Genomic DNA, 44756 nt, shown 5'->3' on the forward strand with positions numbered 1-44756 from the left:
CGACCGATTCCCAGAACGTGAACGATTCCGGCGACACGAAGCCCTGGAACGCACCGAACATCGCGCCCGACAGGCCGCCGAACGATGCGCCCATCGCGAACGCGAGCAGCTTCACGTTGCGGGTGTTGATGCCCATTGCCTTGGCGGCGATTTCGTCTTCGCGGATCGCGGCCCATGCACGGCCGATACGCGAATGCTGCAAACGCGTACAGACCCAGATCACGAACAGCGCGCACAGCACGAACAGGTAGTAGTACAGATACACGGACGGGAACTGCACGCCGAACAGCGAATGCGACTGCGAGAGACTGAAGCCGCCGACCTGCACCGGATCGATGCCGGTGATCCCCTTCGGGCCGTTGGTGATGTTCACCGGACGGTCGAGGTTGTTCATGAAGATCCGCACGATTTCCCCGAAGCCGAGGGTCACGATCGCGAGGTAGTCGCCACGCAGACGCAGCGTCGGTGCGCCGAGCAGAATCCCGAACACGGCAGCGAGCGCCATCGCGATCGGCACGATGATCCAGATCGGCATGTGAATGCCGTTCGGCGCCAGATGTGCGATCCAGTCGAATTGCGTGGAGAGGTGCGGCGAGCTCAGCAGCGCGGCCGTGTAGGCGCCGATCGCGTAGAACGCGATGTAGCCGAGGTCCAGCAGGCCGGCGAAGCCGACCACCACGTTGAGGCCGAGCGCGAGCATCACGTACAGCATCGCGAAGTCGAGCACGCGGACCCAGTAGTTGCCGCCCGCCGCGCCGATAATCATCGGTGCCGCGATCACGAGGATGGCCGTGACGACGCCGATCGCCAGCGTCTTCGTCAGGTTCTTTTCGGGGATCAGCGTCGTCGACGGCTCGATCGGTTGAATTGAGGTCATGTTCGTTTACTCCTTATGGCCCGGGATCAGGCGCGATCCGCAACGCGTTCGCCGAGCAGGCCCGACGGACGGAACACCAGCACGACGATCAGCACGATGAACGCGAACACGTCCTGGTAGTTGCTGCCGAACACGCCGCCCGTGAGATTGCCGATATAGCCGGCGCCCAGTTGCTCGATCAGACCGAGCAGCACGCCGCCGACCATCGCGCCGCCGAGATTGCCGATCCCGCCGAGCACCGCCGCGGTAAAGGCCTTCAGGCCGGGGATAAAGCCCATGTAGAAGTGTGCATTGCCGTATTCGGACGCGATCATCACGCCGGCGAGAGCCGCCAACGCCGAGCCGATCATGAAGGTGGCCGAAATCACGAAGTTCGGGTTCACGCCCATCAGGCTCGCGACGCCCGGGTTCTCGGCGATCGCGCGCATCGCGCGGCCGAGCTTGGTCTTGTGCACGAGCAGCAGCAGGCCGCCCATCACGAGGAACGCCACCACGATGATGACGATTTCGGTCATCGAGATCACGGCGCCGGGCGTCGTGTCGGTGGCCTTGATCACGTTGATCGGATCGGTGGGCAGCAGCTGCGGGAACGGCAGCGGGTTGCGCGACCAGATCATCATCGCGAGCGTCTGCAGGAGGATCGACACGCCGATCGCGGTGATCAGCGGCGCGAGACGCGGCGCGCGCCGCAACGGCCGGTAGGCCACGCGCTCGATCGTGTAGCCGACCACGGCGCAGACCGCCGCCGCGATGATCAACGCGATGATGAGCGTCGGCACGTTGCCGAGGCCGGGGAAGTGGTTCTGCAGCACGCCTATGGCGGAGAGCGCGACCATTGCGCCTACCATCAACACGTCGCCGTGCGCGAAGTTGATGATGCCCAGAATGCCGTAAACCATCGTATAGCCCAGTGCGATGATGGCATAGACACTGCCAAGCACCAGTCCATTGAGGATCTGCTGGATGAAGATATCCATTTAATGCTCCTTAGCCCGTGCGGCTGGATTCGCGTTTTTCATCTGCCGGTGGGCGATGATGCGTCACGGAATCTCAACCGCACTGCGGGTACTGATATAAAAGACCGGTAAGGGTTATCCGCTGCCGGTTTGCCGTGCGGCCGGGATGCGGTCGCGGGCTCGCCTTGGGCGGATGCAAAAACGGCACCGTTGGATGGGTTCGGTGCCGTCAGGCCATACTTCCCGTCATCACATCTTGACGACGTCGAGAACCGCTTTCTTGCCGTCCTTGAAGTCGTAAAGCGTAATGGCGCCTTCTTTCAAATCACCCTTGTCGTCGAACGCGATGTGGCCGATTACCCCGTTGTAATCGGTCGAAGGCATCGCGGCCAGCACCTTGGGCGCCTCGATCGAATTAGCGCGCTTCATTGCATCGACGATCACGTACACAGCGTCATACGTGAACGGCGCGTAAATCTGCACCGGTGTGCGGAAGCGCTCCTCGTACTTCTTTTCGAAGTCCGCTCCCTTGTCCATCTTCGAAAGCGCGAGTCCCGCCTCCGAGCAGACCAGGTTTTGCACGGCGGTTCCCGCCAGCTCACCTACCTTGTCGGTACACACACCGTCGCCGCCAAGGATTTTTGCCCTGATACCGAGCGCGGCCGCCTGCTTCACAAACGGCCCGCCCGTCGCGTCCATGCCGCCGAACATGATGGCGTCCGGCCGAACACTCTTGATCTTCGTGAGGATGGCCCGGAAATCCGTGGCCTTGTCGTTCGTCGCCTCCCGCGCGACGATCTTCGCTCCACCCGCTTCGGCCGTCTTCGCGAATTCGTCCGCGAGACCCTTGCCGTAGGCGGTCGCATCGTCCACTACCGCGATGCGTTTGGCGCCCAGCGCCTTCGTGGCGTAATTGGCAAGCGCCGGCCCCTGCTGCGCGTCGGTGGCGACCACGCGATAGGTGGTCTTGAACCCCTGCTGCGTGTACGCCGGATTGGTCGACGACGGCGAGATCTGCACGATGCTCGCGTCGCTATAGATCTTCGACGCTGGAATCGATACCCCCGAGTTCAGATGCCCAACCACCGCGACCACGTGATCGTCCACCAGCTTCTGCGCGACGGCGGTACCGGTTTTCGGGTCCGCCGCGTCGTCCTGCGCGTCGAGTTGCAGCTGGATCTTCTGACCGTCGATCGTCAGACCCTGCGCATTGATTTCCTCGACCGCGAGGCGCGCCCCATTTTCATTGTCCTTGCCCAGATGCGCGATGCCGCCCGTCAAGGGCGCGGCATGACCGATCTTCACGATAGTCGCTTCGCTCGCGGCAGCCACCGCCGCAGCCGAAGCCGCCGATGCGCCCGCCCCCGCTTCGCCATCCTGTTTCTTGCCGCACGCGGTCAGCATCGCAACCGCGGCCGCGATAGACACGGCGTAAGCAAATTTGACTCGCATCAAGTAGGTCTCCTGCGCCTTGCAAAATCCACTGTTCAGGACCTCAAGGCCTTGAGAACGCGCGCATTGTAACTCCAATTTTATGGCTGGCAATATTGTTGAACCGGTGGGGTTTTCCTGCATTGCAACCGTATTTTGAGAACAAAATGCACTTAAGGGAGCAACCTGGTTGCGATCTTTTTTCGCGCATCAGTTGCACCGCCGTCGAGCCCTTTGGCATCAAGTGTTGTAGCCGGTTCGGCCTGAATGCCAGATGCGGCGGGATTCGCGGCACGGATAAGCTTTTGGCGCTCATTAGGTAGAACGCACTAATCGGGTGCGCGGTGAAACGGGGGGCATGATTTGCGCCAGTCTAAACGGGGGCGCATGCTCCGGAAATCAATAAAACACCGGATCACGAATCAAAATAATTTGTGCGCAAACCCACGAAAATGGACCCATTCTTTCGATTTGGCACCTTTTCTGAAAGACTCGCCGGCGATGCGGCCATAAAAAAAGCGCACCCTTGGGTGCGCTTTTTTCGACGCGGATAACCAACCGGTGTCGAGCCGGGTATCGAGCCGGCTGTCAGGTCGGCAGACCGAGCCCGCGCGGCAGCGGGAACGCGATGTTCTCTTCGATGCCCTCGAGCGCGCGCACGTTGCGCACGCCCAGTTCGCGCAAGCGCGCAATGACGGCTTGCGCCAGCACCTCGGGGGCCGATGCGCCGGCCGTCACGCCGATGCGGCGCTTGCCCTCGACCCAGACCGGATCGATCTGATCGGGCGAATCGACCATATAAGCCGGCACGCCGAGCTTTTCGGCCAGCTCGCGCAGGCGGTTCGAGTTCGAACTGTTCGGGCTGCCGACCACGATCACGACGTCGCACTGCGGCGCCATGAACTTCACGGCGTCCTGGCGATTCTGCGTGGCGTAGCAGATGTCCTGCTTCTTCGGCTCACGGATGGACGGATACTTGGCCTTCAGCGCACCGATGATCTCCGCCGCGTCGTCGACCGACAGCGTGGTTTGCGTGACGAACGCGATCCGCTCGGGATCGGCGAGCTGCAACGCCTGCACGTCTTCGATATCTTCGACGAGATGCATGCCCTCGGCCGCCTGGCCCATCGTGCCCTCGACTTCCGGGTGGCCCTTGTGGCCGATCATTACGATGTCGAAGCCGTCCTGGCGCATCTTCGCGACTTCGATATGCACCTTGGTCACGAGCGGACAGGTGGCGTCGTACACCCGCAGTCCGCGCGACTCCGCCTCCGAGCGCACGGCCTTCGACACGCCGTGCGCGCTGAAGATCACCGTGTTGCCGGCCGGCACTTCGTCCAGGTTCTCGATGAAGATCGCTCCCTTCTTGCGCAGATCTTCGACCACATAGGCGTTATGGACGATTTCGTGACGCACGTAGATCGGCGAGCCATACAGCTTGATGGCCCGCTCGACGATCTCGATCGCCCGGTCGACGCCGGCACAGAATCCGCGTGGCTGGGCCAGCAGGATCTCGGCTTCGGCAAGAGTCGTATCCGTGATGCTCATGTTTACAGAATCCCGATGATTTTCACTTCGAACGCCAGCGCCTGGCCGGCAAGCGGGTGATTGAAATCGAACAGGGCCGACGTCTCGCCGACTTCCTTGAGCACGCCAGCATAGCGCCCGCCGCCCGGCGCATTGAATTCGATCAGATCACCCGGCGAAAAATCCTCGCCGATCATGCTGTTCTCCCGCAGTGTAGCGAGAGACACGCGCTGGATCAGTTCCGGATTGCGCGGACCGAACGCCTGGCCCGGCGTTAGCTGAAAGGTCGAATGGTGGCCCACCTTCAAACCTAGCAAAATATCTTCCAGCGGCGGCGCCAGTTGACCGGCGCCGAGCAGCAGCGTGGCCGGCTTGTCGTTAAACGTGTTGATGACTTCGGCGCCATCGGCAAGGGAAAGCCGGTAATGCAGCGTGACGTGTGAACCGGGTTTCACTTCGGAAATGTCGATGATGCTCATGCAATGCTCGCTCAGTCGAAGCGCGCTGCACGCGTGCGCCGCGGGCGCAGTCGACGCGTGTGGCAAACCGTCGGGTGCCGTGCGCAAAGCGCCTATTGTAAGCCACCTAGCGAGCGCCGGCTTGAGTCCGTCGCGCGCGAAGCGGCTCGGCCCCAGCGGCGCCGTCGCACCGTGGGCGCCGTCAATCCGAAGCGGAGGACACTGTATATATGACCGATTTCGCGAGCACAATCGACGAAACACCTGAGGCAACGGCCCTGCCCGCGCCGCGAACCCGCGCAGCCGCGGCCCCCGGGGGCGCAACGCCGCGCAAGCGCGCCCGGTCGCGGCTTTTGCGCGGCAAATGGCATAAGCACGACATGCCGCGCGAGCGGCTCATCAAGCAGGGCGCCACCGTACTGTCCGATACCGAGATGATCGCGCTCGTGCTCGGCTCGGGACTGCCCGGCCACGACGTGTTCAGCGTCGCGAGCCAGCTGCTCGGGCGCTTCGGCTCGCTGCGCGCGATGCTCGACGCGACCTACACGGATTTCGACGGCATCCGCGGCATCGGACCGGCAAAAAAGGCGCAATTGCTCGCGATCATGGAAATGGCGCGCCGCTCGCTGGTCGACAAGATGCGCAAGCGCGAGCTGATGAATTCGCCCGAAACGGTCGAGAACTACCTGCGCCTGCTGATCGGCGGGAGGCCGCAGGAAGTATTCGTGTCGCTTTTTCTCGACGCCCGGCATCGGCTGATCGACTGCGAGGAAAGCGCGCACGGTTCGCTCACGCGCATGGCCGTGTATCCGCGCGAGATCGTGCGGCGGGCGCTGAACGCCAATGCGGCGAGCCTCATCGTCGCGCATAATCACCCGTCCGGCGCCGTGCAGCCGAGTGCGAGCGACTGCCGCCTGACGCACACGCTGCGCGATGCGCTCGCGCTGATCGACGTGCAACTGGTCGATCATCTGGTCATCGGCGCGGACAGCGTCTACTCGTTCGCCCGCGCCGGCTGGCCCGATGCGCCGACGCATGGCGTCGTGTCGGGCATCGCAAATAAGGTTTGATTTTGCGGCTTTTTTTCTGCTAGAATTCCGGTTTGCCTATTTCCAACCCCCTGTTCCGAAGCCATCAAGGCGTTCCGCAAAGGTCAGGCGGCTGCAGTAGCGAGTCCTTCGGCTCAACTTCAGCGCGGCTCTTTTCGGGAAACTTTCACGGCGTTCGAACTCAGAATTAGCGTATTAGGAGTGCTCTCATGGCACGCGTATGCCAAGTAACTGGGAAAGCGCCGATGAGCGGCAACAACGTTTCCCACGCGAACAACAAGACCAAGCGCCGGTTCCTGCCGAACCTGCAAAGCCGCCGTATCTGGGTGGAAAGCGAAAACCGTTGGGTGCGTCTGCGCATTTCGAATGCCGGCCTGCGCCTGATCGACAAGAACGGTATCGACGCTGTGCTCGCAGACCTGCGTGCACGCGGTGAAGCCTAAGGAGTAAATCATGGCAAAGGGCGCACGCGACAAGATCAAGCTGGAATCGACCGCAGGCACGGGTCACTTCTACACGACCACGAAGAACAAACGCAACATGCCGGAAAAGATGCTGATCAAGAAATTTGATCCGGTCATCCGCAAGCATGTTGACTACAAGGAAACCAAGATCAAATAAGATCGAGGCTCCTCTGCCTGACGAAGGCAAATGTGCAAGAAAGCCCCGCATTCGTGCGGGGCTTTTGCTTTTGTACGGGCAAAATCCGCATTGACCGCGTAACGCTCCCCGTCCGTAGCTGAGGCAGCATCGCTCGCCACGGCCAGCCGCTTTCACTGCGTCCTCGCAAACCGTCCTATCCCGTTCGGCCGACTTTCGTTCGGTCGTTACGACGCGTATCCTTTGTCGTTTCCGCGGCGCACGATTTGTGCGCCATCATCGCAAAACGAAAGAGGGAGATGGTCGGTAATGGAATTCGATGTGGCGATTGTCGGTAGTGGTCTGGCGGGCTTGAGCGTCGCGCTCAATCTCGCGCAAACGCGGCGGGTCGCGGTGATCGCCAAGCGATCGCTGACCGAAGGTGCGAGCGACTGGGCACAAGGCGGCATTGCCGCGGTACTCGATTCCGCGGACAGCATCGACAATCACGTGCGCGACACGCTGGTCGCCGGCGGCGGCCTGTGCGACGAAGCCGCTACGCGCTTCATCGTCGAACATGGGCGCACCGCGATCGAATGGCTGATCGAACAGGGCGTGCCGTTCACGAAAGACGACGCCGCCGAACTCGGTTTTCACCTGACGCGCGAAGGCGGCCACAGCCATCGCCGAATCATTCATGCAGCGGATGCGACCGGCCACGCGGTAGTCGCCACGCTCAGCGAACAGGTGCGCCGCCACCCGAACATCACGCTGTTCGAAGATCACCACGCGATCGACCTGATCACCTCGGATCGCCTCGGCCTGCCCGGCCGCCGTTGCCACGGCCTCTACGCGCTCGACCTGCAAAGCGGCCGCACCGTGACGATCGAGGCGCCGCATACAGTGCTCGCCACCGGCGGCGCCGGCAAGGTCTATCTGTACACGACGAACCCCGACACCGCGACCGGCGACGGCATCGCAATGGCATGGCGAGCCGGTTGCCGCGTGTCGAACATGGAATTCATCCAGTTTCACCCGACCTGTCTGTTCCACCCGTACGCGAAGTCGTTTCTGATTTCCGAAGCGGTGCGCGGCGAAGGCGGCATCCTGAAGCTGCCCGACGGCACGCGCTTCATGCCGAATCACGACGAGCGCGCGGAGCTGGCGCCGCGCGATATCGTCGCGCGTGCAATCGACTTCGAGATCAAGAAGCGCGGCATCGATTGCGTGTACCTCGACATCAGCCACCAACCGCCCGAGTTCCTGCACGAGCATTTCCCGACCATCCTCGCCCGCTGCCTCGAATTCGGCATCGACATCACCAAAGAGCCGATTCCCGTCGTGCCGGCCGCGCACTACACGTGCGGCGGCGTCGTCACCGACCTTGCCGGGCGCACAGATCTCGCGGGCCTTTACGCGGTCGGCGAGACGTCCTGCACCGGCTTGCACGGCGCGAATCGGCTCGCCAGCAACTCGCTGCTCGAATGCCTCGTGATCGGCCGCTCGGCCGCGCAGGCGATCGAAGCGGAAGGCTTCGGCGCCACCGTCCATGCGCCGCTGCCGGCGTGGGACGAAAGCCGCGTCTCCGATCCCGATGAAGAAGTCGTGGTCGCGCACAACTGGGACGAACTGCGTCGGCTGATGTGGAATTACGTCGGCATCGTGCGCACCGACAAGCGGCTCGAGCGCGCCAGGCACCGGCTTACGCTGCTGCGCGACGAGATCCACGAGTACTACGCGAATTTCAAGGTGAGCCGCGATCTGCTGGAACTGCGCAATCTGGTCGACGTCGCGTCGCTGATCGTCGAAGGCGCGCGCTTGCGGCGCGAAAGCCGCGGGCTGCATTTCAGCCGCGACTGGCCGACTACGCTGCCGAAGGCATTGCCGACGGTGTTGTCGCCGGAGTATGCGCGCAAGCGCGACGCGTGAGAAACGGCGGCAAAAGCCGGCACTGAAACGAACGCGGCAAACCAAACAAGGCCATGCCCGGAGACTCCCGGCCATGGCCTTGTTCAGCGAGCGCTCACACGTCGACGCGTCGGAGTGTCGGCGTCAGACGATCCGCATCGAGTAATCCGTTGCGCGCACGTCCTTGGTCAGCGAACCAATCGAAACACGATCGACCCCCGTCTCCGCGATCGTACTCACAGTGTCGAAGTTCACGCCACCGGATACCTCGAGCACCGCCCGCCCCGCCGTGATACGCACCGCGTCGCGCATCATGTCGAACGAGAAGTTGTCGAGCAGAATCGACTGCGCACCGTGCGCGAGCCCGGTTTCCAGTTGCTCGATCGTTTCGACTTCGATCTGGATCGGCACGCCCGCATTCAACGCAAGCGCCGCGTCCATCGCCGCGCCCACGCCGCCGGCGGCGGCAATGTGGTTTTCCTTGATCAGAATGCCGTCGTACAACGCGAGCCGCTGATTCGCGCCGCCGCCCACCCGCACCGCGTACTTCTGCGCGAGCCGCAAGCCCGGCAGCGTCTTGCGCGTGTCGAGGACGCGCGTATGCGTATGAGCAATCGCGTCGACATAGCGGCGCGTCGCGCTCGCCACGCCCGACAGCAGTTGCAGAAAGTTCATCGCGTTGCGCTCGGCGGTCAGCAGCGCGCGTACCGGCCCGCGCAGTTCGCAGACGGGAGTGTTCGCGTTCATGCGCTCACCCTCGCGGTAACGCCATTGAACCTCGATGCGCGGATCGACCGACCGCATCACGGCGTTGAACCACAGCACACCGCACAGCACCGCATCCTCGCGCACGACGATGCGCGCGTTGCGAATCTCGTCCGCCGGCACGAGTCGGCCGGTCTGGTCGCCGGCTCCGACGTCTTCGGCGAGCGCATCGGCAACATTGCGTGCGAGCGCTGCATCGAACGCGGCGCCATATTGCGCGTGAATTTCCGCGTAGAGCGGCGACACCGCTTCGTCCCGCTCGCCCCCGACGGCCTGCCCGGGCGCCTTCTCAAGTACCGCCATTACGCTGCCCCCACATTCGAATACAGTTGCGCGTCGCGCGCGAGATCGCCGCTCGCCTGCACGCGCTTCTTGTGACGCGCCGCGAAGTCCAGCATGCGGTCGATCGGCAGACGCGCCCGTTCGCCGATCGCGCGCTCGACGAAAATCTCGTTATGGCCGCGTTCGAGCACATCGGCCAGATTCGCGAGGCCGTTCATCGCCATCCACGGACAATGCGCGCAACTCTTGCAGGTCGCGCTGTTGCCGGCCGTGGGCGCGGCAATCAGCGTCTTGCCGGGCGCGGCGAGCTGCATCTTGTGAAGAATGCCGAGATCGGTCGCGACGATGAAATGCGTCGCATCGAGCTTCTGCGCGGCGTCGATCAACTGGGTCGTCGAGCCGACCACGTCCGCCTGCGCGACCACGTTGGGCGGCGACTCCGGATGCACGAGCACCTTTGCTAGCGGATACTCGGCGCGCAGCAGATCGAGTTCGATGCCCTTGAATTCGTCGTGCACGAGGCACGAGCCCTGCCACATCAGCATGTCCGCGCCGGTCTTGCCCTGGATGTAGCTGCCGAGATGGCGGTCCGGCGCCCAGATGATCTTCTCGCCGCGCGCATGCAGATCGGCGACGATCTCGAGCCCGATCGACGACGTCACCATCCAGTCCGCGCGCGCCTTCACTGCCGCGCTCGTGTTCGCGTACACGACTACCGTGCGGTCCGGATGCGCATCGCAGAACGCCGAGAATTCGTCGACCGGACAGCCGAGATCGAGCGAACAGGTCGCATCCAGATCCGGCATCAGAATGCGCTTGTCGGGGCTGAGGATTTTCGCGGTCTCGCCCATGAAGCGCACCCCCGCCACCACGAGCGTTTGCGCGTCGTGATCGCGCCCGAAGCGGGCCATTTCCAGCGAGTCGGCCACGATGCCGCCGGTTTCGTCGGCGAGCTCCTGCAATTCCGCGTCGACATAATAGTGCGCGACGAGTACGGCTTTCTCGCGCTCGAGTAATGCACGAATCCGTGCCTTCAGTGCCGCCTTTTCTGCCGCCGACGGCATCTCGGGCACCTTCGCCCATGCCTGACCGATCCCGCAAGTCGTGCCTTGCGCCTGCGGCCGGTCATATTCGACGGTCCTGATCGCCTGCTGCTCCATGATCTCCTCTGTCCTCGCCGCGCCGCCGCTTGCCCATCGAGTCACTACAGTCGCGACGGCTTTCCACGACGCCAAAAAGAAAAACCCCGCCAACGCGGGGTTTTGTGACGTTCTGAAATTTTAATGGATTTTTTCGCGCTCAAGCATAGCGACGCAGTCGCGTCGCGAAATCGTGCAGCGCCTTGATGCCGCTCTGCTCGGCGCGATGGCACCAGTCCTGCAATTGCGCGAGCAGTTGTTCGCGCGATGCGTTGGAGCGTTCCCACATCGACGCGAGTTCGTTGCGCATATCGATGTAGGTCTTGAGCTTCTGGCTGTTGGCGAAGATTTGCGGCAGCTGGCGCTTCTGCGGCTCGTTCAGGCCGGCCTCTTCCTTGTGGAACCAGCTACGCGCGCCGCGCATCAGCTGATACTTCTCGCGCGAGCCGACATCCTTCAGATGCGCAAGCTCCTGGCGGTACGCGCGCTTGAGCGCCTTGCCGTAACGCGCCATCACTTCGTAGCGGTTTGCGAGCACGGCCTGCAGCGTGTCCTGGTCGAGCACGAGCTTGCCGGTGGTCAGACGCGGCGTGGGCGCGACCTTCTTCACCTTGGCAAGACGGAACGCCGACATGATGCGGATGTACATCCAGCCGATGTCGAACTCGTACCATTTGTTCGACAGCTTGGCCGACGTCGCATACGTATGATGATTGTTGTGCAGCTCTTCGCCGCCGATGATGATGCCCCACGGGAAGATGTTGGTGCTCGCATCCGACGAATTGAAGTTGCGATAGCCCCAGAAGTGCGCGAGGCCGTTGACCACGCCGGCAGCCCAGAACGGAATCCAGATCATCTGCACGGCCCAGATCGTCAGGCCGACGACGCCGAACAGCGCGACGTTGATCACCATCATCAGGCTCACGCCGAGAATCGGGTACTTCGTGTAGACGTTGCGCTCCATCCAGTCGTTCGGCGTGCCGTGGCTGAACTTGCGCATCGTTTCTTCGTTTTTCGCTTCGGTGCGATACAGCTCGGCGCCTTCGAGCAGCACCTTCCAGATACCGCGCGTTTGCGGGCTGTGCGGATCTTCCTCGGTCTCGCACTTCGCGTGGTGTTTGCGGTGAATCGCGGCCCACTGGCCGGTCAGCATGCCGGTGGTCATCCACAGCCAGAAGCGGAAAAAATGACTCGCGATGGGATGCAGCTCCAGCGCGCGATGCGCCTGGCAGCGATGCAGATAGACGGTCACGCCGATAATCGTGATGTGCGTCACGATGAGCGTGTACACGACGAGTTGCCACCACGAGAAATGCAACAGGCCGTGAGCAAGAAAATCGAGCAAAGAATTCAACAAGGTAAGTTACCTGCAGAACGAGAGATACGGAGCACACGCATTGCGTGTGTCAAGAAAGTGAAAGCATACAGCGGGATAGCACGATATTCTACTTGAAGCATCCCAAGTGTTTGTAACAAATAGGGATTTTTTGTGTGATATCAATATCATAACGGCCGCTGCGGACCGTTTCGGGCGGCGCGGCGGGGCGTCGATCCCGTCAGCGAACGTCGCTCGGGGCGCCGTCCATCGGCCCGAGCGCAGCCTCGGGCAAGGAAGCGGACGCGGCAGCAGGCGCCGCGCCGGGGCCGGTCATAGTTACCGGATGCGGCATAGCGCCGCCCGCCGGTCCGACGATCCGCACTTCGCGTTCCGCGAGCGGAATCGAGATGCCGTGTTCGGAGAACAGGCGCCAGATGTTGCGGTTGATCGTCGAGCGCACGCCCCCCGTGCCGGTCGCCGCGTCGGCGATCCAGAAACCCAGTTCGAGATTGATGCCGTCGGGGCCGAAGCCCACCAGATACGGCGTCGGCGCCGGCTCGCGCAAGACGCGCGGCACGTCGTCGGCGGCCTGGACGAGCAGCGCCATGGCCTGCTCGACGTCGGACGTATAGGCAATCTGCACGGCCGCCTTGGCATAGCCGCGCGTCAGGTACGACGACTGGTTCTGCACCACGTCGGTAATGAGCTTTTCGTTCGGAATCAGCGTTTCGATGCCGTCGAGCCCGCGCACGACGGTGTAGCGCGTGCGGATCTGCGTGACCATGCCTTGCAGGCCGCCCGTGCTGATCGTGTCGCCGATCCGCAACGACCGGTCGAGCAGGATGATGAAACCCGACACGTAGTTACTCGCGATCTTCTGCATGCCGAAGCCGAGCCCGACCCCGAGCGCGCCACCGAACACGCCGAGCACGGTGATGTCGATGCCGACGATCGACAGGCTGATCAGGATCGCCGCCAGCACGAAAGCCGCCCGGCCGACGCGCGCGACCACGACCTTCAGGTTCGCGTCGAGCGTTTTCGAGCGCATCAGGCGGTCTTCGAACGTCGAGCCGAGCCACATCGCGACAATCATCGTGATGCCGACCCACAGCAGGCCGGTTACGAGCGAGAGCAGCGTCATGTGCGCGTTGGCGACACGGAACCGCACGCTGCCCATCCACGCGATCACCTCGTCCTGGATGCCCATCAGCGTGAGCACCATGCCGATCCAGACCACCACCGAGACGGTCTTCTCGACGAGGAAAAGCCACGGATGCACGCCGCCGTCGCGGCTGAAGACGCGGCGCGCGAAGAAGAACACGATGTAGATGAGGCCGATGCCGGCAAGCGGCACCAGCGCCAGATCGAGCAGCGCGGTGTGCATGAACTGGCCGGCGATCACCCGCGCGAGCCACACGAGCGCCGCGCCGAGCAGCGGAAAGGCCGCGCGGTTCAGGCTTTCCATGCCGAAGCGCAGGGTCTGGTAGCGCGGATGCCGCGGGCCGCCGAGGCGGCGGCGCAGCGTGCGCGCAAGCAGCCACGCGACGAGCAGCGTCGCGAGCAGGATGCCGACCTGCCACAACATCACGGGCTGACCGAAGTCGTGCGCGATGTCGCTGAAGCGATGGAAAAAAAGACTCGTCTGCATGATCTCGCCGAAAGCGCCGGCGCGCCGCGACTGCAAGGCAGCCCGCGCACGCCGGCAAAAAGCCGGACGCGCCTAGCTCTGGCGCTCCAGCACGGCGGCGAAGAAGCCGTCGGTGGCGTGACGGTGCGGCCACAGCTTCAGGTAATCGTCCATGTCGAGCTCGATGCGCTGCTCGGCGAGCACGTCGCGCACGGGCACCAGCGCGAAATCGGGATGATCGGCGAGGAACTGCTGCACGATCGCCTCGTTTTCCGCTTCGAGAATCGAGCAGGTCGCATAGACGAGCCGGCCGCCCTTCTTCACGAGACGCGCCGCGCTCGCGAGAATCGACGCCTGCTTCGGCGCCAGCTCGGCAATCGACTCCGGCGACTGGCGCCACTTCAGGTCCGGGTTGCGGCGCAGCGTGCCGAGGCCGCTGCACGGCGCGTCGACGAGCACGCGGTCGATCTTGCCGGCGAGGCGCTTGATCTTCGCGTCGTGTTCGCTGTCGATCAGCACCGGGTTCACGTTCGACAGGCCGCTGCGCGCAAGGCGCGGCTTCAGCTTGGCGAGACGCCGCTCGGAGATGTCGAACGCGTAGAGCCGGCCGGTCGAGCGCATCGCCGCGCCGAGCGCGAGCGTCTTGCCGCCGGCGCCCGCGCAGAAATCGACGATCATCTCGCCGCGCCGCGGCGCGACCAGCGAGCACAGCAACTGGCTACCCTCGTCCTGCACTTCGAGCCAGCCCTGCTGGAACGCGTCGAGCTTCGTCAGCGCCGGCTTGCCGACCACGCGCACGCCGAGCGGCGCGAACGGCGTGGCGCCCGCCTCGATGCCGGCCTTCGACAGCGCGCCCAGCACGTCGTCGCGGCTCGCCTTGACCGGGTTCGCACGCAAGTCGAGCGGCGCCGGGTAGTTCAGCGCGGCGGCCAGTTGCGCCAGCTCGGCGCCTTCGAAGCGCGTGCCGAGCGCCTGGCAGATCCAGTCGGGCAGATTCAGGCGAATCCGCAGCGGCAGGCTCTCCGGGTCGATCCTCGACACGTGTTCGAGCCACGTCGCCTCGGCTTCGCTGACGAACGGCTTGAGCGCGTTGCGCCCGACCGTCTGCATCAGGCCGAGCAGCGCCATGCGGCGCGCGGGGTTGCCGGTGCCGCTTTCGGCCAGATGCGCGAACTCCATCCGGCGGCGCAGCACCGCGAACACCGCCTCGGCGATCACGCCGCGCTCGGCGTGCCCGAGCTTCGGATGCGCGCGGAAAAACCGGCTCGTGGTGGCGTCGGCGGGACCGTTGAGCCGCAGCACTTCGGCCAGCAGCGTTTCAGTTTGACCAATCAGGAAACCATGCAATCTCATGCGCCCTCTCCGGCGGGGTGACCGGCAAAGAGCCATTGAGGCTCCGGCGGCGTAAGCGTGACGCGCAGGCCGTCGAGAGCAAGACGCCCTTCGACGAACCAGCGCGCCGCGCGCGGATAAATGATGTGTTCGGTGGTCAGCACGCGTGCGGCGAGCGTCTCGGCGGTGTCGCCCGCCACGACCGGCACCGCCGACTGCGCGACGATCGGCCCGTGGTCGAGCTGCGACGTGACGAAGTGCACCGACGCGCCGTGGAACCGCACGCCGGCGTCGAGCGCCTGCTGATGGGTCTTGAGGCCCGCAAAGCTTGGCAGCAGCGACGGATGCACGTTGAGCATGCGCCCGGCGTAATGGTCGACGAAGCGCGCGGTCAGCACGCGCATGAAGCCCGCGAGCAGCACGAGGTCCGGTGCGAATGCGTCGATCTGTTCGGCGAGCGCCGCGTCGAAGCTGTCGCGGTCGGGAAACTGGCGGTGATCGACCACCGCCGTGGCGATGCCATGCGACGCCGCGAACGCGAGCCCCGCGGCATCGGGACGGTTGGCAATCACGGCGGCGACCCTGGCCGGCCAGCCCTCGCTCGCGCAGGCGCGCACGATGGCTTCCATGTTGCTGCCCCGTCCGGAAATCAGGATGACGAGTTTTTTCATGCGCGGATTTTATCATTCGGCAATCGCCTGACAGCGGCCTCGCAGCCGTGCGCTGCGCCAAGCGTTTATAATCGTTTGTTTTGCGGCACCCTGGCCGCGCCCCTATTGCCACCGCAGCAAGCGCTGCAACCCGTTATCGTGAGAGTCTTCCGCGGTCTTCCCAATGCCGAGAGCCGCGCGCCGTGCGCGCTGACCATCGGCAACTTCGACGGTGTCCACCGCGGCCACCAGGCTCTGCTCGCGCACGTGCGCGCGGCCGCCGACGCCCGCGGCCTGCCCGTCTGCGTGATGACCTTCGAGCCGCACCCGCGCGAATTCTTCAACCCGGCCGGCGCGCCGCCGCGCATCGCGATGCTGCGCGACAAGCTCGAGGCGCTGCGCACCAACGGGGTCGACCGGGTCGTCGTCGAGCACTTCAATCACACGTTCGCGAGCCAGTCGCCGGACTCGTTCGTCGAGCGGATCATCGTCAACGGGCTGCACGCGCGCTGGATCATGATCGGCGACGACTTCCGCTACGGCGCGAAGCGCGCCGGCGATTTCGCCTCGCTGCAGGCGGCCGGCAAGCAGTACGGCTTCGAAGTCGAGCAGATGGCGACCGTCGCCGATCCGTCGGGCGCGCGCATTTCGAGTTCGGGCGTGCGCGCGGCGCTGGTCGCGGGCGACCTCGACGCAGCGCGCGCCGCGCTTGGCCGCGACTACCTGATCAGCGGCCACGTCACGCACGGCATGAAGCTCGGCCGCGATCTCGGCTTTCCCACGCTCAATCTGCCGATCGCGCACAAGCGCCCGGCGCTGGCCGGCATCTTCGTCGTGCAGGTGCACGGCATCGCCGAGCAACCGCTGCCCGGCGTCGCGAGCCTCGGCGTGCGTCCCACCGTCGACGATTCCGGCCGCGTCCTGCTCGAAGTGCATCTGCTCGACTGGCACGGCGACGCGTATGGCAAACTCGTGCGCGTCGAATTTCTGAAGAAGCTGCGCGACGAGGAGAAATTCGTCGATCTCGAAACGCTGACCGCCGCGATCGCGCGCGACGTCGCCAATGCGCGCGCGTGGCTCGCCGCGGCCGGCGCCGGCACGCCGGGCAGCCGTTCCACCGGGTTCGCCACGTCGGCCACCGACCGAATTAGATAACCGCCGCGGTTCGGGCCGGCGCACCGCCCCGCCCGAACCGTCGCCGCGCGCATCGAAGGGCATCGGCATCATGCGAGCCGCCTGCCGGGCGCGTCCCACGCTCCTCGCGCATCGTGCGCAATCCGCGCCTTCGCTGCGCATAGAACGAATTCAACGCCATCCACATCATGAGCAACAAGAAAGCCGATTCGAAACCGCAGTCCCGCTACCCGGTCAACCTGCTCGACACGCCGTTCCCGATGCGCGGCGACCTGCCCAAACGCGAGCCGCAATGGGTCAAGGACTGGCAGGAACGCAAGGTGTACGAGAAGATTCGCGCCGCCTCCAAAGGCCGCAAGAAGTTCATTCTGCACGACGGCCCGCCGTATGCGAACGGCGACATCCACCTCGGCCACGCGGTGAACAAGATCCTCAAGGACATGATCGTCAAGGCGCGCAATCTCGCGGGCTTCGACGCGGTCTACGTGCCGGGCTGGGACTGCCACGGCATGCCGATCGAAATCCAGATCGAAAAGCAGTTCGGCAAGTCGCTGCCAGCGGCCGAAGTGATGCAGAAGGCGCGCGCCTATGCGACCGAGCAGATCGAAAAGCAGAAGGTCGGCTTCCGGCGTCTGGGCGTGCTCGGCGACTGGAATAATCCGTACAAGACGATGAACTTCGTGAACGAAGCCGGTGAAATCCGCGCGCTCGCGAAGATCATGGAAAAGGGCTACGTGTTCCGCGGCCTGAAGCCGGTCAACTGGTGTTTCGACTGCGGCTCGGCGCTCGCCGAAGCGGAAGTCGAGTACAAGGACAAGACCGATCCGACCATCGACGTGCTGTTCAGCTTCGCCGAGCCGGAAAAGACCGCGCAGGCCTTCGGCCTCGCCGCGCTACCGCGCAGCGAAGGCGGCATCGTGATCTGGACCACCACGCCGTGGACCATTCCTGCCAACCAGGCGCTGAACCTGCACCCGGAAATCGTTTACGCGCTCGTCGACACGCCGCGCGGCCTCCTGATCCTCGCCGAGGAACGCGTCGAGGCGTGCCTCAAGCTCTACGGCCTCGAAGGCACCGTCATCGCGACCACGCCGGGCGCGAAGCTCGTGAATCTGCGCTTCAACCATCCGCTCGCGTCCGCGCATCCGGCTTACAAGCGCACCGCGCCGGTCTATCTCGGCGACTACGTGACGACCGAAACCGGCACCGGCGTCGTGCACTCGTCGCCCGCCTACGGCGTGGAAGACTTCGTGTCGTGCAAGGCGCACGGCATGTCGGACTCGGACATCATCAACCCGGTGATGGGCGACGGCCGCTACATCGAATCGCTCGCGCTGTTCGGCGGCCTGTCGATCTGGGCGGCCAATCCGCAGATCGTCGAGGCGCTGCAAGGCGCCGGTTCGCTGTTGCGCACCGAGAAGTACACGCACAGCTACATGCACTGCTGGCGCCACAAGACGCCGATCATCTATCGCGCCACCTCGCAGTGGTTCGCCGGCATGGACGTGAAGCCGAACGACAGCGACAAGACGCTGCGCGAAACCGCGCTCGAAGGCATCGAGAACACGGCGTTCTATCCGTCGTGGGGCAAGCAGCGCCTCTTCAGCATGATCGCCAACCGCCCGGACTGGACGCTGTCGCGTCAGCGCCAATGGGGCGTGCCGATGGCGTTCTTCGTGCACAAGGAAACCGGCGAGCTGCATCCGCGCACGCTCGAACTGCTCGAACAGGTCGCGCAGCGCGTCGAGCAGGCGGGCATCGAGGCGTGGCAGACGCTCGATCCGCGCGAGCTGCTCGGCGACGACGCGAATCTGTACGAAAAGAACCGCGACACGCTCGACGTCTGGTTCGACTCGGGCACGACGCACTGGCACGTACTGCGCGGCTCGCACAAGGACGAGCTGCAGTTCCCGGCCGACCTGTACCTCGAAGGCTCGGACCAGCATCGCGGCTGGTTCCACTCGTCGCTCCTGACCGCTTCGATGCTCGACGGCCGTCCGCCCTACAACGCGCTGCTCACGCACGGCTTCACCGTCGACGGCGAAGGCCGCAAGATGAGCAAGTCGCTCGGCAACGGTATCGATCCGCATGAAGTGGCGAACCGCCTCGGCGCGGAAATCATCCGCCTGTGGATCGCCTCGACCGACTACTCAGGCGAACTCGCGATCTCCGAGGAAATCCTCAAGCGCGTGACGGAAAGCTATCGCCGCATCCGCAACACGCTGCGCTTCCTGCTCGCGAATCTGTCGGACTTCGACTTCGCGCAGCACGCGCGTCCGGTCGAAGACTGGCTCGAAATCGATCGTTACGCGGTGGCGCTCTCGGCAAACCTGCAGAACGACATCCTCGCGCACTACGAAAAGTACGAGTTCCACCCGGTCGTCGCGAAGCTGCAGACGTTCTGCTCGGAAGACCTCGGCGGCTTCTACCTCGACGTGCTGAAGGACCGCCTTTACACCACGGCGGCCGATTCGGTCGCGCGCCGCTCGGCGCAAACCGCGCTCTACCACATCGCGCACGGTCTGCTGCGTCTGATGGCGCCGTTCCTGTCGTTCACCGCCGAAGAAGCGTGGAAGGTGTTCCAGCCGGATAGCGAAACCATCTTCACCGAGACCTACCACGCGTTCCCGGCCATGCCGGACGCGGGTGCGCTGCTCGACAAGTGGACGCTGCTGCGCGCCGCGCGCGGCGACGTGACGAAGGCGCTCGAAGAGGCCCGCGTGGCGAACCTGATCGGCTCGTCGCTGCAGGCCGAAGTCGAAATCCGCGCGAGCGGCGCGCGTTACGACGCGCTCGCGAGCCTCGGCGAAGACCTCAAGTTCGTGCTGATCACGTCGGCGGCGGAGGTCGTGAAGGTGGACAGCGAAGCGGACGAAAGCGTCGAGGTGATCGCCTCGAAGTATCTGAAGTGCGAGCGCTGCTGGCACTATCGCCCGGACGTCGGCACGATCGCCGAGCATCCGTCGCTGTGCGGCCGCTGCTTCAGTAATCTGTTCGGCAATGGCGAAACGAGGAGCGCGGCATAATGGCGGGAAGCATCTCGAAAACATCGGCCCGAAGCGGTTCGCTGGCCCCCTGGCTCGGCATCGCGCTGATCGTCATCCTGTTCGACCAGTTGACGAAAATCGCGGTCCGCAAGGTGTTCGCCTACGGTGTGCCGCACGAGATCACGCCGTTTTTCAACCTGATCCTCGTGTACAACCGCGGCGCCGCGTTCAGCTTCCTCGCGATGGCGGGCGGCTGGCAGCGCTGGGCGTTCACCGCGCTCGGCGTGGTCGCCGCGCTCGTGATCTGCTATCTGCTCAAGCGGCATAGCGGGCAGAAAATGTTCTGCACGGCGCTCGCGCTGATTCTCGGCGGCGCGCTCGGCAACGTGATCGACCGGCTCGCCTACGGCCACGTGATCGACTTTCTCGATTTCCACGTGGGCGGCTGGCACTGGCCGGCGTTCAATCTCGCCGACAGCGCGATCACGATCGGCGCGATCCTGCTCGTGATCGACGAGCTACGGCGCGTGCGCGGTTCATCACGCTGACGCCACCGACGCGAGGCACGGCCGCGCGGCGCGTCGGGTTTGAAACGCACGGCAGCGGCAACGGGTGACGGGTAACACCACCGCGCCCTTGCGCCGCCGGGCGCCATCATGCTTTGTCGGAGGCTTTCGTTGGCAACCGCAGAACTCGCAGGCAAACACCTCGTCCTCGGCATGACGGGCGGCATCGCCTGCTACAAGATCGCCGAACTCACGCGTCTGCTGACCAAGGCGGGCGCGACCGTGCAGGTCGTCATGACCGAAGCGGCCACCCAGTTCATCACTCCCGTCACGATGCAGGCGCTCTCGGGCCGGCCCGTCTACACGAGCCAGTGGGACGGTCGCGTGCCGAACAACATGGCGCACATCGATCTGTCGCGCGAAGCCGACGCGATCGTGATCGCGCCCGCCTCGACCGACTTCCTCGCCAAACTCGCGCACGGCATGGCCGACGATCTGCTCTCGACGCTATGTGTCGCGCGCGACTGCCCGCTGCTCGTCGTGCCGGCGATGAACCGGCAGATGTGGCAGAACCCGGCCACGCAACGCAACGTCGCGCAACTGCGCGCGGACGGCATCGAGGTGCTCGGCCCCGATTCGGGTCCGCAGGCCTGCGGCGAAGTGGGCGACGGGCGCATGCTCGAAGCAGCCGCGACCTATGAAGCGATCGCGTCGTTCTTCGCGCCGAAAATCCTCGCCGGCCGCCGTGTGCTGCTGACCGCCGGGCCGACCTTTGAGCCTCTCGATCCGGTGCGCGGCATCACGAACCGTTCGAGCGGCAAGATGGGCTTCGCGCTCGCGCGCGCCGCGCAGCAGGCCGGCGCCGAGGTACACCTGGTGGCCGGTCCGGTCGCGCTCGACACGCCGTGGGGCGTGTTGCGCGAAGACGTGCAAACCGCGCAGCAGATGCACGACGCGGTGATGCGGGCTGTCGCCGACGCGGACGTGTTCATCGGCGTCGCCGCCGTGGCCGACTGGCGCGTCGATCACGTCAGCGAACAGAAGATCAAGAAGACCTCCGAGCGCACGCTGCCGAGCTTCTCGTTCGTCGAGAATCCGGACATCCTCGCCGCGGTCGCCAAGTTGCCGAAGCCGCCGTTCACGGTCGGTTTCGCCGCAGAAAGCGGCAACCTCGAAGTCCACGGCGAGGAAAAACGCGCGCGCAAGAACGTGCCGCTGCTGATCGGCAACCTGGGCCCGCTGACGTTCGGGCTCGACGACAACGAAGTGATCCTGTTCGAAGCAGGCAGCGCCACCAGACTGCCGCGCGCCGACAAGCAGACGCTCGCGCGCGCGCTGATCGCCAAGATCGCCGGGCGCCTGCCCGACACCGGCCCGGGGCGCTGAAGGCAAACGGCGGCGAGCCCGCATGGCTGCTGTCGGCGCTGACTACGCTGACTCGTGGCCGGAATCATCTGGAGCACTACTGACATGACGCTACTTTCCGTGCTCGATCAAACGCCGGTGATCTCCGGGCACTCGGTGGCGGACGCCATCGCCGCCACGGTCGAACTCGCGCAGCTCGCCGACGACCTCGGCTACACGCGCTACTGGTGCGCCGAGCACCACGGCCTGCGCGGCGTGTCGAACCCCTGCCCCGAAGTGATGCTGGCGCGCCTCGGCAGCGTGACGAAACGCATTCGCCTCGGCTCCGGCGGCGTGATGCTGCCGTACTACAGTCCGTTCAAGGTCGCCGAGCAGTTCATGATGCTCGAAGCGCTGTTCCCGAACCGTATCGACCTCGGCGTCGGACGCGCGCCGGGCGGCGATATGCGCACCGCGCAGGCGGTGGCCGCCGGCGCCTACAATCGCGGCGAAATTTTCCCGCAGCAGGTTGCCGATCTGCTCGGGCTCATGCACGGCACGCTCCCCGCCGATCACCTCGCGCAAGGCGTGCTGCTGCAACCGCAAATCGATACGCGCCCGCAACTGTGGATGCTCGGTTCGAGCGAATTCGGCGGCCTGCTCGCGGCGCAGCTCGGCATTCGTTTCTCGTTCGCGCATTTCATCAATGCGCATTTCGGCAGACAGGTCGCGCTCGCGTATCGCGAGCGTTTCCAGCCGAGCGTGGAAGCGTCGCAGCCGTATCTCGCCGCGGCGGTTTTCGTGATCTGCGCCGACACCGACCAGGAAGCCGCCGACCTCGAAAAAGCCGTCGATCTGCGCCGCGTGCAAATGGCGTACGGCCTGAACGAGCCGATTCCGACGATCGAACAAGGCGTCGCGCAGGAGTACGGCGAGCGCGAACGGCTCGTGATCGACCGCGAAAAACCACGCAGCATCATCGGCACGCCGGAGCGCGTCACCGAGCGGCTCGCGGATTTGCAGGAGCAGTTCCAGGCCGACGAACTGATGGTGCTCACGGTCACCGGCAGTTATCGCGCGCGGCTGCGCTCCTATGAACTTCTCGCCGAGGCGTTCCAGCTCGGCTCGCATCCGGCGGCTTGATGGGCGGCACCTCCGTGCCCCTGCCCGCCGTCCATCCCAACGACCACGACAACCCCAACATTCCCGATCGAACCCGAATGAAACTCGACCTGAAGATTCTCGATGAGCGCATGCGCGAACAGCTTCCCGCCTACGCGACGACCGGCAGCGCCGGCCTCGATCTGCGCGCCTGCCTCGACGAACCGCTGACGCTGAAACCGGGCGAAACCGCGCTGGTGCCGACCGGCCTCGCGATTCACGTCGGCGATCCCGGTTATGCGGCGCTGATTCTGCCGCGCTCGGGTCTCGGGCATAAGCACGGCATCGTGCTCGGCAATCTGGTCGGCCTGATCGATTCCGATTACCAGGGGCAACTGATGATTTCGACGTGGAATCGCGGAGCAACGACGTTCGTGCTGAATCCGATGGAACGCCTCGCGCAACTGGTGATCGTGCCGGTCGTGCAGGCCGAGTTCAATATCGTCGATGACTTCGAGGAAAGCGCGCGCGGCGCGGGCGGATTCGGCAGCACCGGCAAGCACTGATTGCCTGACTGCCGCGGCGCGACGCGGCTGCCGCGTTTTTCAGCGCACCCGGCCAGCGGAAAACCGGAGCGTAAACGGAGCATAAAAAAACGGCGCGGGATAAAACCCGCGCCGTTCTGCTTCTGGTCTTTGGTCGTTTAGCCGGCTTGACGCCACACCGGCCACGCCGACCTCACCAACATCACTCCACTTCCACCGCTTCCGGATTCGGATTGCGCGGCGCCGGATGCTCGTCGAAGGTCAACTGCACCTTGTCTTCGGCATCGACGTCGACCGTCACCCGGCCGCCGTTCATCAGCTTGCCGAACAGCAGTTCGTCGGCGAGCGCGCGCCGGATCATGTCCTGGATCAGACGCTGCATCGGCCGCGCGCCCATCAGCGGATCGAAACCGTGTTTCGCGAGATGCTTGCGCAGCGCGTCGGTGAAGAGCGCGTCGACCTTCTTCTCGTGCAACTGGTCTTCGAGCTGCATCAGGAACTTGTCGACCACGCGCATGATGATTTCCTCATCGAGCGAGCGGAAGCTGATCGTCGCATCCAGACGGTTACGGAACTCTGGCGTGAACATGCGCTTGATGTCGACCATCTCGTCGCCCGCCTCGCGGCGGTTCGTGAAGCCGATCACCGACTTGCCCATCGCCTCGGCGCCCGCGTTCGTCGTCATGATGATGATGACGTTGCGGAAGTCCGCCTTGCGGCCGTTGTTGTCGGTCAGCGTGCCGTGGTCCATCACCTGCAGCAGCACGTTGAAGATGTCCGGATGTGCCTTCTCGATTTCGTCGAGCAGCAGCACGCAATGCGGCTTCTTCGTGATCGCTTCGGTCAGCAGGCCGCCCTGGTCGAAACCGACGTAGCCCGGCGGCGCGCCGATCAGCCGGCTCACCGCATGACGCTCCATGTATTCCGACATGTCGAAGCGGATCAGCTCGATGCCGAGCGTGAACGCGAGCTGCTTCGCCACTTCCGTCTTGCCGACCCCGGTCGGACCCGAGAACAGGAACGCGCCGATCGGCTTGTCGAGCTTGCCGAGGCCCGCGCGCGCCATCTTGATCGCGGCCGACAGCGCGTCGATGGCCGGGTCCTGCCCGAACACCACGCTCTTGAGGTCGCGGTCGAGCGTCTGCAGCTTGCTGCGATCGTCCTGCGAGACGCTTTGCGCCGGCACGCGCGCGATCTTCGAGATAATTTCCTCGATCTCGTTCTTGCCGATCGTCTTCTTCTGCTTCGATTTCGGCAGAATGCGCTGCGCCGCGCCCGCTTCGTCGATCACGTCGATCGCCTTGTCCGGCAGGTGGCGGTCGGTGATGAAGCGCGCCGACAGCTCAGCCGCCGCCGACAGCGCACCCGACGAATACTTGACACCGTGGTGCTCTTCGAAGCGCGACTTGAGCCCGCGCAGGATCGCCACCGTCTGCTCGACGGTCGGCTCGGTCACGTCGACCTTCTGGAAACGACGCGACAGCGCCGCGTCCTTCTCGAAGATGCCGCGATATTCGGTGAACGTGGTCGCGCCGATGCACTTCAGCGTGCCCGACGAGAGCGCCGGCTTCAGCAGGTTCGAGGCATCGAGCGTACCGCCCGACGCGGCGCCCGCGCCGATCAGCGTATGAATTTCGTCGATGAACAGAATCGCGTGCGGACGCTCCTTCAATTCCTTCAGCACCGTCTTCAGGCGCTGCTCGAAGTCGCCGCGATACTTGGTGCCCGCAAGCAGCGCGCCCATGTCGAGCGAATACACCTGCGCATCCGCCAGAATGTCCGGCACTTCGCCGCGCGTGATGCGCCAGGCGAGCCCTTCGGCGATCGCGGTTTTACCGACGCCCGCCTCGCCGACCAGCAACGGATTGTTCTTGCGCCGGCGGCACAGCACCTGCACCACGCGCTCGACTTCCGACTCGCGCCCGATCAGCGGATCGATGCGGCCGTCCTTCGCCATCTGGTTCAGGTTCTGGGTGAACTGGGCGAGCGGCGTTTCTTTCTGCGCGGCGGCCTCGTCGGCCTCGGCGTTCGCGTCGCTCGCTTTCGCGGCGTCCGAACTGCTCGTCTTGGCGATGCCGTGCGAGATGAAATTGACCACGTCCAGGCGCGTGACGCCCTGCTGCTGCAGGTAGTACACCGCATGCGAGTCCTTCTCGCCGAAGATCGCGACCAGCACGTTCGCGCCGGTCACTTCCTTCTTGCCGTTCGAGGTGGACTGCACATGCATGATCGCGCGCTGGATCACACGCTGGAAACCCAGCGTGGGCTGCGTATCGACGTCGTCCGTGCCCGGCACGGTCGGCGTGTTGTCATGAATGAAGTTGCGCAGGTTCTGGCGCAGATCCTCGATATTGGCCGCGCATGCACGCAACACCTCCGCCGCCGTCGGGTTATCCAACAGGGCGAGCAAAAGATGTTCGACCGTTATGAACTCGTGCCTTGCCTGGCGTGCTTCCATGAACGCCATGTGCAGGCTGACTTCCAGTTCCTGGGCAATCATGCTTCCTCCATCACACACTGCAGCGGATGCCCGGCCTGCCGTGCGTGGGTAACGACTTGCTCGACTTTGGTCGACGCGATGTCCCGCGTATAGACCCCACAAACTCCCCTGCCTTCGCGATGAACCTTCAACATGACCTGCGTTGCGGTTTCACGATCTTTATTGAAATATTCCTGCACGATCATCACGACAAATTCCATCGGCGTGAAGTCGTCATTCAGCAGCACTACCTTGTACATGGACGGCGGCTTGAGTTTCTGCTCCTGCCGCTCCAGTACGGTGCCGTCCTGCTTGTCCGGGATAATCGCCATACACCCATTCTAAACAACTAGGACAGGCCCGCAATCCTGTCAAAACCCGGCCAGCGGCCGATGCCCCCGTTCGCTGCGGACAGCCGGTCATGACTTCGTCATGACCGCCCGCGCCCGCGCGTTGTCGACGGGCCGATTGCGGAGCCGGCCCCTATCCTGTGATGCCGCGCGATGTTGCTGCGCCGCGGTCGGATCGAGTATCGCATAACCTGCCGGAGCCGGTGGGGGGCACGCGCCGCGGGCACTCCCGGCGGCCCGGCCCCAGTCCAGCATGTGAGTCGATTATGCGACTTTTCAAGACGCGACGCTTGCGCAACCGCACATAACGGAAGCGGGAAAAACCCCTGGAAAGCAGCCTGTTTGCAATGCGACAACGGCGTCTCAAAATTTTCTTGACACTCGAATAAAGAGCCTCAACAATCAAGCTGGCACTTTTTTCACCAAGCCATAATTTCGAAAAAATGCCGATGGTGAGCTTGTGAGGAGGGAGCGGCTGCCTCGTGTGGTCGTGGCTTTTCGAGGGGCTCGTGGTGGTCACATGAGTAACAGGGGAAGTTGGAATGGCAACTGGTACGGTCAAATGGTTTAACGACGCAAAGGGTTTCGGATTCATCACGCCTGACGAGGGTGGCGAGGATCTGTTTGCACACTTCTCGGCCATCCAGATGAATGGCTTCAAGACGCTGAAGGAAGGCCAGAAGGTCACCTTCGAAGTCGTGCAAGGCCCGAAAGGAAAACAGGCTTCGAACATTCAGGCACCTGCCTGAGGCGGTTCGTCCCCGTCCTTTTTGAAACCCGGCTGCACGCCGGGTTTCTTTTTATGCGGTGCGATTCGGTGTTGAGAAGCGATGCAAAAAAACGATGCTGAAAATCCAGCGTCATTCGATACCGGCCGCCGCCGATATTCCGGCCGTAAAAAACCGGATACGATTTCCAGAAAAATACCCCGGCCGCGTAATCGCGCCGGGGTATTCCAGTCAAGCCATTAATGCGCGCTGGATAATTCCAGCGCATGAATTACATATTCTCGATCATCACCTGCCCAAATCCTGAGCACGATACCTGGGTCGCGCCTTCCATCAGGCGCGCAAAATCGTAAGTGACACGTTTTTGCAGGATCGATTTTTCCATCGAGCCGATAATCAGGTCCGCCGCCTCGAACCAGCCGAGATGGCGCAGCATCATTTCCGCCGAGAGAATTTCCGAACCCGGATTCACGTAATCCTTACCGGCGTATTTCGGCGCGGTGCCATGCGTCGCCTCGAACATCGCCACCGAATCCGACAGGTTCGCGCCCGGCGCGATGCCGATGCCGCCGACCTGCGCGGCGAGCGCGTCCGAAACGTAGTCGCCGTTCAGGTTCAGCGTCGCGATCACGTCGTATTCGGCCGGGCGCAGCAGGATCTGCTGCAGGAACGCGTCGGCGATCACGTCCTTCACGACGATGTCGCCGCCCGTCTTCGGATTCCTGACCTTCATCCACGGGCCGCCGTCGATCAGCTCCGCGTTGAATTCCTTCTGCGCGAGCGCATAGCCGTAGTCGCGGAACGCGCCTTCGGTGAACTTCATGATGTTGCCCTTGTGCACCAGCGTGACCGACCGGCGCTCATTGTCGATCGCATACTGGATCGCCTTGCGCACGAGACGCTCGGTGCCTTCGCGCGACACCGGCTTGATGCCGATGCCCGACGAATCCGGGAAGCGGATCTTCTTCACGCCCATTTCTTCGCGCAGGAACTTGATGACCTTCTTCGCCTGCTCCGATTCGGCCGCCCATTCGATGCCGGCGTAGATGTCTTCCGAGTTCTCGCGGAAGATCACCATATTGGTCTTCTCGGGCTCGCGCACCGGCGACGGCACGCCCTTGAAGTACTGCACCGGCCGCAGGCACACATAGAGGTCCAGCTCCTGGCGCAGCGCGACGTTCAGCGAGCGGATACCGCCGCCGACCGGCGTAGTGAGCGGCCCCTTGATCGAGACGATGTATTCCTTCACCGCCTGCAGCGTTTCTTCGGGCAGCCACACGTCCGGGCCGTACACCTTGGTCGCCTTCTCGCCCGCGTAGATTTCCATCCAGTGGATTTTCTTCTTGCCCGCGTACGCCTTCCCGACCGCCGCGTCCACGACCTTGATCATGACCGGCGTGATGTCCAGACCGGTGCCGTCGCCCTCGATAAACGGGATGATCGGCTGGTCGGAGACATTGAGCGAGAAATCGGCGTTGACAGTGATCTTGTCGCCACCGGTCGGAACCTTGATGTGCTGATACGGCATGATCGGACTCCAGTGAAAGCTGTGAAAAGCTGATGGGAGACTGCGAAAGGGGGCGCCCCTCGCCGCGCAATGCCGGACGCTCGCGAGCGGCCTGGCCGCTATTCTAGCCCACGCCTCGCGCGCGTCGAAACGGCCATGGCTCGGGGTTTTCCAACATGGACGAACGCGGCTGCGAGCCTCACTCTTCTATAAGACATAAGAATGGCGATGCCGGTTTATGCATTATCATTGCGCCATCCCTAACCGGACCCTGAGCGCAACGGCCGGCGCCCGCGATGCGGCCGGCTGCCGTCGCCGAAACTTCACGCGGCACGATCGGCACATCGTGTGACGTTGCCGCGACGTGCATTGACGTGCATGAGCGTGCATTGGCGCGCTTCGATACGTTTCGATACGCCGCCGCGCCCTGGTCCGCCGACTCTTCTTTCCCGTATGCGCCTTCTCGCCCTGAACAAGCCGTTCGGCACCATCTGTCAATTCTCGCCGCATGAAACGCGTGCCTCGCTCGCCGACTGGGTCAAGGTGCCCGGCGTCTATCCGGCGGGCCGGCTCGATTCCGATAGCGAAGGCCTGCTGCTTCTCACCGACGACGGCGCATTGCAGGCGCGTATCGCCGAGCCGCGTCATAAGCTCGTTAAACGCTATTGGGCGCAGGTCGAAGGCGCGATCGACGAGGTCGCGCTAAAGAAGCTTGCACGCGGCGTCGATCTCGGCGACTACGTGACACGCCCCTGTCGCGCGAATCATATAGAGCCGGCGAGCACGCTATGGACTCGCACGCCGCCGATCCGCCACCGCGCCGCGATCCCGACCACGTGGATCGAACTCGCGATCACCGAAGGCAAGAACCGCCAGGTGCGCCGCATGACCGCCGCGGTCGGCTTTCCGACGCTGCGCCTCGTGCGCGTCGGCGTCGGTGCGCTGGACATTTTTTCGCTGGGTCTCGCGCCGGGAGAGAGCATCGAGTTGCCGGCGAACGCGCCATGGGACGGTATCGTGTAAATGCGCGAATACGGGGGGACGTCATGCGTATCGTGAGTGTTTCACGCTTGCCTCGATTGGCCTAAGCCGTTGTATCGGCAAATAAAAACAGGCGTGAAACCACACCGTGAAGCAGCCCCGGAAACGTGAAACATGCACGCTCGCGAATGCCGTCGCAAGGGGTCGTCATGACAGTCCATCGCGATGAAAATTTTCCGGCGAATTCTCGTCAACCGCTGCGCAACGCGACGCGTTATTCGACGCAGATGCCGCCGAAGCTATCCGGCATTCAGCCTTAAAGACCTTTGCATAAGCCGTTTGCGCGGCGAATACGAAAGTCCGAACGCTAGCAGACGCGTCGAGAAATTTGTTCGATGCGGCTGTCAACCGAAAGGTGGATGGCACGTTTACCGACTTGACTCTACATAAGCCGGGTCATTTGGTTAATTAACTCAAGCTGAGGATCTACACAATGAACAAACTGATCGCCGCTCTGGTCGCTGGCCTCTTCGCAACGGCAGCATTCGCACAAGCTTCGGCTCCGGCAGCAGCTTCGGCAGCTCCCGCAGCTCCGGCAGCAGCTTCGGCAGCCAAGAAGGCCACCAAGCACGCTCACCACAAGAAGGCGCACAAGAAGGCAGCAGCAGCCGCTGCAGCTTCGGCAGCTTCGGAGTAAGTTGCTTGTAAAAACGCAGTCAAGAACTCGCTTCATTGCCGTTCTTACGGCGTTGTAAGGCAGATCACCGCAAGGCGATCTGCCTTTTTGTTTTGCACGCGCTCGCGTAACATGCGCGAGTTAATTTGAGCAAGGAGTCCTGCCGTGCGATTTTCCATGCGCTCGCTGATGGCGCGTTTCGCTGTTGCCGTTGCACTGCCGCTCGCGGCCATCTCGTTGGCGGCCACCACCGCCCCCGCCCATGCGCAGCAGATGCCGCCGGGCGCCAAGCAGCCTGGCGAATTTCCGCGCGTCAAGCTGACCGCCGGCATGTTCGTGATCGACGCGGCCGTCGCCGCCAACGATGCGGATCGCGAACAGGGCTTGATGTATCGCACGAATCTCGCGCCGAACGAAGGCATGCTATTCGTGTTCAACGAGAACGCCGGCCACTGCTTCTGGATGAAGAACACGCTGATTCCGCTGTCGATCGCGTTCATGCGTGCGGACGGCACGATCACCGACCTCGACGAGATGCAGGCCGAGACCACCAACAATCATTGCCCGACGCACAACGGCGTGTTCGCGCTCGAGATGAGCAAGGGCTGGTTCGCGTCGAAGGGCATCAAGCCGGGCATGCAGATCCAGGGCTTGCCGCCGGTGCCGGGCATCACGCAGTAAGCTGCAATTCTGGCGGCCCCTGCGGCAGCTTGCCGGGCCGCCGGCCGCTCGGGTGGCGCATCTCGGGGGGCGCCCAGGCAGCAACTGAGCACCAACTGGGCGGCACCTCATAGGCACGCCATGGGCATCTCACCCAGCCCTCCCGGCCGCCCCATCGCCGCGACGTTTTCCGGAAAAAGCCGGCGCCCTTCCCAGGCGCCGGCTTTTTTTCGTCCGCGCCGCCTTGCGCGAGCATGCTTGCCGCCCGCCAGCGCGATTCATGCAAAAGACCAACCGACGCGCTATCCTTGTAATCTCGATAAAGCACCACCACATCAAGCAGCACCCAGACTCCCCGGGCGGCCCAACGGTCGCCCGGCATGCGTTTCAGGCGCGCCATTCCAAGGAGGTTCACGTGCCCCGCAAGACTCCCATCGAGCGCTACCGGAATATCGGCATCAGCGCTCACATCGATGCCGGCAAAACCACCACCACCGAACGGATCCTGTTCTACACCGGCGTGACCCACAAGATCGGCGAGGTTCACGACGGTGCGGCGACGATGGACTGGATGGAACAGGAGCAGGAGCGCGGCATCACGATCACCTCGGCGGCCACCACGGCGTTCTGGAAAGGCATGGCCGGCAACTACCCCGAGCATCGCATCAACATCATCGACACCCCGGGGCACGTCGACTTCACGATCGAAGTCGAGCGCTCGATGCGCGTGCTCGACGGTGCCTGCATGGTGTACGACTCGGTCGGCGGCGTGCAGCCGCAATCGGAAACCGTGTGGCGCCAGGCGAACAAGTACAAGGTGCCGCGCATCGCGTTCGTCAACAAGATGGACCGCATCGGCGCGGACTTCTTCCGCGTGCAGCGGCAGATCGGCGATCGTCTGAAGGGCGTCGCGGTGCCGATCCAGATTCCGATCGGCGCGGAAGATCATTTCCAGGGCGTGGTCGATCTCGTCAAGATGAAGGCGATCTTCTGGGACGACGACAGCCAGGGCATCAAGTTCGAGTACCGCGACATTCCGGCTGAACTCGCGGCCACCGCGAAGGAATGGCACGACAAAATGGTCGAATCCGCGGCCGAGGCCAATGAAACGCTGCTCGAAAAATATCTCGGCGGCGAGCCGTTGACCGAAGAGGAAATCAAGCACGGCATTCGCGCCCGCACGATCGCCAACGAGATCGTGCCGATGCTGTGCGGCAGCGCGTTCAAGAACAAGGGCGTGCAGGCGATGCTCGACGCTGTGATCGACTATCTGCCCTCGCCGGTCGACGTGCCCGCGATCACCGGCCACGATGAGCACGACAAGGAGATCGAGCGCCATCCGAACGACGACGATCCGTTCTCGGCGCTCGCCTTCAAGATCATGACCGACCCGTTCGTCGGCCAGCTGATCTTCTTCCGCGTGTACTCGGGCGTCGTCAATTCGGGCGACACGGTCTACAACGCGATCAAGGAAAAGAAGGAGCGCCTCGGCCGCATCCTGCAGATGCACGCGAACGAGCGCAAGGAAATCAAGGAAGTCTACGCGGGCGACATCGCGGCGGCCGTCGGCCTGAAGGAAGCGACCACGGGCGACACGCTCTGCGATCCTAACCACGTCATCATCCTCGAAAAGATGATCTTCCCCGACCCGGTGATCTCGCAGGCCGTCGAGCCGAAGACCAAGGCCGACCAGGAGAAGATGGGCATCGCGCTGAACCGGCTCGCGCAGGAAGACCCGTCGTTCCGCGTGCAGACCGATGAGGAATCCGGACAGACGATCATCTCGGGCATGGGCGAGTTGCACCTCGAAATTCTGGTCGACCGCATGAAGCGCGAGTTCGGCGTGGAAGCGACCGTCGGCAAGCCGCAGGTGGCGTATCGCGAAACGGTGCGCAACAAGGTCGAGGACGTCGAAGGCAAGTTCGTCAAGCAGTCGGGCGGGCGCGGCCAGTACGGTCACGCGGTGATCACGCTCGAACCGTCGGAGCAAGGCAAGGGCTACGAGTTCGTCGATGCGATCAAGGGCGGCGTGATTCCGCGCGAATTCATTCCCGCGGTCGACAAAGGCATCGTGGAAACGCTGAAGGCCGGTGTGCTGGCGGGCTACCCGGTGGTCGACGTGAAGGTCACGCTGACCTTCGGTTCGTACCATGACGTCGACTCGAACGAAAACGCGTTCCGCATGGCCGGCTCGATGGCATTCAAGGAAGCGATGCGCAAGGCGAAGCCCGTGCTGCTCGAACCGATGATGGCCGTCGAGGTGGAAACACCCGAGGACTTCATGGGCAACGTGATGGGCGATCTGTCGAGCCGGCGCGGCATGGTGCAGGGCATGGAAGACATCGCGGGCGGCGGCGGCAAGCTCGTGCGCGCGGAAGTGCCGCTCGCCGAGATGTTCGGCTATTCGACCTCGCTGCGCTCGGCCACCCAGGGCCGAGCGACCTACACGATGGAATTCAAGCACTACGCCGAAACGCCGAGCAACGTCGCCGAAGCGGTGATCAACGCGAAGAAGCAATGATGCTGGCCCGGTGGCATTGAGGAGTGCGGCAAGGCAGCCCTTGCCGCGCTTCACCGCAGCCGCAATGCCACCGCCGATACCAACGGCTCGAAGCCCGCTCCCCGTGAGCGGGCTTTTTTTCGGTTCTTCGTCGATGTGCGCGGTCGGGCCCCTGCTGCCCGCCTCGTCACACTACGCGTGCGTGTTCCGAACGTGCCAGAATGTCGAACGGCCATGCAACACCGGCATCGATCAGGCCACGACCGCAGCGCAGGACTCGAACGCGGCACCCACGCCCGCAAGGAGACACCATGAGCCACGAGCACGAACATCCGCATTACCGGGCCGAGCACGAGGCCGCCGCGCAGGTCGACTGGCGCGAGCACGGCGTGAAGGTCATCCGCGGCGATCAGCTCGATGCCAACACCGCGCAGACGCCCGGCATGAATCGCGCCGCCGCGATCAACGCGGCGCGCGTCGGCGCGCAGAAGATCTGGGCCGGCACCGTGACGATCCATCCGAACGCGAAGACCGGCGCGCATCATCACGGCGCGCTCGAAAGCGTGATCTACGTGGTACGCGGCCAGGCACGCATGCGTTGGGGCGAGCACCTCGAATTCACCGCCGAAGCGGGCCCCGGCGACTTCATCTTCGTGCCGCCCTACGTGCCGCATCAGGAGATCAACGCGAGCACCGACGCACCGCTCGAATGCGTGCTCGTGCGCAGCGACAATGAAGCGGTCGTGGTCAATCTGAACATCGACGCGGTCGAACAGCCCGAGACGGTGTACTGGGTCGATCCGATTCACAAGCATCCGCACGATCGCTAAAGCGCGCGGGGGGCAGCCTACAGCACTTGCGATGCGCGGTGCTTGCTGTCAATCCCGCTGCACGCATGATGCAATCGGTCAGGATTCCAGCGCGTTAGGGGTGATCCATTCGGGCGATCCATTCGCGCTCGCGCCGAACGCCTGCCGCCATGCCGCGCGGCGCTAGCGATCACCGTGGCCCACGCCGTGCTACCGTTGCAGCGACGACACACCACCACGCCGTTATCGGCCGATCGGCAAGCCCACGGCGGCGCAAGCGCGCCGCAGCCGCAAGCAATCGCTTACACTGAAACCGCTTTGCGCAGCATTGCGCTTTCGTCGGGCGCCGCAGCCGCAAGCAATCGCTTACACTGAAACCGCTTTGCGCAGCATTGCGCTTTCGTCGGGCGCCGAGGCTCGACGCCACGGGCGCTGAAAGCGCGCTGCACCTCGCGCTGTCGCGCGGCTCGCGCGACGTCTTCCGAACCGGCAGCAGAATGGACTGGACACGCCATCGATGAAAACGCCCGCGGACCGACTTCCCGCCTCCCATGCGGAACCTCATGCGCCACTGCAAGCAGCCCGCCGCACCGCCGACGCCTACGGCAACCATGCCATCGATGAATTCCTGGCCGGCCGCCTCACGCGGCGCGAATTGCTGCGTTACGCGAGCGTGATCGGCCTGTCGCTCGTGGGCGGCGGCCTGCTCGACACGCCGCGTGCCGATGCACAGAGCGCGCAGAACGCACAGGGCACGGCGGCCCCATCGAACCAGACGATCCGCGTCGCGCATCTGACGCCCGCTGGCGCGGTCGACCCGCTCACCGTGACCGACGCGGCGAGCCTCGCGCTGCTGAACCAGACCGGCGAATTCCTGATCGACGACGACGGCGAAAAGCTCATGCTGAAGCCCGCGCTCGCGCTGTCGTGGAAGCCGAACGACAAGGGCGACGTGTGGACCTTCAAGCTGCGCCCGAACGTCAAATTCCACGACGGCCAGCACTTCGGCGCGAAGGACGTGGCCGCCACCTTCGACCGTCTCGCCGATCCGGCCAGCGGCTCGGCCGCGCTCTCGGTATTGAAGGGCGTGCTGTCGAAAGGCGGCGCAAAGGTTATCGACGAACACACGGTCGAGTTCCATCTCGATGCGCCGAACGGCAATTTCCCGTACTACGTTTCCTCGGACAACTACAACGCCGTGATCCTGCCCGCCAACTACGCGGGCAATTACGAAAAGAGCTTTATCGGCACGGGTCCGTTCAGGCTGGAAAAGTATCAGCCGAAGGTCGGCGCATCGTTCGTACGCAATCCCGACTATTGGGGCGAAAAAGCGTTACCGCAACACGTGCAGTTCACCTTCTACGCCGACGAGCAGGCGCAGCTGCTCGCGTTGCAAGGCCATCAGGCCGACGTGATGGGCACCTTCACCGTGCAGGGCGGCGCAGGCATTCTGAACAATCCCGACTACAAGGCGGTCGGCGTGAAGTCGAGCGCCCATCGGCAGATTCATATGCGCAACGATAGCCCGCTCTTCAAGGACAAACGCGTACGCGAGGCGCTTGCGCTGTCGATCGATCGCGACGTGCTGGTGCGCGGTCTCTTCAAGGGCCGCGCTCAAGCCGGCAACGACAGCCCGTTCGCGCCGGTGTTTCCGTCGTCGGATGCAGGTGTGCCGCAACGCAAAATCGACGTCGCGAGGGCGAAGCAACTGCTCGCGCAGGCCGGCGTGCCAAACGGCTTCGACGTCACGCTGACCACCGAAAAATACATGGAGATTCCCGACCTCGCCGTGGTCGTGCAGAACGCGGCGAAAGCGATCGGCGTGCGCATCAACCTGAAGGTCGAAAGCCAGTCGCTCTATTACGGCGCGGGCACGCCCGGCAAATCCGACTGGCTCGACTCGCCGCTCGGCATCACCGACTACGGCCATCGCGGCGTGCCGAACGTGTTCCTCAACGCGCCGCTCACGAGCAACGGCACATGGAACGCGGCGCATTTCAGGAATCCGCAATACGACCGGCTGGTCGCGCAATTCGTCGCGGCGCTCGACCTTGCCACGCAAAGGAAAATCTCCGGGCAGATCCAGACGCTGCTGCTCGACGAAACGCCGGTCATCATTCCGTTCTTCTACGATCAGTTGATCGCGATGCGCAAGGGCGTGAACGGCGTGCGCTTCACCGCGCTCGCGCAACTGTATTTCGACCGCGCGACGCTGAGCGCTTGAGCACATGGCTCGAGTACCCGGCCTGAACACTTAGGCACCGCGCGCTTAGGCACCGCACGTTTTCGCAGGAGTTCACGATGTCGGCCACGGCGTCCCCTTCATCATCGCGAGCGGCGGCACACGGCCATGCGAGCCGTGTCGCGCGTTTTCTCGCGACGCGCGCGAGCCTCTCGCTGATTACGCTGTGGCTGCTGTCGCTGATCGTGTTCGCGGGCGGCCAGTTGCTGCCCGGCGATATCGGCCGCGCGGTGCTGGGCCCGCTCGCCGATGCGCGCGCGGTCGCCGCGCTCAATCACCAGCTCGGCGCGGATCTGCCGCTGCTCACGCAGTACGTCGACTGGATCACGCATGTCGTGCGCGGCGACATGGGACTTTCGTACGCGTATCGCGAACCGGTCGGGCCGTTTATCGCCGACGCGCTCGCACATTCGGCCAAGCTCGGCTTCCTCGCCTTCATCGTCGTCGTGCCGCTCGGCATCGCGGGCGGCGTGTGGTCGGCGATGCATGCGGGACGCTGGCTCGATCGCGCGATCAGCATCGCGGGTTTGTCGGCGACGGTGGTGCCGGAGTTCGTATCGTCGATCGTGCTGATTCTGGTGTTCGGCGTGTGGCTGCGCTGGCTGCCGATCGAAGCGTCGTATGCACCCGACGCGAGCGTGTTCGAGCAGTTGAGGCATCTCGTGCTGCCGGTGCTGCCGCTTGTGTTCGTGTTCTTCGGCTATATCGCGCGGATGGCGCGCGCGGGCACCGTCGAAGCGCTCGACGCCGACTACACGCGCACCGCCATCCTCAAGGGCCTGCCGCGCCACGTCGTGATCTGGCGGCACGTGCTGCGCAATGCGCTGCTGCCGACCGTCACGGTAGCCGCAACGCAGCTCGGCTACATGATCGGCGGACTCGTCGTGGTCGAGACGCTGTTCCACTACCCCGGCATCGGCTCGCTGATCTACAACGCAGCCAAGGCGAAGGACTTTCCGATGCTCGAAGCGGGCGTGCTGACGATCGGCGTGGTCTATACGCTTGCGAATCTCGTCGCCGATGCCGTGCATGTGCTGCTCGATCCGCGGCTGCGTGTGAGGAACGGCGAATGAGCGCGACTGTGCCGCCATCGGTGCCACCACCCTCAGTGCCGCCGTCCATGCCGCCGGCTTCGCCTGCGCCGCCCACACCGCCTGTGCCGGGCACGCCCGGCTCCGCATCGCACAACCGCAATCAACCGCGCTATCAACACTTGCTTCTGCTGCTGCGCTCGCCGACCTTCGTCGTGGGCGCGCTGATCGTCGCGTGGTGGATCGGCTGCGCGATGGCCGGGCCGTGGCTCGTGCATCTCGATCCCTACGCATCCGATCCGCTCAACTCGCTCACGCCGCCCGATCGCACGCACTGGTTCGGCACCGATCAGCTCGGCCGCGACGTGTTCTCGCGCGTGATCGTCGGCGCGCGCGACATCCTCACGATCGCGCCGCTCGCGACCTTGCTCGGCACCGCTGCCGGCACCGCGCTCGGGCTCGTCGTCGGCTACTTCGAGGGCTGGGTCGACCATCTCGTGGGCCGCGCGATCGACGCAGTGCTCGCGCTGCCGCTCGTGATCGTCGCATTGCTCGCGCTCGCCGCGCTCGGCGCCTCGAATCTCACGGTGATCGTCGTGATCGGCCTCACGTTCACGCCGATCACCGCGCGCACCGTGCGCGCCGCCGTGTTCGCGGAACGCCATCTCGACTACGTGGCCGCCGCGCAACTGCGCGGCGAACGCGCGCCCTACATCATGTTCGCGGAGATCCTGCCGAACGTGCTGCCGCCGATCGTCGTCGAGGCAACCGTGCGGCTCGGCTATGCGATCTTCGCGGTCGCGACGCTGTCGTTCCTCGGCTTCGGCATCCAGCCGCCGTCGGCCGACTGGGGGCTCGCGCTGTCGGAGTCGTACACGCTGATGGCAGGCGGCGCCTGGTGGACCGTCGTGTTCACGGCGGGCGCGATCGCCTCGCTCGTGGTCGGCGTGAATCTTGTGGCCGACGGCGTGCAGGGCGTGCTTGACCCATAAATGGCCAATGAGAATAACCACTGAGCGAGCGATAAACGAGCGATGAGCGCACAGCCCTCTTCCTCTGCCGCGTTCGCGGCCTTCGACGTGTCGAAGAGCGAGCGCACCGATGCGCTGACCCTCGTCGGCCTGACGGTCGCGTACCGCGTGCGCGGGCGCGATCGCGAGGTGCTGCAGGACGTCTCGTTGCGCGTGCGGCGCGGCGAAGCGTATGGACTCGTCGGCGAGTCGGGCTGCGGCAAGTCCACAGTCGCGCTGGCAACGCTGCGCTATCTGCCGCGCAACGGCAAGGTGAAGGCGGGCAAGATCGCGATCGCCGGCGAGGACGTGCAGAAGCTCGGCGCCGAGGCGCTGCGCGGCATGCGCGCGACGACGGTCTCGATGGTCTATCAGGACCCGGGGCGCGCGTTGAATCCCTCGCTGACGATCGCGCGGCAGGTCTCCGAAGCATTCGAAACAGCGGGCGCCACACGCGACGAAGCACGGCAACGCACGCTCGAAATGTTGAAGCGCGTGCACATCGCGGCGCCCGAGCGCGTGATGGACAGCTATCCTCATCAATTATCGGGCGGCATGCAGCAGCGCGTCGTGATCGCGATGGCGCTCGCGTCGAACCCCGCGCTACTGATTCTCGACGAACCGACCACCGGGCTCGATGCAACTGTCGAAGCCGAGGTGCTCGATCTCGTCGCGCAACTGCGCAAGGAACTCGGCACCGCGGTGCTGTTCATCAGCCACAACCTCGCGGTGATCGGGCGCATGTGCGAGCGCGTCGGCGTGCTGTACGCGGGCAAGCTCGTCGAGGAAGGCGCGACGCGCGACGTCTTCACGCGGCCGCGCCATCCGTACACGGTCGGGCTGCTGCGCTGTCTGCCGACGCCCGGGCGCAGCAAGGACAGCGAGCGGCTCGATACGATCGCGGGCAGCCTGCCCGCGCCGGGTTCGGTCACGCAGGGCTGCATCTACGCGGAGCGCTGCCGTCTCGCCGACGAACGTTGCCGCCGCGAAGCGCCGCCGCCTTACCGGCTTGGCGCCGCGCATGGCGATCAGATGGCGCGTTGCCACTATCACGAGCGGGCGATCGAATTGCCGCGGACGGTGGCGGATGGGGAGACGGGGTTGGCCGACGGGTTGACTGCTGCGCCATCTAATGCGCCGCCGGCTGCCCCACGTACGGTAAGCGATGCGCGGCAACGCGAACCCTCGTCCACCGTGCTGCGCGCGCGCAATCTGTCGAAGACGTTCCACGTTGCCGGCGTGCCGCTGCGCGCCGTCGACGACGTTTCGCTCGACCTCGCGAGCGGCGAAACGCTCGGGCTCGTCGGCGAATCGGGTAGCGGCAAAACGACGCTCGCGAAGCTGATGCTCGGCCTGCTCACGCCCGACGCGGGCAGCGTGCTCGAACTCGACGGCGCACCGCTCGCCGCACGCGTCACGCGCCGCGGCGGCGAGCAACTGAAGTCGCTGCAGATCGTGTTCCAGAATCCGGACTCGGCGCTCAATCGCGCGCATTCGGTGAAGCGGCTGCTCGGCCGAGCGCTCACGCGCCTGAGCGCGCTGCGCGGCCCCGCGCTCGACGCGCGGCTCGCCGCGTTGACGGCCGCCGTGCGCTTGCCGGAGCGCTATCTCGACGCGCGCTCGCGGCAGTTGTCGGGCGGGCTCAAGCAGCGTGTCGCGATTGCGCGCGCGTTTGCCGGCGAGCCGCGTGTCGTCGTCTGCGACGAGCCGACCTCGTCGCTCGACGTATCGGTGCAAGCCGCGATCCTGAACCTGCTTGCCGACCTGCAGCGCGAGCGCGACGTCAGCTACGTGTTCATCTCGCACGATCTGCACGTGGTGCGCTATGTGTCGGATCGCATCGCGGTGCTCTATCTCGGCCGCCTGCTCGAGATCGGACCGGCCGCCGCGGTGTTCGACGGAGCGCAGCATCCGTACACCGAGGCGCTGCTGTCGGCGGTGCCGACGCTGCGCGACCAGGATGAGCGTGACGGCCGGCAATGGCCGAAGCCGGCGCGCATCCGGCTGTCCGGCGAACTGCCGGGGGCGGGCGCGATGCCGTCGGGCTGCATTTTTCACACGCGCTGTCCACTCAAGCTCGGCGCGATCTGCGAGGAGCAGGACCCGCCGTTTCTCGATGCCGGCAACGACGCGGATAAAACCCGCGCGCATCTGATCCGCTGTCATATTCCACCGGAGACGTTGCGTGCGTTGCAGAGCACGGCGCGCGATGACGGCGCGGGCAAGATGGCGGACGCGGACGATTCCGGCGACGCCGTGCCCAACGCCTGACGGCCCGGCATTCAACGTCCGGTAGCGCTGCCAATCGGTTCACGGTTCACTCGCTCCCCTCGCCCAGCTCCGTTGCCTGACCGGCCTCGCACAGCGCCACATCGAAGCCGCCGCGAGTAACGACGGCAACGCGAGAGTTCCGGCAGGTCGGGGGCCGACAACAGCCGGGGCAATCGCGAAAACAATGGCGAAAGCAAAGGCAGCGCCGCCAATGACAACGGCGGCGTGAACGCGTACCCGCCATCGCCCAGTCTCAGACCGGGCTCACGCGCCCTACCCGCCTGCGGCATGTACCGGCATACTGTCCGCTATCCGCCGGCAACGGCGGTGACGTCCCGATCCCCCGGTCGCGCGTCACCGATCGAGGCCGGTCGGAGCGGCCCACCCGCCTTCGGCACGAGCGCCGACGAAAACGCGGCAGAGCGCGCGCCGGCAAGCGCCGGCGCGTCGCGCGAACCGCGCCGCAGGCGGCGGAAACACCACCCCCATTGCGTGCGAGTGTTATGGAACCAATCCGAGACGATCACCTCATATCAGATTCAACGTTCGATATGAGGGCCCACAACATGCAACGAAACGTCCCCCCTTCCGCGACACGCGCGGCCGCCGCCGTGCTGATGGTTGCCGCGCTGGGCCTCGCATCGCTCGCCAACGCGCAAACGCCGGCGGCCAAGCCGGCGCAACCGCTGCAGCAAACCCTGTCGCAAGCCGCGCCGCCGGTCGATCCGACGTTCTCGGCTTACTCGCTCCTGCAAACCTGCAAGCAGCGCAACGACAATGTCGCGGAAGCGCAGTGCGTCGGCGCGATCCGCGGCATCATTCACGGCTACCAGTACGGCGTGCTGTTCCTCAGCCAGCGCGCCCCGCTACCGGCCAACGAAACGCAACGCGTCTCGCTGTGCCTGCGCGACGTGCCGGTGTCGTCGATCGTCGACGACTTCGTCGCGGACGCCGCCCAGGTCGACGACGACTCCCTCAAGCACACCCCCGCCGAAGTCGCGGTGCTCGGTTCCGTGCACCTGCACCACGCCTGCACCTGAGCGCATCGGTAACGTCAGGCTCCGCCGGCCGGGTCACCGGCATCGCTCATGAAGCGCACCGCCGTCTCGGCGGCGGCCGCGCTTGAGCCTGCGTCGGCACTCACAGCATTTCGAGCGGACGCTTGCTGCGCGGCGGTTTGAAGTACGCGTCGAGCGCGGCGAGTTCACCGGCTTCCAGCTTCAGTTGCGAGGCGCGATGGTTGTCGCGCACATGCTCGACGCGCGCGGCCTTCGGAATCGCGCAAATGCCGGGCTTGCCCAGCACCCACGCCAGCGCCACCTGAAACACCGAGATGCCGCGCGCGTCGGCGATGTCGTCGAGCGGCGAGCGCTTCGGCAAACGCGCATGATCGACCGGGCTGTAGGCCATCGCCGGCATCCCGCGCGCGGCGAGCCACGGCAGCAGATCGAATTCCGGCCCGCGGCGCGCGACGTTGTAGAGAACCTGATTGGTCGCGCAGACATCGCCGCCGGACGCCGCGACGAGTTCGTCCATGTCGTCGGTGTCGAAGTTGCTCACGCCCCAGTGACGGATCTTGCCCGCGCGACGCAGCGCCTCGAACGCATCGACGGTTTCGGCGAGCGGCACCGAGCCGCGCCAGTGCAGCAGATACAGATCGAGCCGATCCGTTTTCAGACGCTTGAGGCTTTGCTCGCAGGCGGCGATCACGCCGCGCCGGCTCGCGTTGTGCGGATACACCTTGCTGACGAGGAACACCTTGTCGCGCAAGCCGGCCAGCGCTTCGGCGAGCAGCGACTCGGTCGCGCCGTCGCCGTACATTTCGGCCGTGTCGATCAGCGTCATGCCGAGTTCGATGCCGCAGCGCAGCGCCGCGATTTCCGCCGCGCGCTGCGCCGGCCTCTCGCCCATTTCCCACGTGCCCTGCCCCAATGCCGGAATGCGCTCGCCGCCTGGCAAGCTTACGCTCGCGATATCGCTCGTCATGCTGACTCCTCGAAGTGGCTCGATTCAATGCGGTTCAATACCGTTCAATACGGTTCAATGCGTTTCATGCGATGCGACGCACGGCCCGGTCCGGCACCGTGCGCGAAATAGCGCCAACCGGCGCAATGCGGCTTGAGGCGCCGGAATACATCGGAACACCACGGGGTGCATCGGGACGCGACGCATGCCGCAAAAGCTTAGCGACGAGTTTAGCGGCTCGGCAGCCTCGCGGCGGCGCGCCAGGCAAAAGCCCGCTATAACGCGGCGCGCCGATGTTCTAGAATTGCCGCTTGCCTATCTCGCGTGAGCCCCATGACCTCTGCCTCGGAAGACCGCTGGCGCGACCTGCGCCCGGACCCGGAAAACGACACGCCGCTCTATCTGCAGCTCGCCCGCAAGCTCGGCAGCGCGATTCACGAAAACCGCTGGAACGCCGGCGAGGCGCTGCCTTCGGAGCGCGTGCTGTCGGAGGCGCTCGGCGTCTCGCGCATCACGTCGCGCAAGGCGATCGCGCTGCTCGTCGAGCAGGGTTTGATCCGCCGCACCCAGGGCGCGGGCAGCTTCATCACGCCGCGCTACGAAGATCCTTTGTCGCGGCTGTCGAGCTTCAGCGAAATGCTGCGGCGGCGCGGCTTCACGCCGAGTTCGAAGTGGCTGTCGCGCGAAATCTCGCCGGCCAATCGCGATGAAGTGATCCAGCTCGGGCTGTCGCCGGCCGCGGCGGTGACGCGGCTGCGGCGGCTGCGGCTTGCCGACGGCATCGTGATGGCAGTCGAGAACTCCACGTTTCCGGCGGCGGTCATTCCCGATCCTCAGGCGATCGGCGATTCGCTGTACTCGTATCTGGAGAGTCGCGGGCTGACGATCGTGCGCGCGCTGCAGCATTTTCGGGCGGTGAACGCGAGCGAGGAAATCGCGCAGCAGATGAGCATCGCGCCCAACGAGGCGCTGCTGCTGATTACGCGCGTCGGTTATACGGCGGATCAACGGGCGATCGAGTTGACCGATACGTATTGCCGGAACGATTACTACGATTTTGTCGCGGAGTTGAGGAAGTAGGGGTGGAGATGCGAGGTGCCGTGATGTGTGGTCGCGGTGCATTCGTCTGTCTTGTGCGGCGGGATGCTGAGCGGTTGCGGTTGCGGTTGCGGTTGCGGTTGCGGTTGCGGTTGCGGTTGCGGTTGTGATGTGGCGTAGCCTTCGCGCTACGCCTGTCTCGCCTCGCGAGTCGACATGCGCCAGCGGTAACGCTAAAAACGCGGGCGTCTCCTCTCGCCCGTTCCGGGGGCGGCCTGTTGCGCGTGCGGCCGATCGAGCCCGATTGCGAATTGCCGTGTCGCGACGCAATCACTCAGGTGTGGTCGGACAAGAAGTCGAGCAGCCAACCCGTTGCCGCGATACGTCGCACACGCACCCGGCGCTACGCCCATCTCGCCTCATGCGCACCGATACGCGCCGGCGGCAATGCATAAAACGCGGGCGTCTCCGCCAACGCTTCCGCCGGCTGCACACCAAGCACGCGGCCGAATTCCGACTGCACGCTCGCGACGCAATCACCTATCTCGTCGAGCGCGACCTCGGGCGCCTGCTGCCCATCGGGTAGCAGCCCGAACGACTGAAGCCAGCGCCCTGTCTGCGCAAGCGACACCTTCACGTGCCAGCTGCCGCCTTCGCTGGCTCGCCGCGCAAGCGCGACCAGCGCGCCGAACGCCGCCAGATAGCCGGTTGCGTGATCGAGCGCCTGACACGGCAGATGCCGCGGCTCGGCGCTGCCCGCTGCGGCGCGCTCGTGCCACGCGATGCCGCTCGCCGACTGCACGAGGCTATCGAAACCGCGCCGCTGCGCCCACGGCCCCGTATGCCCATACGCGCACACCGACACATAGACGATGCCGGGCCGCAGCCGCGCCAGTTCCCGAGGACCGAAGCCGCGCGCGGCGAGCGCGCCCGGGCGATACGCCTGCAGGAACACGTCGGCATCGCGCGCGAGTCCGCCCAGCGTCTCGCAGCC

The 44756-nt window shown here is 64.6% G+C and carries 39 protein-coding genes (1 of these 39 cut by a window edge); 23 read left to right on the top strand and 16 right to left on the bottom strand.

Annotated features, from left to right (window positions below; all coding sequences use genetic code 11):
• The 5 genes from GXB81_RS04015 to GXB81_RS04035 form a co-directional block, all read right to left on the bottom strand.
• On the bottom strand, positions 1-877 hold the 5' portion of the coding sequence (locus GXB81_RS04015) for an ABC transporter ATP-binding protein (protein ID WP_167041167.1). It extends 293 nt beyond the left edge of the window; the window shows 877 of its 1170 coding nt (coding positions 1-877); its start codon is at positions 875-877; the stop codon falls past the left edge of the window.
• Positions 878-903: 26 nt separating this feature from the next.
• A complete protein-coding gene (locus GXB81_RS04020; RefSeq protein ID WP_167041164.1) occupies positions 904-1854 on the bottom strand; it encodes a branched-chain amino acid ABC transporter permease in 951 nt (316 codons plus the stop codon).
• Positions 1855-2082: 228 nt separating this feature from the next.
• A complete protein-coding gene (locus tag GXB81_RS04025; protein ID WP_205988440.1) occupies positions 2083-3285 on the bottom strand; it encodes a branched-chain amino acid ABC transporter substrate-binding protein in 1203 nt (400 codons plus the stop codon).
• A gap of 567 nt (positions 3286-3852) precedes the next feature.
• Positions 3853-4812, bottom strand: a complete 960-nt coding sequence (ispH, locus tag GXB81_RS04030) for a 4-hydroxy-3-methylbut-2-enyl diphosphate reductase (protein WP_205988441.1) — start codon at positions 4810-4812, stop codon at positions 3853-3855.
• Between the two features lie 2 nt (positions 4813-4814).
• The gene (locus tag GXB81_RS04035; RefSeq protein ID WP_167041158.1) at positions 4815-5270 is read right to left on the bottom strand and encodes a peptidylprolyl isomerase; all 456 of its coding nucleotides are present in this window, start codon (positions 5268-5270) and stop codon (positions 4815-4817) included.
• 209 nt (positions 5271-5479) lie between these two features.
• On the opposite strand from GXB81_RS04035, the gene radC reads away from it, so the two are divergent.
• From radC to nadB, 4 genes are all read left to right on the top strand, one after another.
• Complete coding sequence (gene radC / locus GXB81_RS04040) at positions 5480-6319, top strand: DNA repair protein RadC (RefSeq protein ID WP_205988442.1); 840 nt, start codon at positions 5480-5482, stop codon at positions 6317-6319.
• A 188-nt stretch (positions 6320-6507) separates the two neighbouring features.
• The gene (gene rpmB / locus GXB81_RS04045; protein ID WP_006050117.1) at positions 6508-6741 is read left to right on the top strand and encodes a 50S ribosomal protein L28; all 234 of its coding nucleotides are present in this window, start codon (positions 6508-6510) and stop codon (positions 6739-6741) included.
• Between the two features lie 10 nt (positions 6742-6751).
• The gene (rpmG, locus tag GXB81_RS04050; RefSeq protein ID WP_008919555.1) at positions 6752-6919 is read left to right on the top strand and encodes a 50S ribosomal protein L33; all 168 of its coding nucleotides are present in this window, start codon (positions 6752-6754) and stop codon (positions 6917-6919) included.
• 288 nt (positions 6920-7207) lie between these two features.
• On the top strand, positions 7208-8806 hold the full coding sequence (gene nadB / locus GXB81_RS04055) for an L-aspartate oxidase (protein ID WP_167281634.1): 1599 nt from the start codon (positions 7208-7210) through the stop codon (positions 8804-8806).
• Between the two features lie 123 nt (positions 8807-8929).
• Here the strand turns inward: nadB and nadC are convergent, their stop codons facing one another.
• From nadC to purN, 6 genes are all read right to left on the bottom strand, one after another.
• Positions 8930-9853: a carboxylating nicotinate-nucleotide diphosphorylase gene (gene nadC, locus GXB81_RS04060; RefSeq protein ID WP_205988443.1), complete on the bottom strand. Its 924-nt coding sequence runs from the start codon at positions 9851-9853 to the stop codon at positions 8930-8932.
• Complete coding sequence (gene nadA, locus GXB81_RS04065; protein WP_167041146.1) at positions 9853-10992, bottom strand: quinolinate synthase NadA; 1140 nt, start codon at positions 10990-10992, stop codon at positions 9853-9855. The genes nadC and nadA overlap by 1 nt, the downstream gene beginning before the upstream one ends.
• 139 nt (positions 10993-11131) lie before the next feature.
• Complete coding sequence (locus GXB81_RS04070; protein ID WP_205988444.1) at positions 11132-12328, bottom strand: acyl-CoA desaturase; 1197 nt, start codon at positions 12326-12328, stop codon at positions 11132-11134.
• A 199-nt stretch (positions 12329-12527) separates the two neighbouring features.
• The gene (locus GXB81_RS04075; protein WP_205988445.1) at positions 12528-13937 is read right to left on the bottom strand and encodes a mechanosensitive ion channel domain-containing protein; all 1410 of its coding nucleotides are present in this window, start codon (positions 13935-13937) and stop codon (positions 12528-12530) included.
• Between the two features lie 72 nt (positions 13938-14009).
• Positions 14010-15269: an RsmB/NOP family class I SAM-dependent RNA methyltransferase gene (locus GXB81_RS04080; protein ID WP_167281641.1), complete on the bottom strand. Its 1260-nt coding sequence runs from the start codon at positions 15267-15269 to the stop codon at positions 14010-14012.
• Entirely contained in the window at positions 15266-15919 is a 654-nt protein-coding gene (gene purN, locus GXB81_RS04085; protein WP_167041134.1) for a phosphoribosylglycinamide formyltransferase, read from the bottom strand. The genes GXB81_RS04080 and purN overlap by 4 nt, the downstream gene beginning before the upstream one ends.
• Positions 15920-16057: 138 nt before the next feature.
• Between purN and GXB81_RS04090 the strand changes: the two genes are divergently transcribed.
• From GXB81_RS04090 to dut, 6 genes are all read left to right on the top strand, one after another.
• Positions 16058-17053: a bifunctional riboflavin kinase/FAD synthetase gene (locus GXB81_RS04090; RefSeq protein ID WP_167041131.1), complete on the top strand. Its 996-nt coding sequence runs from the start codon at positions 16058-16060 to the stop codon at positions 17051-17053.
• Between the two features lie 167 nt (positions 17054-17220).
• Positions 17221-20058, top strand: a complete 2838-nt coding sequence (gene ileS, locus GXB81_RS04095) for an isoleucine--tRNA ligase (protein ID WP_205988446.1) — start codon at positions 17221-17223, stop codon at positions 20056-20058.
• Positions 20058-20567 carry a signal peptidase II gene (lspA, locus tag GXB81_RS04100; RefSeq protein ID WP_167041125.1) on the top strand — a complete coding sequence of 170 codons (510 nt, stop codon included), beginning with the start codon at positions 20058-20060 and terminating at the stop codon, positions 20565-20567. The genes ileS and lspA overlap by 1 nt, the downstream gene beginning before the upstream one ends.
• A gap of 129 nt (positions 20568-20696) precedes the next feature.
• Positions 20697-21911 (top strand): bifunctional phosphopantothenoylcysteine decarboxylase/phosphopantothenate--cysteine ligase CoaBC, encoded by a 1215-nt coding sequence (coaBC, locus tag GXB81_RS04105; protein ID WP_205988447.1) that lies wholly within the window; start codon positions 20697-20699, stop codon positions 21909-21911.
• 84 nt (positions 21912-21995) lie between these two features.
• On the top strand, positions 21996-23012 hold the full coding sequence (locus tag GXB81_RS04110) for an LLM class flavin-dependent oxidoreductase (protein WP_205988448.1): 1017 nt from the start codon (positions 21996-21998) through the stop codon (positions 23010-23012).
• Between the two features lie 77 nt (positions 23013-23089).
• Positions 23090-23536 carry a dUTP diphosphatase gene (gene dut / locus GXB81_RS04115; protein ID WP_167041115.1) on the top strand — a complete coding sequence of 149 codons (447 nt, stop codon included), beginning with the start codon at positions 23090-23092 and terminating at the stop codon, positions 23534-23536.
• Between the two features lie 181 nt (positions 23537-23717).
• Here the strand turns inward: dut and clpA are convergent, their stop codons facing one another.
• Positions 23718-26015: an ATP-dependent Clp protease ATP-binding subunit ClpA gene (gene clpA / locus GXB81_RS04120; protein WP_205988449.1), complete on the bottom strand. Its 2298-nt coding sequence runs from the start codon at positions 26013-26015 to the stop codon at positions 23718-23720.
• Entirely contained in the window at positions 26012-26326 is a 315-nt protein-coding gene (gene clpS / locus GXB81_RS04125) for an ATP-dependent Clp protease adapter ClpS (RefSeq protein ID WP_008919570.1), read from the bottom strand. The genes clpA and clpS overlap by 4 nt, the downstream gene beginning before the upstream one ends.
• Before the next feature lie 560 nt (positions 26327-26886).
• Between clpS and GXB81_RS04130 the strand changes: the two genes are divergently transcribed.
• Positions 26887-27093: a cold-shock protein gene (locus GXB81_RS04130; RefSeq protein WP_007180614.1), complete on the top strand. Its 207-nt coding sequence runs from the start codon at positions 26887-26889 to the stop codon at positions 27091-27093.
• A gap of 94 nt (positions 27094-27187) precedes the next feature.
• Positions 27188-27379 (top strand): hypothetical protein, encoded by a 192-nt coding sequence (locus GXB81_RS04135; RefSeq protein WP_205988450.1) that lies wholly within the window; start codon positions 27188-27190, stop codon positions 27377-27379.
• Here the strand turns inward: GXB81_RS04135 and icd are convergent.
• Positions 27344-28600: an NADP-dependent isocitrate dehydrogenase gene (gene icd / locus GXB81_RS04140; protein WP_167041106.1), complete on the bottom strand. Its 1257-nt coding sequence runs from the start codon at positions 28598-28600 to the stop codon at positions 27344-27346. The two genes, GXB81_RS04135 and icd, sit on opposite strands and share 36 nt — an antisense overlap.
• Positions 28601-29032: 432 nt before the next feature.
• Here icd and GXB81_RS04145 point away from each other — a divergent pair, with 432 nt between their 5' ends.
• From GXB81_RS04145 to GXB81_RS04190, 10 genes are all read left to right on the top strand, one after another.
• Positions 29033-29602, top strand: a complete 570-nt coding sequence (locus tag GXB81_RS04145; protein ID WP_167041103.1) for a pseudouridine synthase — start codon at positions 29033-29035, stop codon at positions 29600-29602.
• A gap of 451 nt (positions 29603-30053) precedes the next feature.
• Positions 30054-30257 carry a hypothetical protein gene (locus GXB81_RS04150; RefSeq protein ID WP_167281648.1) on the top strand — a complete coding sequence of 68 codons (204 nt, stop codon included), beginning with the start codon at positions 30054-30056 and terminating at the stop codon, positions 30255-30257.
• A gap of 144 nt (positions 30258-30401) precedes the next feature.
• Positions 30402-30917 (top strand): DUF192 domain-containing protein, encoded by a 516-nt coding sequence (locus GXB81_RS04155; RefSeq protein WP_167041096.1) that lies wholly within the window; start codon positions 30402-30404, stop codon positions 30915-30917.
• A 394-nt stretch (positions 30918-31311) separates the two neighbouring features.
• Positions 31312-33417, top strand: coding sequence for an elongation factor G (gene fusA / locus GXB81_RS04160; protein WP_167281650.1), 2106 nt, complete (start codon positions 31312-31314; stop codon positions 33415-33417).
• Positions 33418-33707: 290 nt separating this feature from the next.
• Positions 33708-34226, top strand: coding sequence for a cupin domain-containing protein (locus tag GXB81_RS04165; protein WP_167041090.1), 519 nt, complete (start codon positions 33708-33710; stop codon positions 34224-34226).
• Positions 34227-34722: 496 nt separating this feature from the next.
• Positions 34723-36429: an ABC transporter substrate-binding protein gene (locus tag GXB81_RS04170; protein ID WP_167281652.1), complete on the top strand. Its 1707-nt coding sequence runs from the start codon at positions 34723-34725 to the stop codon at positions 36427-36429.
• 77 nt (positions 36430-36506) lie between these two features.
• A complete protein-coding gene (locus tag GXB81_RS04175) occupies positions 36507-37520 on the top strand; it encodes an ABC transporter permease (protein WP_205988451.1) in 1014 nt (337 codons plus the stop codon).
• Positions 37517-38470, top strand: a complete 954-nt coding sequence (locus GXB81_RS04180) for an ABC transporter permease (RefSeq protein ID WP_205988452.1) — start codon at positions 37517-37519, stop codon at positions 38468-38470. The genes GXB81_RS04175 and GXB81_RS04180 overlap by 4 nt, the downstream gene beginning before the upstream one ends.
• A gap of 42 nt (positions 38471-38512) precedes the next feature.
• Positions 38513-40759, top strand: coding sequence for an ABC transporter ATP-binding protein (locus tag GXB81_RS04185; RefSeq protein ID WP_205988453.1), 2247 nt, complete (start codon positions 38513-38515; stop codon positions 40757-40759).
• Between the two features lie 566 nt (positions 40760-41325).
• Positions 41326-41799, top strand: coding sequence for a hypothetical protein (locus GXB81_RS04190; RefSeq protein WP_167281656.1), 474 nt, complete (start codon positions 41326-41328; stop codon positions 41797-41799).
• A 100-nt stretch (positions 41800-41899) separates the two neighbouring features.
• Here GXB81_RS04190 and GXB81_RS04195 read toward each other — a convergent pair whose 3' ends face one another.
• The gene (locus tag GXB81_RS04195; protein WP_205988454.1) at positions 41900-42745 is read right to left on the bottom strand and encodes an aldo/keto reductase; all 846 of its coding nucleotides are present in this window, start codon (positions 42743-42745) and stop codon (positions 41900-41902) included.
• A 312-nt stretch (positions 42746-43057) separates the two neighbouring features.
• Here GXB81_RS04195 and GXB81_RS04200 point away from each other — a divergent pair, with 312 nt between their 5' ends.
• Entirely contained in the window at positions 43058-43804 is a 747-nt protein-coding gene (locus tag GXB81_RS04200) for a GntR family transcriptional regulator (protein ID WP_167041076.1), read from the top strand.
• 361 nt (positions 43805-44165) lie between these two features.
• On the opposite strand, the gene GXB81_RS04205 is transcribed toward GXB81_RS04200, so the two are convergent.
• The coding region (locus GXB81_RS04205; RefSeq protein WP_205988455.1) for a CoA transferase at positions 44166-44756 on the bottom strand (591 nt) is incomplete at its 5' end.

It is taken from the genome of Paraburkholderia sp. Ac-20336 (assembly GCF_017105025.1).
Taxonomy (GTDB): Bacteria; Pseudomonadota; Gammaproteobacteria; order Burkholderiales; family Burkholderiaceae; genus Paraburkholderia.

What these genes read in the sequence shown, in the direction of transcription:
- GXB81_RS04180 (WP_205988452.1), top strand. Translation starts at nt 37,517, where the DNA reads ATGAGCGCGACTGTGCCGCCATCGGTGCCACCACCCTCAGTGCCGCCG.
- GXB81_RS04080 (WP_167281641.1), bottom strand. Translation starts at nt 15,269, where the DNA reads ATGAGATTGCATGGTTTCCTGATTGGTCAAACTGAAACGCTGCTGGCC.
- purN (WP_167041134.1), bottom strand. Translation starts at nt 15,919, where the DNA reads ATGAAAAAACTCGTCATCCTGATTTCCGGACGGGGCAGCAACATGGAA.
- rpmG (WP_008919555.1), top strand. Translation starts at nt 6,752, where the DNA reads ATGGCAAAGGGCGCACGCGACAAGATCAAGCTGGAATCGACCGCAGGC.
- clpA (WP_205988449.1), bottom strand. Translation starts at nt 26,015, where the DNA reads ATGATTGCCCAGGAACTGGAAGTCAGCCTGCACATGGCGTTCATGGAA.
- ileS (WP_205988446.1), top strand. Translation starts at nt 17,221, where the DNA reads ATGAGCAACAAGAAAGCCGATTCGAAACCGCAGTCCCGCTACCCGGTC.
- GXB81_RS04175 (WP_205988451.1), top strand. Translation starts at nt 36,507, where the DNA reads ATGTCGGCCACGGCGTCCCCTTCATCATCGCGAGCGGCGGCACACGGC.
- nadB (WP_167281634.1), top strand. Translation starts at nt 7,208, where the DNA reads ATGGAATTCGATGTGGCGATTGTCGGTAGTGGTCTGGCGGGCTTGAGC.
- GXB81_RS04170 (WP_167281652.1), top strand. Translation starts at nt 34,723, where the DNA reads ATGAAAACGCCCGCGGACCGACTTCCCGCCTCCCATGCGGAACCTCAT.
- rpmB (WP_006050117.1), top strand. Translation starts at nt 6,508, where the DNA reads ATGGCACGCGTATGCCAAGTAACTGGGAAAGCGCCGATGAGCGGCAAC.
- nadC (WP_205988443.1), bottom strand. Translation starts at nt 9,853, where the DNA reads ATGGCGGTACTTGAGAAGGCGCCCGGGCAGGCCGTCGGGGGCGAGCGG.
- GXB81_RS04165 (WP_167041090.1), top strand. Translation starts at nt 33,708, where the DNA reads ATGAGCCACGAGCACGAACATCCGCATTACCGGGCCGAGCACGAGGCC.
- GXB81_RS04190 (WP_167281656.1), top strand. Translation starts at nt 41,326, where the DNA reads ATGCAACGAAACGTCCCCCCTTCCGCGACACGCGCGGCCGCCGCCGTG.
- GXB81_RS04110 (WP_205988448.1), top strand. Translation starts at nt 21,996, where the DNA reads ATGACGCTACTTTCCGTGCTCGATCAAACGCCGGTGATCTCCGGGCAC.
- GXB81_RS04130 (WP_007180614.1), top strand. Translation starts at nt 26,887, where the DNA reads ATGGCAACTGGTACGGTCAAATGGTTTAACGACGCAAAGGGTTTCGGA.
- GXB81_RS04035 (WP_167041158.1), bottom strand. Translation starts at nt 5,270, where the DNA reads ATGAGCATCATCGACATTTCCGAAGTGAAACCCGGTTCACACGTCACG.
- ispH (WP_205988441.1), bottom strand. Translation starts at nt 4,812, where the DNA reads ATGAGCATCACGGATACGACTCTTGCCGAAGCCGAGATCCTGCTGGCC.
- GXB81_RS04025 (WP_205988440.1), bottom strand. Translation starts at nt 3,285, where the DNA reads ATGCGAGTCAAATTTGCTTACGCCGTGTCTATCGCGGCCGCGGTTGCG.
- GXB81_RS04135 (WP_205988450.1), top strand. Translation starts at nt 27,188, where the DNA reads ATGCTGAAAATCCAGCGTCATTCGATACCGGCCGCCGCCGATATTCCG.
- GXB81_RS04075 (WP_205988445.1), bottom strand. Translation starts at nt 13,937, where the DNA reads ATGCAGACGAGTCTTTTTTTCCATCGCTTCAGCGACATCGCGCACGAC.
- dut (WP_167041115.1), top strand. Translation starts at nt 23,090, where the DNA reads ATGAAACTCGACCTGAAGATTCTCGATGAGCGCATGCGCGAACAGCTT.
- GXB81_RS04150 (WP_167281648.1), top strand. Translation starts at nt 30,054, where the DNA reads ATGAACAAACTGATCGCCGCTCTGGTCGCTGGCCTCTTCGCAACGGCA.
- lspA (WP_167041125.1), top strand. Translation starts at nt 20,058, where the DNA reads ATGGCGGGAAGCATCTCGAAAACATCGGCCCGAAGCGGTTCGCTGGCC.
- GXB81_RS04200 (WP_167041076.1), top strand. Translation starts at nt 43,058, where the DNA reads ATGACCTCTGCCTCGGAAGACCGCTGGCGCGACCTGCGCCCGGACCCG.
- GXB81_RS04185 (WP_205988453.1), top strand. Translation starts at nt 38,513, where the DNA reads ATGAGCGCACAGCCCTCTTCCTCTGCCGCGTTCGCGGCCTTCGACGTG.
- GXB81_RS04145 (WP_167041103.1), top strand. Translation starts at nt 29,033, where the DNA reads ATGCGCCTTCTCGCCCTGAACAAGCCGTTCGGCACCATCTGTCAATTC.
- GXB81_RS04020 (WP_167041164.1), bottom strand. Translation starts at nt 1,854, where the DNA reads ATGGATATCTTCATCCAGCAGATCCTCAATGGACTGGTGCTTGGCAGT.
- nadA (WP_167041146.1), bottom strand. Translation starts at nt 10,992, where the DNA reads ATGGAGCAGCAGGCGATCAGGACCGTCGAATATGACCGGCCGCAGGCG.
- GXB81_RS04195 (WP_205988454.1), bottom strand. Translation starts at nt 42,745, where the DNA reads ATGACGAGCGATATCGCGAGCGTAAGCTTGCCAGGCGGCGAGCGCATT.
- clpS (WP_008919570.1), bottom strand. Translation starts at nt 26,326, where the DNA reads ATGGCGATTATCCCGGACAAGCAGGACGGCACCGTACTGGAGCGGCAG.
- radC (WP_205988442.1), top strand. Translation starts at nt 5,480, where the DNA reads ATGACCGATTTCGCGAGCACAATCGACGAAACACCTGAGGCAACGGCC.
- icd (WP_167041106.1), bottom strand. Translation starts at nt 28,600, where the DNA reads ATGCCGTATCAGCACATCAAGGTTCCGACCGGTGGCGACAAGATCACT.